This is a genomic window from Streptomyces sp. NPDC020489 (assembly GCF_044386545.1).
Taxonomy (GTDB): Bacteria; Actinomycetota; Actinomycetes; order Streptomycetales; family Streptomycetaceae; genus Streptomyces.
Map to the genome: position 1 here is coordinate 1 of NZ_JBIRUZ010000019.1, position 57671 is coordinate 57671.

General features: G+C 68.9%; 44 protein-coding genes and 2 pseudogenes (1 of these 46 running past the window's edge). 23 read left to right on the forward strand and 23 right to left on the reverse strand.

Going from position 1 to position 57671, the window contains the following annotated elements; translation table 11 throughout:
• Positions 1–436: 436 nt before the first annotated feature.
• The 3 genes from ACH41F_RS36680 to ACH41F_RS36690 form a co-directional block, all read right to left on the reverse strand.
• On the reverse strand, positions 437–1765 hold the full coding sequence (locus tag ACH41F_RS36680) for an enolase C-terminal domain-like protein (protein WP_398839521.1): 1329 nt from the start codon (positions 1763–1765) through the stop codon (positions 437–439).
• Between the two features lie 65 nt (positions 1766–1830).
• On the reverse strand, positions 1831–3168 hold the full coding sequence (locus ACH41F_RS36685; protein ID WP_398839444.1) for a gluconate:H+ symporter: 1338 nt from the start codon (positions 3166–3168) through the stop codon (positions 1831–1833).
• Positions 3169–3335: 167 nt separating this feature from the next.
• Positions 3336–4304, reverse strand: a complete 969-nt coding sequence (locus ACH41F_RS36690) for a 5-dehydro-4-deoxyglucarate dehydratase (RefSeq protein ID WP_398839446.1) — start codon at positions 4302–4304, stop codon at positions 3336–3338.
• 119 nt (positions 4305–4423) lie between these two features.
• Between ACH41F_RS36690 and ACH41F_RS36695 the strand changes: the two genes are divergently transcribed.
• Together ACH41F_RS36695 and ACH41F_RS36700 are read left to right on the forward strand one after the other, a co-directional pair.
• Positions 4424–5212 (forward strand): IclR family transcriptional regulator C-terminal domain-containing protein, encoded by a 789-nt coding sequence (locus tag ACH41F_RS36695; RefSeq protein ID WP_391231327.1) that lies wholly within the window; start codon positions 4424–4426, stop codon positions 5210–5212.
• A gap of 16 nt (positions 5213–5228) precedes the next feature.
• The gene (locus ACH41F_RS36700; protein WP_391231329.1) at positions 5229–5375 is read left to right on the forward strand and encodes a hypothetical protein; all 147 of its coding nucleotides are present in this window, start codon (positions 5229–5231) and stop codon (positions 5373–5375) included.
• Between the two features lie 269 nt (positions 5376–5644).
• Here the strand turns inward: ACH41F_RS36700 and ACH41F_RS36705 are convergent, their stop codons facing one another.
• Positions 5645–6376 (reverse strand): SDR family NAD(P)-dependent oxidoreductase, encoded by a 732-nt coding sequence (locus tag ACH41F_RS36705; protein ID WP_398839449.1) that lies wholly within the window; start codon positions 6374–6376, stop codon positions 5645–5647.
• Between the two features lie 150 nt (positions 6377–6526).
• On the opposite strand from ACH41F_RS36705, the gene ACH41F_RS36710 reads away from it, so the two are divergent.
• The 3 genes from ACH41F_RS36710 to ACH41F_RS36720 all read left to right on the forward strand — a co-directional run bounded on the left by ACH41F_RS36710 (position 6527) and on the right by ACH41F_RS36720 (position 9464).
• Positions 6527–6958 (forward strand): winged helix-turn-helix transcriptional regulator, encoded by a 432-nt coding sequence (locus ACH41F_RS36710; protein ID WP_398839451.1) that lies wholly within the window; start codon positions 6527–6529, stop codon positions 6956–6958.
• A 147-nt stretch (positions 6959–7105) separates the two neighbouring features.
• A complete protein-coding gene (locus ACH41F_RS36715) occupies positions 7106–8500 on the forward strand; it encodes a hypothetical protein (protein ID WP_398839452.1) in 1395 nt (464 codons plus the stop codon).
• 205 nt (positions 8501–8705) lie between these two features.
• The gene (locus ACH41F_RS36720; protein ID WP_398839522.1) at positions 8706–9464 is read left to right on the forward strand and encodes a hypothetical protein; all 759 of its coding nucleotides are present in this window, start codon (positions 8706–8708) and stop codon (positions 9462–9464) included.
• Positions 9465–9565: 101 nt separating this feature from the next.
• Here the strand turns inward: ACH41F_RS36720 and ACH41F_RS36725 are convergent, their stop codons facing one another.
• The 3 genes from ACH41F_RS36725 to ACH41F_RS36735 all read right to left on the reverse strand — a co-directional run bounded on the left by ACH41F_RS36725 (position 9566) and on the right by ACH41F_RS36735 (position 13483).
• A complete protein-coding gene (locus tag ACH41F_RS36725) occupies positions 9566–10084 on the reverse strand; it encodes an adenylate kinase (protein ID WP_398839453.1) in 519 nt (172 codons plus the stop codon).
• 173 nt (positions 10085–10257) lie between these two features.
• Positions 10258–10647 (reverse strand): ribonuclease domain-containing protein, encoded by a 390-nt coding sequence (locus ACH41F_RS36730; RefSeq protein WP_391231333.1) that lies wholly within the window; start codon positions 10645–10647, stop codon positions 10258–10260.
• A gap of 2050 nt (positions 10648–12697) precedes the next feature.
• Complete coding sequence (locus ACH41F_RS36735; protein WP_391231334.1) at positions 12698–13483, reverse strand: DUF6082 family protein; 786 nt, start codon at positions 13481–13483, stop codon at positions 12698–12700.
• A 528-nt stretch (positions 13484–14011) separates the two neighbouring features.
• Here ACH41F_RS36735 and ACH41F_RS36740 point away from each other — a divergent pair.
• Positions 14012–14227, forward strand: coding sequence for a transposase family protein (locus ACH41F_RS36740; protein ID WP_398839523.1), 216 nt, complete (start codon positions 14012–14014; stop codon positions 14225–14227).
• A 16-nt stretch (positions 14228–14243) separates the two neighbouring features.
• Here ACH41F_RS36740 and ACH41F_RS36745 read toward each other — a convergent pair whose 3' ends face one another.
• Entirely contained in the window at positions 14244–15074 is an 831-nt protein-coding gene (locus tag ACH41F_RS36745; RefSeq protein WP_398839454.1) for an RNA-binding protein, read from the reverse strand.
• Between the two features lie 126 nt (positions 15075–15200).
• On the opposite strand from ACH41F_RS36745, the pseudogene ACH41F_RS36750 reads away from it, so the two are divergent.
• Positions 15201–15878: pseudogene (locus ACH41F_RS36750) on the forward strand (IS5 family transposase).
• Between the two features lie 15 nt (positions 15879–15893).
• Here ACH41F_RS36750 and ACH41F_RS36755 read toward each other — a convergent pair.
• Together ACH41F_RS36755 and ACH41F_RS36760 are read right to left on the reverse strand one after the other, a co-directional pair.
• Positions 15894–16439 carry an MOSC domain-containing protein gene (locus ACH41F_RS36755; RefSeq protein ID WP_391231338.1) on the reverse strand — a complete coding sequence of 182 codons (546 nt, stop codon included), beginning with the start codon at positions 16437–16439 and terminating at the stop codon, positions 15894–15896.
• Between the two features lie 283 nt (positions 16440–16722).
• Positions 16723–17157: pseudogene (locus ACH41F_RS36760) on the reverse strand (IS5/IS1182 family transposase); the annotation flags it as partial.
• 201 nt (positions 17158–17358) lie between these two features.
• Here ACH41F_RS36760 and fxsT (ACH41F_RS36765) point away from each other — a divergent pair.
• Positions 17359–20067 carry an FxSxx-COOH system tetratricopeptide repeat protein gene (fxsT, locus tag ACH41F_RS36765; protein ID WP_391231339.1) on the forward strand — a complete coding sequence of 903 codons (2709 nt, stop codon included), beginning with the start codon at positions 17359–17361 and terminating at the stop codon, positions 20065–20067.
• Positions 20068–20240: 173 nt separating this feature from the next.
• Here the strand turns inward: fxsT (ACH41F_RS36765) and ACH41F_RS36770 are convergent, their stop codons facing one another.
• On the reverse strand, positions 20241–20582 hold the full coding sequence (locus tag ACH41F_RS36770; protein ID WP_391231340.1) for a hypothetical protein: 342 nt from the start codon (positions 20580–20582) through the stop codon (positions 20241–20243).
• Positions 20583–20671: 89 nt separating this feature from the next.
• Positions 20672–24592 (reverse strand): FxSxx-COOH system tetratricopeptide repeat protein, encoded by a 3921-nt coding sequence (gene fxsT / locus ACH41F_RS36775; RefSeq protein ID WP_398839455.1) that lies wholly within the window; start codon positions 24590–24592, stop codon positions 20672–20674.
• A 381-nt stretch (positions 24593–24973) separates the two neighbouring features.
• Between fxsT (ACH41F_RS36775) and ACH41F_RS36780 the strand changes: the two genes are divergently transcribed.
• Positions 24974–26263, forward strand: coding sequence for a hypothetical protein (locus ACH41F_RS36780; protein WP_391231343.1), 1290 nt, complete (start codon positions 24974–24976; stop codon positions 26261–26263).
• Positions 26264–26823: 560 nt separating this feature from the next.
• Here ACH41F_RS36780 and ACH41F_RS36785 read toward each other — a convergent pair.
• The 3 genes from ACH41F_RS36785 to ACH41F_RS36795 form a co-directional block, all read right to left on the reverse strand.
• Positions 26824–28011, reverse strand: coding sequence for a tachylectin-related carbohydrate-binding protein (locus ACH41F_RS36785; RefSeq protein ID WP_391231344.1), 1188 nt, complete (start codon positions 28009–28011; stop codon positions 26824–26826).
• Between the two features lie 55 nt (positions 28012–28066).
• Positions 28067–28267, reverse strand: a complete 201-nt coding sequence (locus ACH41F_RS36790; RefSeq protein ID WP_391231345.1) for a hypothetical protein — start codon at positions 28265–28267, stop codon at positions 28067–28069.
• 167 nt (positions 28268–28434) lie between these two features.
• Positions 28435–28743 carry a hypothetical protein gene (locus ACH41F_RS36795; protein ID WP_391231346.1) on the reverse strand — a complete coding sequence of 103 codons (309 nt, stop codon included), beginning with the start codon at positions 28741–28743 and terminating at the stop codon, positions 28435–28437.
• A 158-nt stretch (positions 28744–28901) separates the two neighbouring features.
• On the opposite strand from ACH41F_RS36795, the gene ACH41F_RS36800 reads away from it, so the two are divergent.
• Entirely contained in the window at positions 28902–29897 is a 996-nt protein-coding gene (locus ACH41F_RS36800; RefSeq protein WP_391231347.1) for a LuxR C-terminal-related transcriptional regulator, read from the forward strand.
• 146 nt (positions 29898–30043) lie between these two features.
• Here the strand turns inward: ACH41F_RS36800 and ACH41F_RS36805 are convergent, their stop codons facing one another.
• The 4 genes from ACH41F_RS36805 to ACH41F_RS36820 all read right to left on the reverse strand — a co-directional run bounded on the left by ACH41F_RS36805 (position 30044) and on the right by ACH41F_RS36820 (position 35256).
• Complete coding sequence (locus ACH41F_RS36805) at positions 30044–31528, reverse strand: cellulase family glycosylhydrolase (protein WP_391231349.1); 1485 nt, start codon at positions 31526–31528, stop codon at positions 30044–30046.
• 191 nt (positions 31529–31719) lie between these two features.
• Complete coding sequence (locus ACH41F_RS36810) at positions 31720–32889, reverse strand: cellulose-binding domain-containing protein (protein ID WP_398839456.1); 1170 nt, start codon at positions 32887–32889, stop codon at positions 31720–31722.
• A gap of 16 nt (positions 32890–32905) precedes the next feature.
• Positions 32906–34129, reverse strand: coding sequence for a cellulose binding domain-containing protein (locus ACH41F_RS36815; protein ID WP_391231353.1), 1224 nt, complete (start codon positions 34127–34129; stop codon positions 32906–32908).
• A 605-nt stretch (positions 34130–34734) separates the two neighbouring features.
• Positions 34735–35256, reverse strand: a complete 522-nt coding sequence (locus ACH41F_RS36820) for a hypothetical protein (protein WP_391231355.1) — start codon at positions 35254–35256, stop codon at positions 34735–34737.
• Positions 35257–35504: 248 nt separating this feature from the next.
• Here ACH41F_RS36820 and ACH41F_RS36825 point away from each other — a divergent pair, with 248 nt between their 5' ends.
• On the forward strand, positions 35505–39359 hold the full coding sequence (locus ACH41F_RS36825) for a helix-turn-helix domain-containing protein (protein WP_398839457.1): 3855 nt from the start codon (positions 35505–35507) through the stop codon (positions 39357–39359).
• Between the two features lie 82 nt (positions 39360–39441).
• On the opposite strand, the gene ACH41F_RS36830 is transcribed toward ACH41F_RS36825, so the two are convergent.
• The 4 genes from ACH41F_RS36830 to ACH41F_RS36845 form a co-directional block, all read right to left on the reverse strand.
• Positions 39442–39891: a hypothetical protein gene (locus tag ACH41F_RS36830; protein WP_391231357.1), complete on the reverse strand. Its 450-nt coding sequence runs from the start codon at positions 39889–39891 to the stop codon at positions 39442–39444.
• A 69-nt stretch (positions 39892–39960) separates the two neighbouring features.
• A complete protein-coding gene (locus ACH41F_RS36835) occupies positions 39961–41673 on the reverse strand; it encodes a phosphotransferase (RefSeq protein WP_391231358.1) in 1713 nt (570 codons plus the stop codon).
• 33 nt (positions 41674–41706) lie between these two features.
• Positions 41707–43143 carry a hypothetical protein gene (locus ACH41F_RS36840; protein ID WP_398839458.1) on the reverse strand — a complete coding sequence of 479 codons (1437 nt, stop codon included), beginning with the start codon at positions 43141–43143 and terminating at the stop codon, positions 41707–41709.
• Between the two features lie 416 nt (positions 43144–43559).
• Complete coding sequence (locus ACH41F_RS36845) at positions 43560–45791, reverse strand: alpha-L-fucosidase (protein ID WP_398839459.1); 2232 nt, start codon at positions 45789–45791, stop codon at positions 43560–43562.
• 485 nt (positions 45792–46276) lie between these two features.
• Between ACH41F_RS36845 and ACH41F_RS36850 the strand changes: the two genes are divergently transcribed.
• The 12 genes from ACH41F_RS36850 to ACH41F_RS36905 form a co-directional block, all read left to right on the forward strand.
• Positions 46277–47341, forward strand: coding sequence for a substrate-binding domain-containing protein (locus tag ACH41F_RS36850; protein WP_391231363.1), 1065 nt, complete (start codon positions 46277–46279; stop codon positions 47339–47341).
• Between the two features lie 47 nt (positions 47342–47388).
• The gene (locus ACH41F_RS36855) at positions 47389–48954 is read left to right on the forward strand and encodes a sugar ABC transporter ATP-binding protein (protein WP_398839460.1); all 1566 of its coding nucleotides are present in this window, start codon (positions 47389–47391) and stop codon (positions 48952–48954) included.
• Positions 48947–49987 (forward strand): ABC transporter permease, encoded by a 1041-nt coding sequence (locus tag ACH41F_RS36860; RefSeq protein WP_391231367.1) that lies wholly within the window; start codon positions 48947–48949, stop codon positions 49985–49987. The genes ACH41F_RS36855 and ACH41F_RS36860 overlap by 8 nt, the downstream gene beginning before the upstream one ends.
• A gap of 93 nt (positions 49988–50080) precedes the next feature.
• Complete coding sequence (locus tag ACH41F_RS36865) at positions 50081–51406, forward strand: L-fuconate dehydratase (protein WP_398839461.1); 1326 nt, start codon at positions 50081–50083, stop codon at positions 51404–51406.
• On the forward strand, positions 51399–52298 hold the full coding sequence (locus ACH41F_RS36870; RefSeq protein WP_391231371.1) for an amidohydrolase family protein: 900 nt from the start codon (positions 51399–51401) through the stop codon (positions 52296–52298). Before ACH41F_RS36865 ends, ACH41F_RS36870 begins: the two co-directional genes overlap by 8 nt.
• The gene (locus ACH41F_RS36875) at positions 52292–52723 is read left to right on the forward strand and encodes an RbsD/FucU domain-containing protein (RefSeq protein ID WP_391231372.1); all 432 of its coding nucleotides are present in this window, start codon (positions 52292–52294) and stop codon (positions 52721–52723) included. The genes ACH41F_RS36870 and ACH41F_RS36875 overlap by 7 nt, the downstream gene beginning before the upstream one ends.
• Positions 52720–53763, forward strand: coding sequence for a zinc-binding dehydrogenase (locus tag ACH41F_RS36880; RefSeq protein ID WP_398839462.1), 1044 nt, complete (start codon positions 52720–52722; stop codon positions 53761–53763). The genes ACH41F_RS36875 and ACH41F_RS36880 overlap by 4 nt, the downstream gene beginning before the upstream one ends.
• On the forward strand, positions 53760–54521 hold the full coding sequence (locus tag ACH41F_RS36885; protein ID WP_398839463.1) for an SDR family oxidoreductase: 762 nt from the start codon (positions 53760–53762) through the stop codon (positions 54519–54521). The genes ACH41F_RS36880 and ACH41F_RS36885 overlap by 4 nt, the downstream gene beginning before the upstream one ends.
• Positions 54518–55150 carry a bifunctional 4-hydroxy-2-oxoglutarate aldolase/2-dehydro-3-deoxy-phosphogluconate aldolase gene (locus tag ACH41F_RS36890; RefSeq protein WP_398839464.1) on the forward strand — a complete coding sequence of 211 codons (633 nt, stop codon included), beginning with the start codon at positions 54518–54520 and terminating at the stop codon, positions 55148–55150. Before ACH41F_RS36885 ends, ACH41F_RS36890 begins: the two co-directional genes overlap by 4 nt.
• Complete coding sequence (locus ACH41F_RS36895) at positions 55147–56325, forward strand: PfkB family carbohydrate kinase (protein ID WP_398839465.1); 1179 nt, start codon at positions 55147–55149, stop codon at positions 56323–56325. The genes ACH41F_RS36890 and ACH41F_RS36895 overlap by 4 nt, the downstream gene beginning before the upstream one ends.
• 45 nt (positions 56326–56370) lie before the next feature.
• Complete coding sequence (locus tag ACH41F_RS36900) at positions 56371–57399, forward strand: aldo/keto reductase (RefSeq protein WP_398839466.1); 1029 nt, start codon at positions 56371–56373, stop codon at positions 57397–57399.
• On the forward strand, positions 57390–57671 hold the 5' portion of the coding sequence (locus tag ACH41F_RS36905; protein ID WP_398839467.1) for a FadR/GntR family transcriptional regulator. The gene runs 441 nt beyond the window's last position; the window shows 282 of its 723 coding nt (coding positions 1–282); its start codon is at positions 57390–57392; its stop codon lies beyond the right edge, outside the window. Before ACH41F_RS36900 ends, ACH41F_RS36905 begins: the two co-directional genes overlap by 10 nt.

Sequence of the window (57671 nt, forward strand, 5' to 3'; positions counted from 1 at the left end):
AGAACCCCAAGCCGTTCGTCTGGACGAAGACCGCCGACGACATCCTCGACACCCTCGCCGCATACTGCACACGAATTAACGACTCAGGACACTAGGAGAACATCGGAGGCACACCCCGCACGCTGCAGGACAACGGGTGCGTGGCAAGGGGTGGCGCCCGTGTCGTCGGGTGATCGGCCGTCATGACTGACGACATCGGCCCGGCAGGTGCGTCCTTCGGCCTCGGCGATGCTTTATCTGTGCCTGGATGAGCCGGAGAGCACGTCCTTGGGGCATGGAAGGGGTGGAGGGCGGCATGCAGTCCCCGGCCGGGTCGGCACCGACCACGCCCAGATCGGCGAGGTGTTCTGGGCAGCATTGCCGCTGCCGTCGAACACCTCCAACGATCAGGAGGCGGGCCCACAGGACCGAACCGAGACGGTCCGCGAACAGTCGTCTACCGAACCAGGCAGGGGCGCCTACCGTCGAACTTCCAGTCAGGAATCAGGTATTGCATCGTGACGGCGTCGTCGCGGGCCCCCAACCCCTTTTCCTGGTACAGCTCGTGGGCTGCGAGGAGCCGGTCCATGTCGAGGTGGACGCCCAAGCCCGGCGCGTCCGGGACCGCGATCTCGCCGCCGGTGATGAGCGGTGGGGTGGTGGTGAGGCGTTCCAGTCCTTCCTGCCAGATCCAGTGGGTGTCCAGGGCGTTGTACTCGCCGGGTGCCGCGGCGCCGCAGTGGGTCACCATGGCCAGGGAGATGTCGAAGTGGTTGTTGGAGTGGCAGCCCCAGGTCAGCCCCATCGCGTTGCACAGCTGCGCCACCCGGACAGAGCCCTGCATGGTCCAGAAGTGTGGGTCGGCCAGCGGGATGGAGACCGACTGGAGGGCCAGGGCGTGGGTCATCTGACGCCAGTCGGTGGCGATCATGTTGGTCGCGGTGGGAAGGCCGGTGGCGCGGCGGAACTCGGCGAGGATCTCCCGTCCGGAGTAGCCGTCCTCGGCTCCGCAGGGGTCCTCGGCGTAGGCGAGCGTGCCGACCAGCGGCCGGCACAGTTCGATCGCCTCGCTCAGGGACCACGCGCCGTTCGGGTCGAGGGTGATGCGGGCCTGGGGGAAGCGGTCCTTGAGGGCTCGTACGGCCGCGACCTCCTCGGCGCCGCTGAGGACGCCCCCCTTGAGCTTGAAGTCCCGGAATCCGTAGTGGTCGTAGGCCGTCTCGGCCTGACGGACGATCGCCTCGGGTGTCAGGGCCTCCTCGCGCCGGACCCGGTACCACTCGACGGGGGAGTCGGGTTCCCGGACGTAGTCCAGGTCGGTCCGGTCGGGGTTGCCCACATAGAAGAGGTAACCCAACACCCGTACGGCGTCCCGCTGTTGCCCGTCACCCAGGAGCGCCGCGACGGGCACGTCGAGGTGCTGCCCGAGCAGGTCGAGCAGGGCGGACTCGATGGCGGTGACCGTGTGGACGGTGGTGCGCAGGTCGAAGGTCTGGGCGCCCCGTCCGCCCGCGTCGCGGTCGGCGAAACGGTCGCCGATCTCGCGCAGGACGCGCTTGTAGTCGCCCACTTTCGCCCCGACAACCAGCGGTACGGCATCGCGCAGCGTCTGCGTGATCTTCTCCCCGCCGGGTACTTCGCCCAGTCCGGTGCGTCCCTCGGAGTCGGTGAGGACGACGATGTTGCGGGTGAAGTAGGGGCCGTGGGCGCCGGAGAGGTTCAGCGCCATGCTGTCCCGGCCTGCGACCGGGTAGACGGAGAACGCCGTGACGGTCGGCTGTCCGATACTCATCGGGTTGTCCTTCTGGGGGTGAGACGGTGCGGGTGATCAGAGGTTCAGGGGGTTCTGGTTCAGAGGCTGAGGATGTCGAGGGCCCACTCGGCCGCCAGGACGCCGCCCAGGCCGAGAACGGCGAGCACCGTCGTGTAGGTGGTGCGGACCTTGATCGCCTCGACGACGGAGAGGTTGAAGTACTCCTTGAACAGCCAGAATCCAGGGTCGTTGACGTGGGAGCACGCGATGGAACCGCAGGCGACGGCGAGCACCATGATCTCCGGGTGGACCCCGCTGCCCGCCAGGAGGGGCAGCACCACGCCGGAGGCCGTGACGACGGCGACCGTCGCCGAGCCGAGCGCGATGCGGAGGATGACGGCGACGAGCCAGGCAAGGATGATCGGCGAGATGGACCAGCCGTCCGTGGCGTCCTTGATGTAGTCGGAGATCCCGCCTTCGACGAGGACGTTCTTGAAGGCCCCGCCGGCGCCGATCACCAGAAGGATCATGGCCATCGCCTTGGCCGCTGAGGTGCAGGAGGCACTGACGTCGTCCAGGCTGCGGCCGATCCGCGGTCCGAACGCCCACGCCGCCAGGCAGAGGGTCAGCAGCAGCGCGATCGGGGCCGAGCCGATGAACGCGACGGTGTGCAGGAGGGGGCTCTCGGTGGAGGTGGCCATGTCGGTCACGGCGGCGGCCACGATCAGCACCACGGGGAAGAGCGCCACGAACAGCGACCAACCCAGTCCGGGCATCTCCTCGTCGGTGAACTCGCGCTCGCTGACCAGTCCGTTGGGGATGGAAGGGTTCATCGCCTTGATGAACGGAAGACGAGGCCAGGTCAGGGCGATGAGCGCACCGGCGGGAACGGCTATGAACAGGCCGTAGAACAGGGTGAGTCCGACGGAGGCGTGGAAGGTCGCGGCGACCGCGGTGGGGCCGGGGTGCGGCGGCAGGAAGCTGTGCATGGTGGACAGGGCGATGGACATCGGCAGGCCGACCCACAGCAGCTTCGTTCCGGTGACCCTGACCAGGGTGAAGGCGATGGGCACCACGATGACGAACGCGACCTCGTAGAACATGGTCACGCCGATCAGCATGGACGTGACCACCATGGCCACCTGAACCCCACGGGGGCCGAAAGCGTCCAGGAGCTTGCCGGCTATGCGCTGGGCGGCGCCCGAGTCCCCCATGATGCGGCCGACCATGGCACCGAGTCCGATGGTGAGCATGGTGTCACCGATCTGGCCCCCGATGCCTTCGGAGAGGACGTCCGGGATGGTCGCCACGGGGATGCCCCGGACCAGGGCGACACCGACCGCCACGAGCAGGAGGGCCGCGAAGCCGTTGACCTTCAGCTTGGTCATGAGGAACAGCAGGATCAGAACACTGACCCCGACGACGAGTATGGGCATGACAGTTCCCCTTTGAACTGTTGGCTGAACTGCTGGCTGGGCAGCCGGACGCTCCGCCGCCTCCGGGCGGCCCGATGGGCGTACGGCCGGTACGCCGCACGCCTCGGAAGGTAGAGGGCACGGGCGCGTGGCAGAGCCGGGACGGGCGCGAGAGGTGACCGGGTTCGTCAAGCGGGTCGTCGTACGGCACCGACCAGGCTCAGACCGTGGTCCAGCACCTTCTCCAGATCGGCGAGGTCGACCGGGCCAGGGTCGGTGAGCGGGGCGCGCACCGGGCCGACCGGGAGACCGCGCAGCCGGGCGGCGGCCTTGACCAGGGAGACGGCGTAACCCGGCACCCGGTCGCGCAGCTCGACCAGCGGGACGTAGAACTCACGCAGGAGCGTGGTCACGCCCGCGTCGTCCCCGTCGCGCAGAGCGGCGAAGAAGGCGTTCGCGATCTCGGGTGCGAAGGCGTGGACGGCCGACGAGTAGGCGGGCACACCGACGGTGGCGTAGGCACGGGCCTGGATCTCGGCCGTGGAGGCGCCGTTGAAGAAGAGGAAGTCGTCGGGCGCGGCCAGTGTGAGGCGCTGGAGCCGGTCGAGGTCGCTGTGCCCGTCCTTCAGCCCGATGACGGTCGGTATGTCTGCGATCCGCCGCAGACTGTCGGCGGTGAAGGCGACCTGGCCACGCTGGTACGCGATGAGGGGAAGCCGGGTGCCGTCGGCGATGTGGCGCAGCTGCTGCACCAGGCCGTCCTGTGGGGCACTGACCAGGTAGTGGGGGAGTACCAGCGCGGCGTCCGCACCGGCTTCCTCCGCGATACGGGCGAAGCGCAGCGCCTGTGCCCAGCCGTAGCCGATGCCCGCGACCACCGGCAGCCGCCCGTCGGCGATCTCGACCGTGGCCCGTACGACAGCCCGGTACTCGTCCTCGTCCAGCGAGAAGAACTCCCCGGTTCCGCAGGCCGGGAACACCGCGCCGGGTGCGCTGTCCAGCCGGTCGGTCAGGTAGGCCCGGTAGGCGTCCAGGTCGAGGCGGCCGTCGTCCCGGAAGCTCGTGAGGGGGAAGGACAGTACCCCGCTCGCCATTCCGTCGCGGAGTCGCTGGACGACCCCTACGACCCCCGCTGCCTCGGTGCTGGTTGCTGTCATGCCCGCCGCCCGTTCCTGTATGCAGATGCTGTCTATGTATGCAGATGGAGGCTAGAACCATGAACGCGATGGGTCAATGGGTGCGCGGACACGAAGAAGCCCGGATCTACGATGAGCGCATGTCGGAGACGAGAGGCGTTCGCGGGGTGAAGTCAGCGGCCCGGACCGTCGTGCTGCTGGAACTCCTCGCCGAGCGTGGTGAGCAGCCCTCGCGCCTGGATCAGCTCGCGGAGGAGCTGGATGTGCCGCGCAGCAGCATGTACCAGCTGCTCCAGACCCTCGTCGAACACGGCTGGGTCCGCACCGACGCCACCGGCTCCCTCTACGGCATCGGCATCCGCGCACTGCTCACCGGCACCAGCTACCTCGACGGCGACCGGCGCATCCGCCTGGTCCGCCCGTACCTCGACGAAGCGTCGGACGCGCTCGGCGAGACGATCCACATGGCGCGACTCGACGGCAGCGACGTCGTCTACCTCGCCACCCGCGAGTCCCACGAGTACCTGCGCACCATCAGCCGGGTCGGCCGTCGCGTCCCGGCCCACGCGGGTGCGCTGGGCAAGGCGTTGCTCGCCGAGCGCGCCGACGACGAACTGCCCTTCGAAAACGGTCTGTTGACCGCCCTCACGAAGAACACGCACACCGACCGTGTCGCACTGCTCGCCGACCTGTCCCAGGTGCGCGAGCGGGGTTACTCCATCGACCGCGAGGAGACGGTGCCCGGTATCGCCGGCTTCGGCTTCGCCCTGCGGTACGACACACCGGCCACTGACGCCATCAGTTGCTCGGTGCCGGTGGCCCGGTTGACCAAGGAACACGAGGCCCGCATCATCTCCGTGATGCAGGAGATACGGGCGAAGATCGAGACCCGCCTGCCGCCCGTCTCTGGCGTACCGGACTGGCGCTGAGGCCGCGAACGCCGAGTTGAGGCTCCCCATCCTCGACGTCCTGCGCCGTCCGAAGCCCGCCCTGCTGGCCTGCCGTGTCGGCATCGACGCCTTCGCCGCCCAGCCCCTGCTGACCAGTTATCCGATCACGTACGCCACCGGCATCGGCCACCCCTGCCTGTAGGTGCTCACCGTCTCGGCCCCAGGGCGCCCTGGTGGTCCTGCCCCGCGCCCCCGCCCGCTCCGACCGGATCGGCTGCCGCCCGATCACCCTCACCGACGCGATCCCGTCCGCCGCCACCGCCTTCGCCCCCCTCGCGCTGGTCGGCTCCGAGTCGTTGGGAGCCCCGATCCTGGCCGCCGTCATCGACCACGGGATCTTCCAGTCGCTGGTGTACGGCCCGGTGGGCACCCGTTCAGCGGGATGTTCAAACACCTCGGCGAGGATGCGGCCTAGCTTGCGGGACTGTTCGGTAGGGCGGGATTGCTGTGCCCCACTGACTGGGCGACCAGGGACCGGAAAGCGTCCAGGTCGCCGATGACCTCTTCGACCCTATTCCGCTGCTGGTACATGCTGTAGTAGCGGGCGCCGATGGCGTCAGGGTCGGCCTCGCCACCGCCGGGGACGACCCCGGAAGCGATGGTCACCGTGCCCGCGTAGATTCCCTGCGGCTTGAGTTCAGCGTGCAGGGTGTGTGCCCAGTTGCGCAGACCGGCCATGGCCATACCCACGTTGGCCAGAAAGGGTGCGGGGACCGTCGAGGAGACGCCCGTGGTCAACAGCAGCGTGCCGACGCCCCGGGCCAGCATCTCCGGCAGCACCTGGCCCACGGCCGTCACCGCTCCCAGCACATGCAGCTCCAACTGCGCGGAGGCGGAGGCGGCCGTCGTCTGTGCGGCTTGGGTGATAGGACCGGTCGGGCTGGGGCTGTACTCGAGCACGTCGATCGGCCCCAGCATGTTCCTCGCCGCGCTGAGGGCGGTGGTGAGCGCGTCACGATCACGGATGTCGGCGGGAAACGCGGCAGCGGTGATGCCCAGCTCGGCCAGCTCACTGACCAGGGTGTCCAGCTTTCCCTTGGTGCGGGCGATCAACCCGACCTGGAACCCCTGGCGGCCGAAGGCGCGAGCCACCCCCATCCCCAGCCCCGGGCCGGCACCGACGACAACAAGCGTCTTCGCCACGAAGAATCCTCTCCGATCACCATGATCGGACCGGTGCCACCTCGACACGGCGCCGGTCACTTACTGTTTGTGAGTGGCCTCATGATTTGTTACTAGTGGCGCCGCAACAAGACAGCACATTTATGTCAGTGACACACACGGAGGTAACCGTTGGCGCATCGCAGAAGCCCCTCCCCGGCCGCGCAGCACCGCGGCTCCACGCAGCCGTCGACAGCAGGCACCGGCAGCGAGCCGGACGAGGAAGCGTGTCGGCAGGTGCTCCAGATACTGGGGTTGATCGGCAGCAAGTGGAGCATCCTGATCATCGGGCAACTCCGCGACCGCACCCTGCGCTTTGGTGAACTGCACCGCGCCGTCAACGGCATCTCCCAGCGCATGCTCACCCTGACCCTGCGTCAACTCGAACGCGACGGCCTGTTGACCCGCACTGTTCACCCCAGCGTTCCCCCACGCGTGGACTACACCCTCACCGGACTCGGCGCGACACTCCTGGACTCCGTCGTCGCGCTCGGAGAATGGGCCACGACACACCGCCACGAGATCAACGACAACCGAAACCGCTACGACGCCGCACACTCCTGAAGTCCCCGCTCAGCATGGACGATGTCACCGCGCTGGGCCTCTGGAGAGTGCCGGACTGTGGCCCTTGGCGATCACGGGCCAGATTTCGCGCGCCCCATGCGAACCCCGCCCCTACGATCACCTGGTACGACTGCTGGAGGGGCGGTAATGCTTGAGGACATCGAGGACGGGACAGCGGCGGCTACGCGGCTCGCGGAAGGTGCGCCGCTGCACAGCACGCTCGATGTCGCCGACCCCGGTGACTGGCTCGCGCTGGAGGCAGCAGTACGTGAGGTCGCCTCGTACCGCCCGGAGTTCCTGCCGGGGTGGGAACACTCCGCCCCCCTGCCGGCCGACCTGACCGAACTCGGCGACTCCCGGCTCGCACTCGCCCTGTGCCACCGCGACGGGCGGATCCGTCAGCAGGCGCTGCGCCAGTCGGTCCGATACCCCGTTCTGCTGCCGTTGGTCGTGATCCGCTGCACCGACTGGGTCGAGCCGGTACGCGAGGAAGCCCGACGGCTGCTGCGCGAGGCCCTGAACGTGGACTGCGCCCTCGGCCTCGCGCCGTTCATCCTCCGCGTCGGCCGCCGCGACAGAGGCACCTTCGGCGTCGATGCGCTCGGCCAAATCCTGCAACAGGCATCCCACGAGCAGCTCGCCGTTCTCTTCGCTGACCCCGACCGCACCGTCCGACGGTTCGCCTACCGGCTGGCCATCGAAGGCAGACGGCTCCGTCCCGCCGAGCTGGCCCGCGCGGCGGCGCGCGACCAGGACACCGTGGTCCAGGACCTGTGTGCCACAACGGCGCTCACGGCTCTGAAGGATGACGATGCCTACGAGGATGTGCTGCCCCCACTGTTGTCCGCACGCAATCCACGCGTCCGTTCGGCCGGCGTCACCGCGCTGAGACGGGCGGGGCAGTCAGGGCGAGCGGAGCCGTTTCTCGCTGACCGTTCTGCGCTTGTGCGTGCTTGCGCCCGGTACGTCGTACGACAACACGGTGGTGACCCGGAGGCCTGGTACCGGCAGCGGTGCACGGCAGCGGTCGACCCGCAGTTGCCGGCCGGTGCGGTCATCGGCCTGGCCGAATGTGGCAACCGCGCGGACGCCGGGCTGCTGCGGCCGCTGCTCGTGCACCCGGCGCCCGGGGTGCGGTCGCGAGCGGTGGCAGGCCTGCGGGTGCTGGACTGCGTGGATGCGAAGCAGTTGCGGCCGCTCCTCGACGACCCTGCCGCCGGGGTCGTCCGCGAGACCGCCACCGCCTTGCTGCCCTCGGCCAAGGAACTGCCCGCCGACTGGCTGCTGGAGCGCATCAGCACCGAGCGGCCGCGGCACGTCCGCGTCGGTGCGTTCCGGCTGCTCGACGCACGCGGCTGCATCATGGCGCTACGGGCTGCAGTCAGTCTGCTCGAGGACGCGGATATCAAGCTGCGCACCTGGGCCGCACAATCAGTGCAGCGCTGGCACCCGTCGCCAGGCGGGTGGTGGCGCGGGGATGCAGAGGTGGGTGAGCTGCTCGACCGGAGCCGACACCTTCTGGCCAGGTCGAGGGACACGTGACGAGAGCCGCGCGCTCCTCAAACGCAGGGCTTTGCCCGAGCCAACCTCGACCTCCTCCGCCGACGCATCCTTCACATCCTCGGGCGAGCAAGCGGCCGCCGAATCGGGACGCTGCCAACCAGATGGCGGACCGGGGCCCGTCCCGGTAAGTTAGTGATCTTCGGGTGGTGCCAACTCCCGGAGTCCTCAAAGGCGAACGTCCATGATGAACCCCGACCCATCCCACGCCCGACTTCGCCTCGACGCCGCGATGGCCGGCCTGGCAGTCACCTTCCGGGGGATGACCGCCCACCCCGACGAGCACAACTGCGACTGCCACTGGGGCAGCGCGGAAGATCTGGCCCAGCTCAAGGTGGCGGACACAGAGCTGGATCCCGACCTCCTGCGACGCACATGGGAGGCCATCGACTGGAGCGACCACGCATCCGTCCTCCGCCGAATCCTGCCCCAGTTCGCCACGGCCCTCGTCCGCGGACACGTCGAGCCCCTCTTCGGTATGGAAAGAGTGGGGCTCTCGTTCGCACTCGGCCACTGGCAGCAGTGGCCCGCTGGACAGGCCGCGGCAGTCGACGAATTCCTGCACGCCTGGTGGGCGCACACGCTCACCGATCCGGATCCCGCCGTACCCGCCCATGAGGTCCTCATACTGACGGCCGAGGCATCCGGCACGCTGACCCCGTGGCTCCGCACCTGGGAAGCACTGACCGGACCCGCGGCCGACCAGCACCTGGCCGAAGCGGCGGCCCAGTGGGAGTACGACCTGCTCGGAGACCAACTACCTTGGCACGCCTGGGAGAACGAGGACGAGATGCGCGCTGAGCTGACTTCCTGGCTGGTTCACCACGCTCCTCCACGGCTACGCGCCATCGGCGTGTCCGAAGAACTCCTTCACCGGATACGCCTGCTCGGAGTCACTGGCCCTGACCGCTGGGAGGACCCGCACTGGCCCGGCTACCGCTACTGATCCGCCGAACGCCCGATGCCCCCGACTGAGGCGCGGTCTGGCAACTTGAGCCGACAGCGGCTCCCGCGAGGTGCGGTGGTGTTCGGCCTGTCCGGGTGGGATCAGATGGATGCCAACCAGGCTGCCGCGTCGTCGGGGTGGCGGAAGCGGAGGGTGTGCAGGGGTGCGAAGCGGGGGTCGCGCACACGGCGTTCGACTTCACGGCGGCGTGTTCCGTGCTGCGACCAGGCCCACCACACCGGATGTTCCCGGCTCAGCCAGCCCGCCCAGGTTTCCACGTTGCCGCCGAAGATGACCTCGCGGGTGAGGGTGCGCCGCAGAGACCGCCGTATCACTCGAGGCATGATGACGCGCTTCGAGTAGTCCAGCCAGATCACGGTGTCGGCCCGGTCCCACAGCAAGTCGCGTACGTCCGGGTATCCGAGAGAGTCGAAGATCCAACGAGGCTGGGCCGCAAGGCTCGCCACGTCTTCGGACAGCTTGTCGTTGACCGCCCAGTCGGGGCCGTTGAAATACAGCGCGTCCATCTCGTGGTAGGGCAGATTCAGGCGCTTGCCCACGGCCTGGGCGAGGGTGGATTTGCCCGCGCCGGTGACACCCACCACCAAGATTCGTTCCACACCGGCACCCTAACGCGGTGCTGCGCGAGGCAGGCCAGCAATCACTGGTTCGGGAATGCGGCACGTTGTTCAGAGTGGATGCCGGTCGCTGTCGAATGCTGAAGGTCCGCTCAGTGCATGACCGGACCTTCAGCGGGTTGCACCGTTCCCCGGGCTGGCTGATGTGTGGGGTTTCAGCAGCCGTAGTTGACCAGGTCGAACGACTCGTAGTGGTCGGCCGTGTAGTAGTCCTCCTGGGTCTCCTCACCGGTGACGATGCGGCGTGCACCGCGCGTGGAGGAGCCCGGCGTGATCACGGTGTACTCGTGATAGTAGCCAGAGGACTGACTGGGTAGGACGCCTTCCCGGTTCTGGAAGACGGTGCCGTCCTGCGAGTACGGGTAGGGGCCACCCTGCTCGATCAGGTCGAGGGTGTCGTGCGCCTGGGAGGGCAAGGCGCTGTAACAGATGCTGCCGACCGCGGCGGCCGCCGGGGGCGCGGTGGCGACGGTTCCGCCGACGAGGAGGGCGGACAGGACGGCGGCTGCGGCGCCGATGCGGGTGATTCGTGGGGGGAATCTCATGCGTTCATGATGACGCGCGTAGACAGTGGCATGTCAATGACAACTCTGGGGATTTTCCCGTCACGTCCGATGAGTTTTCCGGTAGTTAACGTGGAGACCGATCACTCCACGAAGCCTGCACCTTCGATGAGTTCGGACGACACGCTCGGCAACGAAACCGTCGGTGGACGCGTCGACGCCTCCGCGTGGAGGAACGAGACCTGGACGGCCTACAGCCAGCTGTCCGGCATCACGATGGCCGGCGCGAACTACGGTCTGCCGCACGCCAGGCCGAGCAACTCCGGGCGTACGCAGGTGGGTTCGGCGTGGTCCCGCCACGCCGCGCCAGGTCTGGCGTCCACCACGACCAATGGCACTGACACCGGATTCATCCGTGAGTCGGCGGGCACGCGGAATTCCATGACGACTGGGGGAGTCCTCCTACTGCCTCGCCGGCGCCACCAGCGACGTGCTGGGCCCGCTGGATGTCGCGGGCAAACGCGTCCGCACCTACGGCCCCGCCGGCCTGCCCCGCAACACCAGCACCGAGCCACTCCCGCAGCTGCATCTACCTCGATTCGACGGGCATGTAGAAGATGGGCGGCTTCACCCAGCCCGACCCCTCGGGCCAGGGAGACTGACCTGTGCGCTGCGGGCGGCCCCGTCAGCCAGACCGATCCCACGGGTCTCGGCGTCCTCTTCGGCGCTGTGGCAGGTGCCGCTGTCGGCGCCGTCGCGAGCGCGCTGTTTGTCGGAGTCCCCGCCCCCCCGGTGGTCGACGGTTCCTTGAGCGGGAGGGCCTGCATGGCGGGCGCCGTAACCGGTGCCGTGCCCGCAGGCGCAGGCGCTGTCACCAAGACTTTGAGGACGGCCCGCACCGGGTCGTGACTGTTGCCTCCCCAGACCCGGCGCGGCCGGGCAGGGTCCCGTAACGCCTTACTGGAAGGTCCGCATGAGCTTTCACCGTGGTCGTATGACGGTGGTCCTGGCAGGAGTCGCCGCGTTCTGCGCGGTGCTGTTCGTCTTCGTCCCCTGGGCCCAGGACAGCATGAACGGCGCCGCACGAACCGTTCTCGGCATCGTGCTCCTGGTAGCGCTCCTCATTGCCCTCTTTTTCGGATGGTCGTGGGCGAACAGGGCTCCCCGCGGTGCACCACGTACAGGTCGAGATCGACCGTGACCACACGCCCGCGTCGGCCGACGACTTAAGGCGCGTGGTCGCGGCGTTGAAGCCCCGCCCCGAGAAATCGAAAAGGGCCGCGCATGTGTGCCTGTTTTGAAGGGACGCTTTCACCAGCACGCGCCTGAGGATCCATGCGTGGCACGTGATTCTTCCGGCCCCCTCGAACCGCCTCGCGTTTCCACCAGCGCCGACCGCACTGCCGATCTCGGCCAGGGCCGGTGCGTCAGCCCGTGGCGTTTCGCCTGTATGGCATTTGCGCGGCGCGCCTTCGAATTGGCACAGCCCCAGCTCAGCCCGACCCTCCAAGGAGCCATGCCCATGCCGGTTCACCGCCTAGGTGAAGATCTCCGTAGCGGCGGTAGTACGGATCTACAAGGGCGTCGCCCGCAAATACTAGTTGGAGCAGTAGCCGTCCCGTGCTGCCGATGCGAATAGGCGTTCGGTGTCTTGAAGTTCGATTGCGTTGCATCGGCTCATCAGCTTGTCGAAGTAAATCCTTATTTGTGATTTGAGGGCATCTGTGTCATGGTGTACGCGAAAAACTCTTAAACGGAGAGTGCACTCGAACCGGTAGGCGTCATGCATTCCCTGGTCAGAGCGCACCCATTTTAAATGGATAGGCCAATGGAAAATCTGAGACGTCTGGACACTCCGAGTCGGCGATGCCTGAACGAGCACACGTGCCCAGCAGTATTCTCGCTGCCTTCAGGTGACGTTGCGTTCATCGGCAAGACGGCATCTCTCCAGCTTCGCAATTCACTGCCTGCTGGATCAGGAGTGGGCGAGGGCGAAGAGCTTGTGGTAGTTCCACGTGAAGTCCTCATTAGCGCTGGATGGAATCCGCCCAGCGCCTGAGTTCTGTGGCGTGGTCGGGTGGGCAACCCCTTCTCAGGCCGCGCCACCATCATTTAGTTGATCAGAATAGGCAAGTTCCGCAACATCGTAGAACTTTCCCATTGTGCCTCCGCGCCAGGCCGTACGGCTTCGTGCAGGTCGCGTCGCCTCCCAAAAATGTCGGACAACCTCATTGCGAAACATGTGACGCAAAGAGGCTTCTATCTCATCGTCATTGACGTAGCCGAGCTCGTAGCACATGTAGTGATGTGCAATTATGAGGTTGCAATACATGAATTGTTTCGCTTGGCGTTCCGTAATGCCGGGGCTGTATTCTGGCCAGCAATTCATCAGGTCTGGGTCATTCATGGCCATTTCAAGTAGCTTTATGTGACGGGCGCGTACCGCCGCCTCGGCGGATCGTTGCACTGTTTTGTGTTGCTCTCGATTGCTCTCGCGTTGCAAACAGAGTTCAGCAGTCTGCGCTTCTAGAACCTCTCGGTGCATGCGAGCTTCATCAATTTGATGTCGGAATGTTCGCGCGATGTATGTAAGAACCACGACAGAAGTGGCGGCAGCGGCGGCACCATATGCCTGACCTGCATTACTAGTGGCAGTGGATTGGATGGCTGGGAGACTCGTTAACAGCATCGTGAGTGCAGCCGACCCGGCACAGGCCACGAGTGTTATGACACCCAATATGCAGAATTCTCGCACGTGGTTCGACATACCTTTGAACCCCTCCCGCTCACCCGAAGCATCCCCGAGTGCCTCTCTGTTAGAGCATTCCCCGGAGGCATAAAAAAGGAACGAGTGGCGTGAAGCACCGGGTGGGCGCATGAAGGGGCGCACATTATGGCGAAGAGAAGGCAACCTCTCAACAGGTACTCCGCAGACGCACCCAACGCCACCAGTATCAGGAGTGTCGTCCAGTACTCGACAAAAAGCCACGTGAAGACAACTGTTAATTCAGATTACTGTAAGCTGCCCTCTACGTTGCACTCTCGCAGAAAACCGGCGTGCACCAGCGCGCCTGCCATGCGCGGTTGCGTGCTCATTGGCTTAACCCCTACCTTCGGTATTTCATGAAGCTTCGCCAACGGAGTTGGGTGCGGATCCTCTGAAGTGGCGGTCGGGTTCAAGCTGTGAGGCTGTAGTTCTCCTGGTCGGGGTGGCCCTGGCGCGATTTCCGTGGGGCCGAGTTTGCCACCGTGCGCCGGACGCTCTGTCACGCGGTAGCGGCATTGTTAACGAGTGGCATGACCTCGCAGGAGATATGAATCCGCTTCTTGACGCGGTGCGCGTGGACAAGTGTCGGTGGTGGGCGGCGTGGACTGCATCGCGGCCTGCACCCGCGAGTTGACGGTGGTGTGTCCGCACTGTGGTCGCGATTCTGTGCGGGTACGCAGTCGTTATGGGCGGGCGCTGACCGATGTTGCTGTCGTAGGGCGCTTGGTCCCGATCGGGCTGTCGGTGCGGCGGCTGTTCTGTGAGAGCCCTCGCTGCGGCCGGCGGACGTTTAGCGAGCAGGTCGAGAGGGTGGCGGGGCGCTATGAGTGCGGGGCGGGTGAACCCCGTGGGTAGGACATGGAGCACCACGTCACCACCTGGCGCGAAGCACGCCGTCACTGTCAGGTAGAGCAGCTTGGAAGAGTGGGTAGTGTTCGTCGAGGGCCAAGGGCAAGGAGCAGGCCGCCCTCGCGTCCGCCACCACGGCGGTGAGCTGTTGGTGGTGGGTCTCGTCGACGATCACGTGGCGGATCGTGCCGTTCGGTTCCTCCCAGACGAAGTCCACGGATTCGTCCTCGGGCAGCGCGGCCAGGACGGCACCGACATCGGGTGTGAGGTCGGGCCAGACGGTCAGGAGCGCGCGTGGGCCGAGCACGGCGCGGACGGTATTGAGGTTGTTCTCAGTGAGGCGGTGCCAGCGGGTGGCGTTGCGGAGGTAGGTCTCCTCAAGGAGGAGCGTCTGCGGTGCGGCCAGTTCTGTGCGTATTTGTTCCCAGAACTCCTCGTCCGCGGCCCGTGTCACCTCTCGTTTCTCAAGGTCTGCGGCGTAGGGCGAGACCGTGATCGGTTCCGCGAAAAGGCCGAGTTCGCGGGTTCGGGCGACGGCTGCTTCGCAGGGCTGGTCGCTGCCGACGTATACGTATTGATCCCATCCGACGTGCACGGTGGACGTGTCCTGCTGCTCCAGACGACACCAGGCGCCCTGGTCACGGAGCATGGCCCGGACCAGCTCCAGCGCGACAGGCACTGACACCTCGGCGCCGTCGTAGTAGCCGGTGAGATCGGGCGGGAACAGGCTGGCCAGTCCGTGTCCGTCAACCGGCGCCTCCAGGCCGAAGTTGACGAGCCCGGCGACCTCCGGTTCACGGATCTCCAGCTGGTCAATGCCCGATTCCCGTGCGAAGGCGGCGATCGCCTCCAAGTAGGCCGCTTCGACCGGCCCGTGGTCGCTCGCCGTGTCCTCAGCGCCGTTGTAGTACCCGCGGGTGTCAGGAGCTCGGGATGGGCTACCGCGTGTCTCTTTGATGGGTTGGGCAGTTGATCGGATATGTCTGTCCGATTAGTGATCACCGATGTGATGTGGAACCGGATCGCGCCTCTGATGCCGGCCGATCCGGTCCGCGGGCGACGATGGGCCGACCACCGCCGCACCCTTGAGGCCATCGCCTGGAAGTACCGCACCAACTCGCCCTGGCGGGATCTTCCCGAGGAACTCGGCTCGTTCCAAGCCGCCCAAGCGGCTGATTAGATGGGCCGTCGACGGCACCTGGGAGATGATTCTCGCCGCTGTCCTGGCAGTGGCGGACGCCGGCGACGACATCGACTGGAGCGTGTCGGTTGACTCCACCGTCGTACGGGCTCACCAGCACGCCGCCGGAGCCCGTAGGAGGGGGCGACCCGCTCCGACGAACTCAATGACCACGCGCTCGGACGCGCCCGCGGAGGGCTGAGTACTAAGGTTCACTTGGCCGCAGACGGCGGTGCACGGCCCCTGGCCTTCACAGTCACCGCAGGCCAGGCTGGTGACGCATCGGCCTTTGAGACGGTGATGTCTCGCATCCGCGTGCCCCGAAGCGGCGTGGGCAGGCCACGCACCCGGCCCCTGGTTGTCCTGGCCGACCGCGCGTACTCCTCCCACGCCATTGCCACGCGAACGGACAAGCTCGCGATCGCCTACCAGGCGGCGCTCTACCTCGCCGCCATCCTCATCTGGGCACGCCGATGACCACGGAACACGAATCTAGACCCGTTCCAGCGGGCGGTGGGGGAGGGGCGGGGGCTCGACCCGGATGGAATCGTCGGGGCGGACGGTCCCTCCACGGCGGACCACAGCCATGACGCCACACTTGAAGGTGAACTCGCCGGACAAGGGGTCCATGGCGAAGACCTCACCGAGCAGCCCCTTGCGAAAGTCGTTGATCTTCGAGCACGGGTTGCGCAGTCCTGTCACCTCGAGCACCGCCTGCTCCCCAAGATGGAGCAGAGCGCCGGTGGGCAGGCCCAACAGCGCCACCCCGCGCGTGGTGATGTTCTCGCCGAGCTGGCCCGCAGAAACCTTGAAACCCTTGAGCGCGAGTTCGTCGAAGAGTTCCTCGTGCATCAGGTGGACCTGGCGCAGGTTGGGCAGGTCCGGCTCGTAGGTCATGCGGAACTGGTGGCGGATCGTCTCACCTGCGTGAACGTCTCCTTCCACTCCGAGCCCCGTGAGCAACGTGATGGCATCGCGATTGGGCTTGCTGAATGAGTACACCTCGTTGCGGCTCACTGCGGCGACCTGACCAGGCATCACGCCCTCCCCCTGTTGTCGTTCTGTGGCCGGTCGATCATAGAGGCGGTGCCACCAGCCTTATAAGGGAGGCATGCAGTGAGCGGACCTCATCGGGCGGATGCGTCAGGTCCGGCACCCGACCGGCACCGTCCCGCCAGTGAACACCAAGGAGACAGCTCCTAGCCGCCGACGCGATGGGCATCGACGTGCCTCTCGCGCAGCATGGCGGTCGCTTCGGGGTTGCTGGGGGGGGTGGCGGTCAGGGGAACGACGATCAGGGGGGTCGCGCTCCCCTTGTGGGGAGCGTCTCCCGTCGGCCGTGGCAGGGGACCCGGACGGTGCCTCCGGCACCCTGATGTCCCTTGCACGCTCATCAGGTGATGTCGGCCTCGGCGCCAGAGTCGATGATGCCGTGCTCGGGGGCCGCCGGATGTCGGACGGCTGCGGGCGGAGCTGGTGCGGCCCACAGCGCAGGAGACCTGACGGATCGGCGAGGACCTGCACGTTCATGCCGCGCTTCTTGCGTCAGCCTAAGGAGAAGGGCTGGCGGGTCGATCGGCGGAAGGGTCCCGTCCAACAGGGCGCACGCCTTGGCCGATGCGGTCCGGATGGCTGCCGCGAGAGTGAGGGCGAGGGCGGCCAGAAGCGCGACGGCCTCGTTTATGTACCGGTGGGCGGTGGTGGTCCCGACGCCGAGCCCGGCGGCGAGTTGTGCGTAGGCGTGACCGTTGTGCAGCACGTGGCGGTGCCTGAGCACGGCCCCACAGGCCCGCACCTCGTGAACAAAGCCACCGGGACAAGGCGGCCCCACCCGGACTTACCCGCCCCCGGGGCCCTCCCGATGCCCCGGACGGAGGCTGGTGAACGTGGGGCCGGTCGAGGGCCGCTGGTCATAGGCTGGTTGGTGACGTAGGGCGGCACGGTGCGGGGGAGATGGATGGTTGATACGGGGGCATCTGACGGAGCGTCGGGTCGGCGGTGGTTCATCAGTCACGCGGGGGCGGATCGGGCGTGGGCGGAATGGGTCGGCTGGCAGCTCTTGGACGCTGGGCATGAGATCGAGCTGGACTACTGGGACTGGGGTACCGGCGACAACTTCGTGCTGAAGATGAACGCCGCGCTCGAACGGGGCCGGCTGCTGGCGTTGTTCTCGCCGGCGTATTTCGAGCCGGAGCGGTTCACGACCCCGGAGTGGACCGCGATGGTGGCGATGCGGGAGAAGATCACGCCCGTGCGCATTGCGGGCGTGGATCCGCCGGCGATCCTGCGCCCGCTACTCAGCCGCGACCTGTTCGACCTGAGCCCGACCGAGGCGCGCCGGGTATTGCTGGAGGCGGTCGACGGCCCGTCCCGCCCGGATACGGAGCCGCCCTTCCCCGGCACCCCCAGCGTGTTGCGGCAAGTCGGTGCAAGCGGTCCCCGTCTGCCCGGAAGCCTGCCCCGGGTGCAGAACCTGCCCGCCCGCAACGCCGCCTTCACCGGCCGCGACAGTCTCCTGGTCCACCTGCGCCAAGCACTCGCGTCCGACCAGCGCGTCGCCGTCCAGGCCCTCCACGGCCGAGGCGGGGTCGGCAAGACACAGCTGGCGATCGAGTACGCCCACCGGTTCGCCGGCGAGTACGAACTCGCCTGGTGGGTCGCGGCCGAAGACCCGGCCCTGATCCCTGGGCAGCTGTCTGCGCTTGCTGCCCGAATCGGCGCCGCGCCCGCCGGTACGGCGCCCGCTGCCGCAGTCGAGCTGCTGCTGGGCGAGCTGGGGGAGCGCTCTCGCTGGCTGCTGGTGTTCGACAACGCCGAAGACCCCAGCGCCCTGGCGCCGTTCCTGCCCGGCGGCTCCGGGCACGTCCTGGTCACCTCCCGCAACCCACACTGGCGTACCTACGCCGTGCCTCTGGACGTCGACACCTTGGCCCGCACCGAAGCCATCGCCCTGCTCCGCGCCCAAGGCGCCGACCTTCCTGACGCGGAAGCCGACCACCTCGCCCACACCCTGGACGACCTCCCCCTGGCGCTCGCGCAGGCCGCTGCCCTGCTCACCCGGGGCTTGTCAGCCGCCGATCTGTCAGCCGAACTCGCCCGCAGCATGCACGAGGTGCTGGCGGAGGGCTGCCCGGATGACTACCCGGTGTCCCTGGCCGCACAGGTGCGCCTGACCAGCTCCCGCCTGGCAGCCGAGCATCCGGGCGCTGCCGCCGCGTTGGCCGCCCTCGCGCTGCTGGCTCCCGAACCCTTCCCCCTGGCCTCCTGCGCCGGCCGGCTGCCCCAGGCCTCCACCGTAATGAGCGAGACGATGACTTCCAGGCTGCGTGCCGGGAGCGTGGTGGACGCGACTGCCCGGCACAACCTGGCACGTGCCCAGAACGGCACCGTCCAACTGCACCGCCTGACCCAGGCCGTCCTGGCCGACCAGCTCACCCCCTCTCAGCGCGAGCAAGCGCGACGGGATGCGGAAGCTCTCTTGGCAGCAGCAGCCCCCGAAGACGTGTCGGACCCAGTGGGGTGGCCGCTGTGGCAGGTGCTGCTGCCGCACGTGCTGGCCGTAGACCCGGCCTCCCTCACCACCACAGGGGGACGGCGGGCGGTGCGTGACGCGTGCTGGTACCTGATGGACCGCGGTCAGCCCCGTCCCGCCCGGGACCGCTTGCAGCTCTTGTACGACACCTGGTTGCGGCAGTTGGGCCCGGACCACGTCGCCACCCTGGCGGCCGCCAACGCCCTGGCCCGCGCCTACCACGACACCCAGGACACAGAACGCGCCTACGCCCTGGACGAAGACACCCTGCAACGCCACCGACGCCTCCTGGGAGACGACCACCCCGACACCCTGGCCAGCGCTGACAACCTCGCCATCCGACTCTGGTCGCTGGGGCGGCACGAGGAAGGTCTGGCCTTGCGTGAGGAATCGCTGGCGGGACGGCGTCGCGTGTTGGGTGTGGATCATCCCGGCACCCTGCGCACGGCGTCCAACCTGACTATCGATCTGGCGGCTGTGGGTCGGGTGGAGGAGGCGGTGGTGCTGGGGGAGGAGGCGCTGGCGGGCCTGCGGCGAGTGGTGGGTGTGGAGCACCCTGACACTCTGCTCACGGCGTCCAATCTGGCCCACAATCTGGCGGCTGTGGGGCGGGCGGAAGAGGCGGTGGTGTTGGGGGAGGAGACGCTGGCGGGCCTGCGGCGGGTGCTGGGTGTGGATCATCCCGACACTCTGCTCACGGCGTACAACCTGGCCATCGATCTGCGGGATGTGGGTCGGGTGGAGGAGGCGGTGGCGCTGGGGGAGGAGACGTTGGAGCGCCGACGGCGGGTGCTGGGTGAGGACCATGCCCACACATTGCATGCGGCGTCCAGCCTGGCCGTCTGGTTGGCGGCTGTGGGGCGGGTGGAGGAGGCGGTGGTACTGGGGGAGGAGACGCTGGAGCGCCGACGGCGGATGCTGGGTGTGGATCATCCCGGCACCCTGCGTACGGCGTACAACCTCGCCATCGACCTGCGGGATGCGGGTCGGGTGGACGAGGCGGTGGCGTTGGGGGAAGAGACGCTGGCGGGCCTCCGGCGGGTAGTGGGTGCGGATCATTCCGACACTCGCCGCGCTGCCGTCTTGCTGGAGGCGTTGCGTGAGCGGCAGGGGAGGCTCGGGCCAGGGGAGTGACCTCACGGGGTCCTGCCCAGGTGTCTACCAGCCCGTGCCGAGGACATCGAGGTCCGCTCGTCGGTTTGCGGGCAGATTGGCCGCGCGGCGCCGTGTGTTGTCGAAGAAGCGCCCGAGCTCGATTTCCTCGCCCTCGACGGATCCGTCCGGCGATTCAACTACTGCGGCAGGGGTCAGTCGGCGCTTCCGAACGAGGCACCGATGTTGTTCCACATGAAGGCGCCCTTCCAATCCGGGCGCCCCTTGACCCAGCCGGTCAGTGCGACGATCACCTTTTCCTGGGCGATGGTCCGGGTCTGGTAGTGCTCTGCCGCCGTCCCGTCACGGAACTCCAGCTGATAGGTGTTGTCATCCCGCAGCCACACCTGCACATACCAATCGCCGGACACCTCATCGTCGACTCGCTCGACGATCACGAAGGCGTTACCCCGGCCGAGGTTCGCCACCAGCCGGCCCAAGGCCGCGGGCCCCGGATTCCTCACCTGTCGACCGTGCTCGTCCCTTGCTTGAAGCATGGCCCGATCATTCCCCACCGCTCTGACACGAGTCGAAGAGCAGCAGCCCCCGTCACGTCGGCTCTCGCTCCCGACGTCCCTGGACCGGATCACACCGACAAGGGCTCCAGGTCCCGGTAGATGCGGCGCTCGCGGCCGGCCAGCAGCGTGATGGCGTTGTCCTCTCCGAGCAGCAGGCGCAGTTCCGCCAGCGCCTCCTCCCGTAGGGCACGGGCCTCGGTGTCACGGCCCAGGGCCCGCAGGGTGAACCCCAGGTTGGTGGCCACGGCGAGCGTCTCGGGGTGACGGTCCCCGAGGGCCGCGCGCAGTACCGGCAGCGCCGCCTCGTCCCGTTCCCGGGCCTCCTCGAAACGGCCCTGGTCGTACAGGACGTTGGCGTAGTTCACGCTGCAGAACACGGTGTGCGGATGGTGTGCGCCCAGCATCTCCGCCATGCGGGGCAGCACCTTCAGGAAGACCGCCTCCGCCTCGTCCAGGTCCCCGCAGCCCCAGTGGAAGATCCCCAGGTTGTTCAGGGCCGCCTGGGTGTACGGGTGGGCCTCGCCCGGCACCTTCATGTACTCGGCGAGCACCTTGCTGGCCACCTCACGGGCCCGGTCCCGTTCGTCCGCCGCGAACAGATCCGCCGCCAGGTTCAGTTCGCAGGCCAGCGAGTCGGGGGTCGGAGCCGCGTACTGCTCCGTGTACCGCTTGCATGTCGCCTCGGTGAGCCGACGGGCGTCCTCCAGTTGGCCGTTGCGGCGCAGCGACACTGCAAGGGACTTGGCGCAGCGCAGGGTGCCGGGGAAGTCCCGGGTCAGGATTCGTTTGTGGGCCGCGTACGCGCGCGACAGGATCGACACCGACTCCGCGTACCGTCCGACCTCTCGCAGGTCGCGGCCGAGGCGTTCGGCCGACGCCAGCGTGTACGGGTGGTCGGGTCCAAGGACGGCCGTGCGCTGGTCGAGCGTGTCCTGGTCGATGTCGCGTGCCTCGCTGTACTTGCCCACCATCTGCAGGGCGAGGGCGAGGTTGTTGGCCGCGCTGAGGGTGCGCGGGTGCGACTCGTGGAAGATCTGGCTGAAGCCGGCGTGCGCCTCCTTGGCCAGCTCGACCGCCTTCGTGTACTCGCCGAGGGCCGCCAGGTCGCTGGAGAGCGCGGACATGGTGGCGTACGTGTGCGGGTGCTGCTCGCCCAACTCTCTGCGCTGCCGCTCCAGCAGGTCCTCGCCGATCTCCCGGGCCTCCACGTAACGACCCTGCGAGCGCAGGATGTTGGCGAGGTGGAACCGCAGGTAGAGGTAGTAGACGTCATCTACCCCCAGCAGCGGCTTCCAGTGCTGGAGCAGGTCCTCCGCGAGGCAGCGCGCGGCCACGAAGTCACCGCGTTTCCACTGGTAGTGGACCCGGTCGATGAGTAGTCGGCGGGCTTCGGCCTCACGGCAGTTGCGGACGTCGGAGGCGGACAGGTGCGGCCAGATGACGGCGAAGCGGGGCCAGGTGGTCGGGTCGTCGATGGGTTCGTCGCTGTCGGGCCGGGCACCCGCCAGGACGGTGTGCACGACGTGCCGGGCCTCCCGCTGCTTCTCCCCGGGCATCTGGGAACGGATCACCGCCTGCACCAGTCGGTGCACTTGTAGGCTGTTGGTCGTCTGGTCGACCTTGGCGAGCGCGAACCGGCCGATCTCCCGGATGACCCGGCCGAGCAGCAGACTCTCCTGGAGCGAGGGATCGTACGGCTTGAGCGCCGTGATCATCTCCTTGCTGTAGAGCAACTGCTGGGAGATCGGCTCGGGGGCGAGGAAGGCGCAGAGCTGGAGCAGCCGTACCGCCGCAGGTGATCGCTTCTCCAGCTGTTCGATCGAGACGTTCCAGGTCGCGGCGACCGTTCGCGGGTAGTCCGGCGGCTGGTTGAGGTCCAGGACCTCGGTGGTCTGCCGGGCCAACTGCCGCAGGTAGTCCTCGATCGGGGTGGCCGTCTCGGCCAGCCAGGCGGCCGCCTGTTCGACCGCCAGCGGCAGATCGCCCACAGCCTCCGCCACCCGGTCGGCGTCCTCGGCCGTCAGTCCGCCCCCGGTGCGCCGGGTCAGGTGCTCGATGCTCTCGGTGCGCTCGAAGACGTCGATGTGCTGGGAAGCCCCGTGCTGGGACCAGGCCTGGTTGCGGGAGGTGACGAGGATGTGCCCGCCGTCTCCGGTGGGGAAGTAGCGGGCCAGCTCCGCGGGGTCGCCCGCGTTGTCGAAGACCAGGATCCAGCGCTTGGTCGGCAGGCCGCGGGACAGCCGCTGCACGGCTTCCTGGCCGGCCTTCGTCATGTCCTCCTCGGTGCCCGTCGCGCCTATGAGCGGGGCGAGTTCGGCGAGCGAGGCGACCACGTCGTCGATGTGCTCGGCGGACATCCACCAGACCAGGTCGTAGTCGGCCATGAACCGGTGCACATACTCGATGGCGAGCTGGGTCTTGCCCACGCCGCTCAGTCCGAACAGCGCCTGCGGCTGGGGCGGGCCGGACAGCGCGCCCAGCTGGGTGCGGATCCGGTCCATGACCGAGCCCCGGCCGGTGAAAGTCGTGTTGCGCTGGGGCGCGTTCCAGATCCCCGGGGTGATGCCGGGGAAGCGGGGGGCCGAGGGACTGTTCTCCGCCTGCTGCAAGGGGAGTTCCAGGGTGCGTTGGAGCGCGGCCACGCACTCCGTCTCGTCGAGTCGGTGCAGGTCGGTGCACGGCTCCGGGAGCGGGACCTCCTCGACGCGCAGCGGCACCACCGAGCCGCGTGCCCCGTCCGTGGGCCGTTGGCCCAGGGCGCGCCAGACGGAGTCGGCGTACCGGGACTCCTGGAAGGTCTTCGACAGCAGTGCCACGGTGTGGGTCGTGGTCTCCGCCGGCTCGATCGGACCGGCCGAGATCTCGTGCAGCGTGACCTCGCAGCCCGCCCGCTTCAGCAGGTACTCGACCCAGTCGGCCCACATCCGCTTCTCCGCCGCGTACGCGACCACGACGTCGGCTACGCTGGTCGGCGGCCGGCGCCTGAGGTACGCGTCCCGGCAGCGCAGCCGGACCGGCTCGGGGATCTGCGGCAGCGAGGTGACCTTGCGGTCGGAGATGACGGCGGTGAGCCGCTCGAAGGCGGACAGCAGTGAGTTGGCGATACCGCTCTCGTCGCTGACGGTCGCGAGCGTCTCCTCGTAGGCGTAGTACGGGCGGTAGGGGATCTCGGCGTTGGCCCAGTAGGCGCTGAGCTCCTCCTGGCTCAGCGGCCGTCCGTCCGCGCCCTTCGGCAGCCCCTCGAAGCGCATCCGGGCCAGCGCGCGACCGGCGTCGGCCTTCTCCTTCTCACCCTCGTCGACGCGCATCGGCACCGGCAGGACCCGTATGCGGCGCGGCCGGTGGCCCTCCTCGACACTGCGGGCGACGACCGCCGCGCCCTCCAGCGTCTGGTCGCTCAGGGTGAAGCAGGCCACGAGGACGTCGGGCATCTCCATGGTGCAGATGTCGGCGTAGTCCGACAGGCCGGTGCGGCTGTCGATCAGGACGTAGTCGTACGTCGCCTTCATGCTGGCCCGCAGGGCCTGGAGGAACGTGCCGCCGCCGAGGCGCTCGTAGAAGTTGTCCCACTCGAACGAGGTGACCGCCGCCGAGTAGGCCCGGTCCTGGAGGCCCGCGGAGAGGAAGTTCAGGGAGCCGCCCTCGGGGAAGTGCAGGCCGAAGCGCTCGGGGCGGATGGGCACGGCGTGGTGCTCGACCTGGGCGTAGGAGAGGTACCAGTCGTCGGGGCGCTGGGTTCCGGTGGCCGCGGCCCAGGCGTAGTCCTGGATGATGTTGATGACGCCCGGCGTCGCGGACAGCGCCTCGGGGTCCAGGAACGGGTGGAAGAAGCGGTGCAGGCCCGGTGCCTCCAGGTCCCAGTCGACGGCCAGGACCCGTTTGCCGTTGGCGGCCAGGATCCAGGCGGTGTTGGCCAGCGCCATGGTGCGGCCCGTACCGCCTTTGTACGAATAGAAAGTGATGACACGTCCGTCGCGCGGGCCCGTCATGTATCTCCTCCGTGGTTGGGTCCGCCTTCCGGGTACGGCGGCTGGATGGGTCCCAGCCGCCGGGGCCCGGGAACTTCCAGCGAACGCAGGCGCCTCTGCCATGCCCCGGACGGTATGGGGGTTCGGTAACGGTCTACCCAGGACGGAGTGTTCCGCCCTGGACTGAACGGCGTGATGCGCGGACTCCCCGTCAGGACGCAACCGGCCAGGGACGTTTGCGGCCATCGGATCTCTCTTCCGGCACCCCTGACCTGCGGCGAAAGTAGTTCCTGACACCGGGCGCCACACCCGCGAACACCCCTCACAGCTGTACCTGCAGGGCAGCTGTCCGGGCCAGGGACGTGTGTTCGCCCACTCGACTTTCGTGCCGCAGGAGAGATCATGAAGCTGAGCAACGTCATTCGCCGTACGTCCGCCACACTGGCTGTCGGGGCGATGTCCCTGGGGCTGGTCACCGTCGCCGGCGGGGCCGCGCAGGCCGTTGCCTCGTGCTCCGGGAACGTGTCGATCTACGGCACGCTGTCGGACGGCCGGTTGACGTACTCGCAGATCGAGCCGAACACCGGCGACCGCGTGAAGACGCTCGTCGGCCCGAACCTCGGTTTCACACCGAAGGCGATGGCGACGCTCAACTTCAATACGGTGCTGGTCACTTCGACGGCCGGTGACCTCTACCGCGTCGACATCCAGACCAACAACACCGCCCTCGCGCTCGCCGGAGTCACCAAGATCTGGGACGGCGGCTGGACCTTCGACAAGCTGGTCTACGACGGCGCCGGCCACCTCTACGGCACGGTCGACGGGCAGCTTCACCAGTACCTGGTGTCGCAGGACAAGCCTTCCGGGTCGGCCCACATAGGCCAGCATGTCGTGATCGACACGGGCTTCGTCCTCAGGACGCTGGCCGCCGCGGGCGACGACCGCATCATCGCCTCCACCTCGGACGGGCGCCTGCTCAGCTACAAGATCAACGGTGTGAACGACTGGGACCGTGCGGTGCTGAAGTCGAGCGGTTGGTCGGCGGTCGACTCGCTGACCTCCCCCGGCGGGGGCCTCTACTACGGCCGCACCAACGGCGGCATGTACTGGTACCACGACTCCGACCCCACCGACGCGGACGGCTCCGACATCGCGTACCACCCCAGCGACCCGGTGGACGCCTCCGGCTGGACGCAGAGCCTGCTGTCGGCCTACGCGGACAACTGCGCCTACGTGCCCCCGGCCCCGCCGCACTCCGTGCAGGGCGGCACGATCTACCGCGGAGAGGTCATGACCCGGGCCAAGGACTGGTACAACCGCAACATCCAGTACAGCCAGAGCGCTTACGCCACCGACATCGAGGGCGACGACACCTACCGCACCGACTGCTCCGGCTTCGTCTCCATGGCCTGGCACCTCACGTCCTCGCTGACGACGCAGACCCTCGACAACGCCGCCGCGCAGATCTCCAAGGCCGACCTCCGGCCCGGCGACGCGCTGAACTCCAGCAGCGAGGGGCACGCTGTCCTCTTCGCGGGCTGGAAGGACCAGGACGCCGGCACCTTCTACTACTACTCCGAGGGCAGCCCGGACTCGGACATGAACTACCGTTCCGCGAACGCCTACAGCGGCACCATCGACAGCCACCCGGCCTCGGCGTACGTGGCCCTGCGCTACAACAAGATCGCCTGACGCTCCCTGTCCCCACCCCCCGTCCCCAAGGGCCCTGCCGACACCGGCGGGGCCTTTTGGCGTGCGCGCACGCCCGGCACAGGGGTTGGGGACAGCCGTACCGGCAGACGGGCCACCCTCCCCGGCACGCAGGCACGCAGGCACGCAGGCACGCAGGCACGCAGGCACGCAGGCACGCAGGCACGCAGGCACGCAGGCACGCAGGCACGCGGGCACGCAGGCACGCACGCCCGCTCGTCCGCGCGACAAAGGGCGGCACCTCCTCCACCGAAGGCCCACCCCTTGTGCCGTATCCGTAGGCCCACGCGCGCCTCACACCCCGCCCCACCCCGCCGTCCCCGAGGACCCCGCCGACACCGGCGAGGCCCTTCCGGCATACCCGCATGCCCGGCCCAGGGGAGCGAGGCGGCGCCGCACCGGCACACGACGGCCACCCCCACGGCACGCCTGCACCCGTGCCTGGCGCGTGCCCGCAAGCCCCGCTCGCACGACGAAGGGCGGCACCCCCTCCTCCGAGGGGCGCCGCCCTTGTGCCGTGTCCGCAGTCCGTAACTACGGTCCTAATACCAGTTGTTCGCCTGCCAGAAGTTCCACGCGTTGCACGGGGACCCGTAGCGGCCGTCGATGTAGCTCAGACCCCATCTGATCTGGGTCAGCGGGTTCTCGTGCCAGTCGTCGCCCGCGGAGTCCATCTTGGAGGCGGGCAGCGACTGCGGGACACCGTACGCGCCGGAGGACGGATTCGTGGCGTTCCAGCGCCAGCCGCTCTCGCGGTCCCAGAGGTTCTCCAGGCAGGCCCACTGGGTGGCGTTGGCCCAGGCCGCGTCCTTCTCGTTCATCAGCTGCCGGCCGGCCGCCTTGACCTCGGTGATGTTGCCGCGGTCGACGGTGTCCACGGAGGTCGTGCAGGTGTAGGTGCCGGGCTGCGCGGACAGCAGCTTCTGCGTCCAGCCGCTGGTGTTGACCGGGTCGTCGAGGTGGTACGAGATGTCCGCGCCGGAGCCGTCGGTCGGGTTGGCGTCCTTGTACCAGTACATGGCCCCGGTGGAGAGGCGTCCGTAGTACAGCCCACTGCCCGGGGAGACGAGCTGGTTGAAGCCCGACCAGCCGGAGGACTTCAGGGAGTTGCTCTTCCAGGAACCGGCGCCCGCGACGGTGTAGTCGAGCAGGCGCCCGTCCTCGGTGGTGGCGCCGAGCCGGTCGTCGCCGGTGGCGGTGAGGGTCTTCAGGACGAACCCGGTGCCGATCTCGGTGCGTACGCCGATGTGTTGGGAGCCGGCGGGCTTGTCCTCGGTGACGTTGTAGCGCAGCAGCAGGCCGGAGGTGGTGGTGCCGTAGAGGTGGCCGTGACCGTCGTAGGTCAGCTTGTCGTGGGTCCAGCCGCTGTCGGCGATCCGCACCGGCGGGTTCAGCAGGGTGAGGCTGGTGTTGTTGGTCCTGACGTCGACGCGGTAGAGGGCGCCGCTGGTCGAGGTCATCAGGACGGTGTTGAAGTTGAGGGTCGCCATGGCCTGCGGCTCGAAGCCGAGGTCCGGTCCGACGAGGACCTTGGCGAGGTCGCCGGTGGCCGGGTTGATCTGGCTGTAGGTGAGCCTGCCGTCGCCGAGTACGCCGTAGATGTTGACGCCGCCCGAGCACGTGGTGGCCGCGTCGGCGGTGGGAGCGGTCACCGTGAGGAGGGCGGTGCTCAGGGTGACGGTGGTCAACAGGCCGGCGGCTCTGCGGGCGTGGGTGCGGATGGTCTTCATTTCTGGTTCCCCCGGGGGTGGTTGGTGTCGGGCGGTCAGTGGCGGCGCGGACGGCTTACTGCCAGCCGGCGTCGGTGGGGGCGGCCTGCCAGCCGGCGTCGGCCGGGACGGCCTGCCAGCCGGCGTCCGCGGTGACAACGGAGGAGGACTGGGCGGCGTCCGTCCCGTATGCCGAGGTGACGGCCGGGGTGGCGAGGGCCGCGGTGACCACGAGGGAGACGACCGCGACGGCCTTGGCGATACGGGTGCGAGGCATGACTGTCCGTTCTGTCCGGGACGAGGGGTGAGTTCCGGCCGCCGTCGCGTCCCGCGGTGACGCGCTTGCTGGCCGGTGATCACCAGGTTCGTCGCCGCCCGGGCCGAAGAGAAGGGTTCCTCGGTGGACGGAAAGGGCCTTGGACCGATACGTCCACACGGGCCGCTTCAGTCCACCGGCTGCGCCTCGAACGCCAGAGGTATCAACGGCACCCCTGCCCCCGTCAGTCGCGCACCCGCCAACTGCGGTACGTCGCACAGCAGTCGGCCGCAGAGGCGGACGGCCCGTTCCTCGGCCTCTCCCAGCCCGTCGGCCAGCAGGTAGAGGCCCAGGGTGAGTCGAGTGGAGGAGCGGGGATGCACGGCGACGTGCTCGACGCGGTCGCCGGGAATGAGGGACGCGCGCACCAACTCTCGGACGTCCGGGGGCAGACGGCGGCCGGGAGGGAGTTCCAGGTGCGCGTGGACGAGATACATGCGCTCCAGCGTCTCAACGGATGGGGCCGCCAAGTCTGTCTGGTGGGTGGCCGGTTGCGTCCCTGGCCCGTTCCGGCCCGACCCTGTGACGAAACGTCTCCGTTCTGCGAAGATCGGCGCTGAAGAGGGGGCGATGTGTGCAGAGACGGGGGACGTACGTGCTGACCGCACTCGGGCTCGACGCTGTCGCGGAGACGGTGTACCGCGCCATGCTCAGACATCCGGCCGCCGGTGTCGCGGACCTCGGCGACAGCGTGGGGCTGTCCGAGGAGGAGGTGCGCGACGCCCTCGACACCCTGAGCGAGCTGGCGCTGGCGCGCCCCGCCGCCGGGGACGCGGGGCGGCTGCGGGCGGTGTCGCCGGACATCGGCATGGAGATCCTGATGGCCCGGCAGCAGGCCGAGCTGGCGGCGCAGCAACAGCGCCTGGAGGCCTCGCGGGCGGCCGCGGCCCAGCTCATCTCGGAGTACGCCGAGCTGCGGCCGGCCGCCAGTCACCCCGGCGTGGAGCAGCTGGTGGGGCTCGACCAGATCCGTGACCGGCTGGCTGTGCTCACCCGTGAGGTGCGCGAGGAGTTCCTGACGTTCGCGCCGGGCGGGCCGCAGACCGCGGAGAACATGGCCGCGTCCCGGCCGCTCAACGAGGATCTGCTCGGCCGTGGGGTGCGGATGCGCACGATCTACCTGGACAGCGTGCGCGCCAACCGGCCCACTGTCGAGCACGCCAACTGGCTGGCCGGGCTGGGCGGTCAGGTCCGCACGGTGCCGTCGCTTCCCACCCGGATGATCCTCATGGACCGGCAGATCGCCATGATCTCCGTCAGCAGCGACGACACCGCCGCCGGCGCGGTGATTCTGACCGGACAGGGCACGCTCACCGCACTGTGCGCGCTCTTCGAGACCATCTGGGAATCCGCCCAGCCGCTCGGCCGGCTCGCCCCCACCGACGCGCACGGCCTCACCGGCCAGCAGTCCACCACCCTGCGCCTGCTCGCGGAGGGGCACACCGACGAGGCCATCGCCAAGCGCCTCGGAGTCTCCCATCGCACCGCCCGCCGCATAGCCTCCGAGCTCATGGACCGCCTCGGTGCCCGCAGCCGCTTCGAGGCCGGCGTACGAGCCGTCCAACAGCACTGGCTCCCGCCCCACCCGTGATCCGCGCCCGTACGGTGACAGGGCCTGTCGCCAAGGCGAGGGGACACACTCACACTCGTGGTGGTCGAAAGCCGCCCGAGCCGGTGCCGTTGGGGCATCCGGCCGGGGCGGCGTCGTACGCGGCTGGGCAGCCGCTGGGTGCGCGGTTACGGGGTCGTGTAGGGGTCCTGGCTGATCAGGTGGGCCTTCAGACCCTCGCCGATGCCAGGTTCCGGGGTGCCCGCCCAGTCCTTGATGAGCACGCCGCCCGTGCTGCAGCCCCACGGGTTCCACGTCCAGGCGAGATAACCCAGGTTGTGCGCGTCAGCCCAGTCCACCAACCGCTGCATGTAGTCGAAGCCGCAGTTGTCCTGGCCGAACTCACCGATGACGACCGGCACTTGTTGCGCGAGGGGCGCGACCTGGCTGTCCCAGCAGGCTTCGGTCACACAGGCGTTGAAGCTGTAGGAGTGCCAGGACGCGGCGAGGTTGTTCAGTGGATCGGTCGGCTTGTACGTCAGCCACTCCCGCATGTCGTTGGCCCACTCCAGGCCACCCAGCATGAGGATGTTGGTCGCGCCGGTGGCCCGGACCGCGTCGACCAGGTCCTGCATGCCGGCCGTCTCATAGGGAAGGCCCGTGCAGGTGCCGCCGTCTCGCCAGCACCGCCAGCCGACGGTCTTGTCCCAGTCGGCGGCGATCTCCGGGTACGGCTCGTTGAACAGGTCGAAGACGACGGCGTCATTGCCCTTGAAGGCGTTGGCGACACCGGTCCAGAACTGGGTGGCGTACTGCGCGTCCGGCATCGGTTTCTGGCAGGTCGCGGTGGCGTCCTTGCAGTGCCAGTCCGGGCCGTTGGTATAGGCGCCCCGCGTCCAGTGCAGGTCGAGGATCGGGGTGATGCCATTGGCCACCAGCAGGTCGACGTAGTCCTTGACGCCCTGCTGGTAAGTGGCGCCATTGGGCGAGCCGTTGACGCCGAGCCAGCATTCCTCGTTCAACGGCAGGCGTACCGCGTGGATGTTCCAGGTCTTCATCGCGTCGACGGACGCCTGATCCACCGGGCCGCTGTCCCACAGCCCCTTGCCCTGGACACAGGCGTATTCACCGCTGGAGCGGTCCACGCCCAGCAGCCGGTACGGCTTGCCACTCGCGGTGACGATCTTGTTACCGGAAACCTTCAGTTCCGGGGCCGGATCCTGGGGATCAGGAGTCGGGCTGGGGGAGGGGGACGTCACCGAGCCGGTACAGGTCACACCGTTGAGCGCAATCGATGCGGGTTGCGGATTGGCGCCCTTCCACGCACCGGTGAACCCGATCGAAGCCGACTTGCCCGTGTCCAGCGCTCCGTTCCAGTCGAGGCTGGTGGCGGACACGTGGGTTCCGGACTGCTTCCACGTGGCACTCCAGCCATTGCTGACCTTCTGGTCGGAGTTCGGGAAGTCGAACGTCGCGGTCCACCCACTCACGGGGGAGCCGAGATTGGTGATGGTCAGGTTCGCGGTGAACCCGCCCGGCCATTCGCTCTGTACCTTGTACGCGACCGAGCAGCCGGTGGCGGCTGCCGACGCGGGCAGGGTGGCGATCGCAAGGCCACCCAGGACCAGCGCACCGGCGGCACCGGCGGCCGTTAAGGCGTGACGACGTTTCACTTGATCTCCTCGTTGCCGTAAGGGATCGATGAGCTCGATGCCCCGCTGATCGACGAACCGGTGAGCCGGGCCAAGGCCGAGGGCCTGCGGCTGACCGGTCCACCAGGCGGGTACTGCGTGCCGTACGGATCAAGGAATCGCCAACTGCCGCGCGTTCAGACCCGGTTTTCCCGACGGATCCCACGCGGGCGTCAGCAGCCGATCGGTGAGGAGCCCAGGGCCACGTCGTCGAACCACAGCGTGTCGGCCCCGGCGCCGTAGCTCTCCCACCCCAGACGCAGGCCGGTGGGACGGGGAGGGGTCCTGCGGGCGAGCCACTGCCCGTCGACGTCCTGGGTCGCCACCCCGTCCACGAGCAGTCCGGCGACCTCACGGTCGTCGACCCAGGTGCGCATGGACTGGGCGGTGGTGTCGATCTGGTACCGCAGGCACAGCCACCGGCCGGTCGGCAGCGGCGTGCTGAGCGCGACTCCCGCCGGGCTCTGTTCCGGCAGCGTCGCGTCGTCGGTCTCGCGGTTCCACTGCAGCGCGCCGTTCTGCCCGCCGACGCGCAGCGCCTTGCCGCCTTGTGAGGCGTCCGGCATGGATACGAAGGTGACGTGGCTGGCGGGCAGGGCGGTGGTGTGCCGGACCCGCATGCGTACGTACACCACGGGCCCTACGGAGGACAGATCGCGGGTGGAGGCTGCGAAGACGTGGTTGCAGTAGCCGGCGCCGCCGTCGACGCGCAGCGACCTGGTGCCGCTGTAGGCGACGGATGTGTCGACGCTGACCTTCCCCGTGCCCTGGCAGTCGGGTGCCGTGGTCTGCCAGGGGCCCGAAGGCACGGTACCGGTCTGGTCCTCGAAGTCGGAGCAGATCGTCGCCCCGGCGCATTCGGCCGGCGCCGGGGCTGTCGGTGTCGGCGAGGGGGGCGGCGTCGGGGTGGGACTCGCGGTTCCGCCGCACGGCGTGCCGTTGAGGGCAAAGGCGGTGGGCGCCGGGGCGGCGGTGCGCCAGGTGCCCTGGAGCCCGAAGTCCACGGACCCGCCGGCGGCGAGCACGGCATTGTGCGCGACGTTCACAGCGGTCACCGCGCTGCCCGACTGGGTGACCTGCGCGTTCCAGGCGGACGTGACCTGCTGGTCGCCGCCGTAGGTCCACTCCAGACGCCAGCCGTTCAGGGCGGCGCCGAGATTCGTGACGCGGATCTGGGCGGTGAAGCCGCCGGACCACTCGTTGGTGGTGTACGTGACCGCGCAGCCGGTCGCCGCGCCCTGAGCGCGCGATGTCGCGATGGCGGGAAGGGCCACCGCCACCACGGTCAGCACCAGCGCCCAGAGCGGCAGGCGGCGGCGCACGCGTAATGAAGTCATGGTCATGATCAATCTCCGGGAGTCAGGACGCGGTGCAGGAGAGTGTGCCGAGGTCTCGGGCGTCGCCGCTGAGCGTCATCCCCCAGGTCGTCGACGCGCCCGGTGCCAGCGAGCCGTTGTAGGAGGCGTTGTGAACGGTGGTGGCGGGTCGGGACGGATCCACCACCGCGTTCCAGCGGTTCACCACGGTCACACCGCCCGGCAGGGTGTGGTGCACCGACCAGTCGGTGACCGGCCGGGATCCGGTGTTGGTGACCGTGACGTCGGCCTGGTACCCGCCCTGCCATGAGCCGGTCAGCTTCCACTCCGCCGTGCAGGCGGTATCGCCCGAGGGGCTCGGCGCGGGAGTGGAAGGTGGTGTCCCTCCAGAGCTGCCGGTGGTGTAGGGGGCGGGGGTGTAGTCCTGCGCGCAGCCTCCCGCGCAGCCTGACGGCAGCGAGAAGGAGTACGTACGGCCGCCGCCCAGCCAGGCGTCGGCTGCGTCGCGGATCCGGATGGTGAAGCTGCTTCCGCCGGACGCCGTCGCGCCGATGACGTACGACTGCCCCATGTCGCTGTTCATCACGGCGTCGGTCCAGGTGCCGTTCGCCAGGTACTGGACGCCGTGGATGCCGCCCGGCAGATGGGAGACGGCGATCGCGGGCCAGTACCGCTGGGCTCCCTTGAGGAAGCCGATCCGGATGTCACCGCTGTAGTCCGGGGCCGGGACGAAGCTCCAGGAGACTCGACGGTTGTTCCAGCGGTCCGGGTACATCGTCCCCACCGGGGCGCCGCCGATCCGGAAGCGGTTGAGGGAGTCGGTTGCCAGGTCGAGGTGGTTTGGGTCGTCCCGGCACCACGCGTTGGCATCGGCGCAGCTGTCCGCGACGAGCATGGTCAGGGTGGCCCCGTTGTACTTGTCGGCCACCCAGGAGCCGTTGCGGCAGAAGGACTGGCCCGGGGCGCCGTCGTTGGTGCCGGTGCAGTAGTCCCCGATGGTGACCTTGACCCAGCGGCCGCAGTTGCGGCCGTTGTCGAAGGCGCCCTTGACCGACGCGCTTGAGTCCGGCACCGGGCGCGGGTAGGTGCTCGCGTAGTCGCCGGGGGTGTTGAACACGTTGAGCGCCACGAAGTCCTGGCTGTCCAGTTCGCGTTGCGGCAGACCGCAGCCGCCGTAAGGGCTGCCGAGCCCGGCGAAGTGGGTCGCGTTGCCCAGGACCTCAGTCGCGGCGGCACTCGCCGCGGGCGGCTGGGCCGCCGCGGCCACGACGGGTAGGACGGGTAACGCGGCGCAGCAGAGCGCCGCCAGCAATGTGGCGGTGCGCGTTCGGGCCGGCAAGCGGGGGGTTGAAAGAAGCTGCATGGGGGGATCCGCCTTCTTCGTGACGGGGCGCCGTGACGTTCGTCTGGGGGTCCTCTCGGAGGGAGGGGAGTGAGTGCTGGGACACCGTGCGTGTGGGAGCGCTCCCACGGTGTCCGTATCCGGGGACTGTAGAAGAGGGGCATGCCCCTGACAAGGGGTGTGGCTGCTGTCGTGGGTTTCGTTCTGGCCGAGCCGGGGGTGCCCGCCGCTGGATAGGGGTGGAGTCAGCTGAGGTTCGCGGCTGGTTGGTGGCGCTGTTGCAGGTCCACGGTGGGATGGGGGCGTCGTTGACAGGAGGGGCCGGTGAGGTCCGGGCGCAGGTCGGAGCGGATGCCGGTGGCCGTGCCGTCGGTGTTGAGGTCCCACTGCCTTCGATGAGACAGGACAGGGGCGGCAGCCGGAAGACATTCCGGCTGCCGCCCCTCACTGCGTGCGCCGTCCCAACAGCGCAGCCATGGCCGGCGTCACCATGCAGCGAGCCGGTGATGCCGCCGTGGCTGCTGCTCTTCCTAGACCGACCAGGACCAGTCCTTGCAGGTCGTCCAGTCGTAGGAGCCGTCGGGGCCGCCGAGGCATTCCCTGAAGCGCACGTTGCGCATCTTGTAGTTCGACCGGTAGTACTTGCCGGTCACCGCGCCGTCGCCGTCAGTGCAGTCGATCGCGGGGGAGCGCTCCTGCCCGTTGTGCCAGCTCCCGTTGACCTTGACGTCGTAGTTGACCACCGTCACGGCGCACCTGCCGTCGCGGGCCAAGTCCTTTGCACCGGCGTGTACCTCCACGGTGTATCCGGTGGACTCGCTCGATCCCAGCCCCCAGTCGACGCGCCCCCACCCCTCGGCCTGCACTACGGCAGAGGGAGAGGTCGGTCCGTCGTAGGCGTGCAGGGTCCAGCCGGACGCCTTGTGGTTGACGAGGTCACCGGTCCGGCTCGGTATCACATGCCAGTCGTCCGTCGCGGCCTGGGCCGGCGCGGTCGCCGCCAGCAGAGCGCCGACCGCCGACGCGGCCAAGAGAGCAACGCGCTTCTTCATTCACGTCTCCTTGTTGAGGTGCGGATACACAGACACCGACGCCACATGGCCTCGGGCTTGCCGGTCTGCACCACCCCGGCATCTCGAGTTCAGCGGTGCCGGGGTTGTTGCACAGCCGTCTCGCGGGCGCGAAACAAGGCAGGTCACAGCCTTGGGTTGGCGAGATGGTGCCTTTCAGGGGGGTGGGGCGTGTGTTGGGATGAGACGTCGTTGCTGCTCATGCGGCAGACACGGGGGAAGGAAGCGATGTGGGGCGTCCGGAGGCGGACCTCGATCCGGGGGCGGGACCGGTTCAGCGGTTTGCGTTCGAGTTGCGCAAGCTGCGTCAGGAAGCGGGCGGCGTCACCTACCGGCAGATGGCCCGGGAGGTGGAGGTCTCGGTCTCCACCCTGTCCAGAGCGGCCAAGGGCGAGCAACTGCCATCCCTGCCAGTGGTCTTGGCCTATGTGCGGGCGTGTGGCGGCGACAGGCAGGAGTGGGAGCGGCGCTGGCGTGAGGCGGTCACGGAACAGGCCCGAGCTGCCCATCTCGTGGAGGACGAGAGCATCCCTTCCCCTTACCGTGGCCTGGCCCGGTTCGAGGCGGGCGATGCGGAACTGTTCTTCGGCCGGGACGAGGTGACCGATGGACTGGTCCGCGCGGTGACGCAACACCGGGTGAGTGCGGTCTTCGGGCCGTCCGGCAGCGGCAAGTCATCTCTGCTGCGGGCGGGGCTGATTCCACGCCTGCGAAGCCTCGAGGGACCCGACCGGCCGGCGGCGGTGCGGATCCTCACCCCGGGCGAGCACCCACTGCGCGCTCATGCCGGCGTGTGCGTGCCAGCCCCGGGGGAGCAGGACACCTGGCTGGTGGTGGACCAGTTCGAGGAGGTCTTCACCCTCTGCCGCGACCCCGACGAGCGGGCTGACTTCATCGCCCGTCTGCTGGCTGCCGCCGGGCCCTCAAGCCGGCTGCGCGTCGTCCTCGGCGTACGCGCCGACTTCTATGCCGACTGCCTGGCTCATCCCGAACTGGCCGCAGCCATACGGGAGTCCACCGTGCCGGTGGGACCCATGGGGGCCGACGCGCTGCGCGCGGTCATCGTCAAACCAGCCCAGGCACACGGACTGATCGTGGAACGCGCCCTGACCGTTCGCCTCGTCGACGAGGTCGCCGACGCTCCTGGGGGGCTGCCGCTGCTCTCCCACGTGCTGCTGGAGACCTGGCGCCGCCGCCGTGGCAAGATCATGACCCTGGCTGGCTACGAGGCCGCCGGGGGTCTGGAGGGGGCGGTCACCAAGACCGCTGAGGACCTGTACGCCCAGTTCACCGAAGGCCAGGCGGCAGAAGCCCGTCGGGTGCTGCTGCGCCTGGTGGCTCCCGGTGACGGTACCCCCGACACCCGTCGGCCCGCCGAAAGGGGAGAACTGCAAGGCGCCGGCCGGCAGGAGACTGGCCATGTGTTGGAAGCCCTCGCCCGGGCACGCCTGCTCACCGTGGACGACACCAGCGTCGAGATAGCCCACGAGGCTCTGCTGAGCGCGTGGCCGCGACTGCGCGGGTGGATCGAAGAAGACCGTGACCGCCTGCGTGCCCACCGTCAATTGACCGAGGCGGCACGGGCTTGGGAGGAACTGGGCCGCGATGCGGGCGTCCTGTACCGGGGCCGCCGTCTGGCTACCAGCCTGGAGCACTTCAGCGACGCGTCTCCGGGCGTCTTGACCCACCTGGAGCACGATTTCCTCACCGCCAGTCTCGCCGCGCGCGAACAGGAACAACGCGCTGCGTCCCGCACCGGTCGACGCCTGCGCCGTCTGCGAGTGGGCCTGTCGCTCATGATCGTGCTCGCCTTTGTCGCGGGTGTGATCGCGTGGCAGCAGAGTGAGTCCGAGAAGCGGGAGCGGTTGCAGGCCGAGGCCCGTAGGATCGCTGCCCTGGCCGAGAGCCTGCGGGCGTCGGACCCGGTGACCGCGATGCGGTTGAGCATCGCTTCGTGGACTCTGGCTGACCTGCCCGAGAGCCGCTCGGCGCTGATGAGCGCCGCGGTGCAGAAAGAGCAGGACGCCTTCACGGACCCGGATGCCGATCCGGCCGCCGTGCGTAGCCTCAGCGGTGACGGCCGAACCCTGGTGAGCGTCGGCGCGAAGCAGGTCGTGACGTGGGACCTGCGCAGCCATCGGCGGACCGCTTCTTTCCCCGGGCTGGGCGGCGACCTGGCCTACGCCGGCGTGATGAGCGCCGACCTGCGACGACTTACTCTGCTGTACCGCGGAGACAAGGTAGGGATCTGGGACGTGCGGGCCGGCCGCGACGAGGGGCAGCGTCTGGCAAGCGGCGACGGAGCCGAGATCAGTCCGAGCGGCCGCACGCTTGTCCTATACAACACAAGCATCCGGGGATCCCAGACGGCGATCCAAGTCCGGGACATGAAAACCCGGCGCGTGCTGCTGGAGCGCCGCACGGACAGCGTCCTGCCCCAAGTCGGTCCCGGGGAGGTGTACGACGTCTCGGACTGGGCCATGCGGCGGTTGCACCAACAGCGCTGGGTGATCAACTACCCGTTCCCCGATGCTCAGGTCAGCGCGGACGACCGACTGATAGCGCTGTGCCTGCCCGGCGCACGCCTGCAGATCTGGGACATCCCCCGGCGCCGCAAGCTGCCGACCGCGTGGACCCCGATGACGACGGCCGCCAACTGCTCCGAGGAAGACTTCCAGTTCACCCCCGACGGCCGGCACATGATCCTGCGCGGCCCAACAGGAATCCGGCGCTGGGACATCACTTCGGGGCGGGAACTGCCGAAGCTTCGACACGAAGGACTGGAAGATCTCGAGTTCAGCCCGGACGGCAGGTTCATGGCCGCCACGGACCCCGACGAGGTCTTGCTGTGGCGGACCGCTGCGCCCGCCGCCCCTGTCTTCCGGTATCCGCTCTCCGACGAGACGGTCAGTGACCTCAGGCTGGACATGGAAGCACGCCGCATCCGCTATTTCGCGGGGCGGTCCCAGACCGTGGTGCGCTCTCTGTCCCTCGACGGGGTCGTGGACGCCGACTGGCAGAGCCGACCCGCCGTATCGGCCTCCTTCAGCCCGGACGGCAGCACGCTGGCCGTCGCCCATCAGGACACCGGCACCGGCAGGGCGCAGATCCGGTTGTACGACGGCCGCAACGGCACCCACACGGCCAGTCTGCCGTCGGCCGCCTGCCCGACTCCCCCCGAAGGGCGGCACAGTCCCCTGACCTGCCCTGTGCACATGGTCTTCCGCTCCGACGGACGCATCCTCGCCTATGGCGTCACCCAGCCGGATGTGTCCTCCTCCTTGCCGGACAAGCTGTCCCTGTGGGACGTTCCGCGCCACCGCATCACCAAGTCCTTGACCGTGACGCGGACCGACCCCGACAAACCTGGCGCTCTCGCGTATTCCGTCAACGGCGTCACCTTCCACCCGGACGGGACGTCGCTGGTGATCTCCCGTACACCAGAAGACGAACGGCTTGAATTCTGGAACCTGCGCAGTGGGGGCAAGAGCCGTGAGACTCGCGGCATCGGCGGTGAAACCCTGGCGGTGAAGCCCGGTGGGCGCATCCTGGCAACCAACCACGGCCAACTCCTCGATCTGCGGTCCGGCCGGATCACACGCCGTGCACTCACCTCCGGCGCGACCACGGCACTGGCATTCAGCCCGGATGGCAAGTACCTCGCAGCCGGCGATGAATCCGGTCAGGTAACCGTGTGGGATGGCGACGCCCACAAGTCCCGTGGCGTCCTTCCCGCGTCTCCGGTCCGTGACGGCACGCCTAGGCGTGTGTCGTCGCTGGCGTTCTCCCCTGACGGGCGCATCCTGGCAGCCGCGGGTGATGACGGCACACTGCGGCTATGGGACCCCGACGCCAACCGCCCCATCGGCTCCGCCCTCCCCACCCCAGGCACAGCCCTCCTGGCCCTGGCCTTCAGCCCCGACAGCAAAACCCTGTACGCGGCAGGCGAGCACGTGCCACTGCAGACATACGACATCACCACCAGCCAGGCGGCCACCCTGGCATGCGACCGTGCCGGGGCCGGGCTGTCCCCGGACGAATGGCACATGCACGTCCGCGACATCCCCTATCGACGGACCTGCTGAGCAGCTGTCGGTGGACGACCCCAGCCCGGGCCGCCTGCCGTCCACCCCCGCACCGCCGCCGGATGTGGAGAACTGCGGGGGATCAGCCCGCCTCGTCGTCTATCACTATCTTGATTTCCCTGGGGCGCTGGACCCGGGCCTCGGACCGCTTCAGCACGCCTTGAAGTGCCTTGCCCCTTTTGGCCACTGTCTTCAGGTCCTCCATGAAGCTGTCGAGTCTGTCCTCCATGGCCTCGAAGTCCCTCGCGGCGGCGGAGGCGCTTCTTCGTGTGAATCGCTCACGCTGCGCGACGAGTCCCGCGAGGACACGACGGGACTTGTCCGCTGACCTGACGGCCTTCAGGAAAGCCGCAAGGTCATCTTGGGCGGCGGGGGTCACCCCGGCAGACAGTCCGCGTGCTTCTTTCTGGCAGTCGACGAATGCCTCCTTCACGGTCTCCAGCGAATCCGGTTCTATCTCCTGAGCGGACCTTCCGAGCAACGCCTCCCAGCCGTCCTCGCATGCCTTGGTGGTGGCGACGACAAGCTTCACCAGCGCGGAAGTCACTGTGCTCCGCCCGTCTGCCACGTCTTGTAGACATCGCCCGCCATGTGCTCCGGCCTACCTGAGCCGGTTCACCGCCCCGCGCAGATCTGCCGTGACCTGCCGCAGCTTCTCCACCGTCAGACGTACTCGCAGGAGGTCTGCGGGTTCGCGTGCCGGCACTCCGAGGGAATGGACCTCCTGCCGCGTCACGGCAACCTGTCTTTTGAGATCTCCCAGCGCTTCTGTGTATCCGATCAGCCCGCGGTAGTCGGTGCTGCTGTTCTGGAGTCGCAACGCGACAAGCTCATGCGTCGCTTCGATCGCGGTGTCCGTCAGATAGCGGGCCATGGTTGCCTGGATGTGCAGATCCTGGCCGTGCGAAGAGGTGCCGAAGCCCGCTACTTCCATACGGAGGTCTTCCACGTCTGCGTGCAGCCGTTCCACCAACTCGGCTGCCTGTGCGACAGCGCCCACCAGGGGTACCGACAGTTGGGCTTCGTGTCGGGTCTCGTGCCGTCTCTCGAAGTCGACGTGCACCACAACGCCCTCGCCCCCGGGGCCGGCATCCGGTGCTTCCGTGCTGACGGCAGGGGCCGGCTCCGCCTGTGGATCCTCCATCGGGTCCTTCACTCCCTCCCCTTCCCACTCCTCGACGTAGTGCGTGGCGGCGTGTGCGGCAAGTCGAAGGAACCACATTCGGTTCTCCTCGGACACTCCCTTGCGTCCGCAGAACATCAGGGCACATGCCACGAGGGACAGGATGCGGTTGTCGGCCCACTCGTCCAGCAGCGATGCGGCCCAGTCCGGGACGAACTGCCGATGTGCGCAGATCACGGCCCACAGTTCGGGGCGAATCAGGCTGCCCGCCGAGCTCTCGGAGTCGGAGAGGACGCGCAACAAGGCTGACCTCTCGGCAGAGCCACACCCTCGCTCCGCGAGCCGGTCCGCAACGACGTGGAGCAGTAATTGGATCGGGTCGCGCGCCAATGGTGCTGCCTCGCTGTAGCGGGCGAGATCGATCAGTACGAAGCTCTTCGTGCCGCCACCCGTCGGTACGAGTATGTTGCCCAGGTTCAGGTCGCCGTGCGCCCTGCCGAAGAAGGTACGGCGCAGGGCCATTTCGCCCCACCGGGTTTCCTTGGCGAGCAGGAACGGATTGACAAGGTCCTCGGTCTCGTGGGGCAACAGCAGTCGTTCCGTAGGCTCTTCGAAGAGCCTGGCGTCTCGCGCAGCCCATTCACGCAGCGGTTGTCGGTCGTCCAGCCGATCCTGTAACAGCTCCTTGATGAAAGCCTGGACGGTCACACCACGCTTCTTGTCCGCCTCGCCCCATTTCTGGAGCAGGGCGCGTGTCACAACTTTGTAGGCTGACGCCCGCTTGTCCCACGGCAGTTGTGCGAAATCGGTGACGTTCTTGGTGCTGCCCCCCGCGAGACGCTGGAACATGAACCAGGGGGTTCCTGCGCACGTGTCGTTGACGGGCACCGCGATGGGCTCCCAAAGCGGTGCGAGGAGATGGCGGCGGAACCCCGGCGGGGCGTCCTGCCAGGCTGATTTCGTCTTCCGGTATTCGTCTTGAGTCTTGTCGCCTGCCGGGCACAGTTTCAGCACCGCCTTGCGGTCGGCGCCCCTTTCTTCGATATAGACCAACGCAACCTTCGCCCCGCTGCCACCGGACAGCCACCCTTCCAGATATACAGTCCGGCGGGTCTGGTCGAGCCAGAGGTCAAGAGCCCGGATCGCTTCGGCCCCCATGTCCTGGAAGGCGTCAAGGGGTTCCAGACCCATCGGTCCTCTCCTCCATCCGTGCCCGACGACGGATCAGTTGCGGCTGAGCGCCCTGTGCGCGCCCGCGATCACCGCTGTGGCGAGCAGCCAGCCGGCCAACATCAGCAGTACCGCGATCGCTTTGTCGATGCCGGTCGGCTCCCAAGCCGTGCGCTGCCCCAAATTGGCGATGGGGACGATCAAGTCGAGTGAATACAGCACGGGATCCCAGGGGCGGCGCACACCGCCCGGCACCGGTGCCGGCGGGTGTGCGGTGAACCAGGCCAATCCGAAGCCGACCAGCAGCACCAGCCACAACAGGGCACGCCCCGGTATGTATCCGTAGCCGAAGAGGACGTCCTGGAGCCAGCTCCATATCCGCCCCGGCAGCCGTTCCTCGTGTCGTAATCGGCGTTCGCGGGCATGGCGAACCATTCGGGCGGCCCGCTCGTGACCGGCTCGTTGATAAGAAGTGGCCAACTGCTCGAAGGAACCAGCGCCCACTGCCGTGTCCTTTGCGAGCCACGCCAGCCGCTGCTTGACCCCGACGTGCTCGGTCGAACCGAGCCGCTCGTACACGAGGCCCTCCACGTCGAGCCCGCCGGGTGCCGGCCAACTGCTGGGAGAGTCGACGTACGAACCGATCCTGCTGTCGCGCAGCACCAGTGCTCCCATCGGCGGGGCCCGGAAATCCACGCGAAGCCGCGGCGTTCGCAGCCGTGTGAGCACGGCGGCGCCGGCAGGCCCGGAAAGCATGGCATCGTGAAACGTGACGACGCTTCCGACAACTGCGCCCCGCAGCCGCACCGGCCCCCTGCACGTGAAACCCCAGTCGGCATAGAAGCCGAGCGCGCAACTCAGTCCCGTCGCATCGACTGCTCCGACCGCGGCGTGGTCGAGCAGGACCGACTGTCCCACACGTGCGTCCCGCAAGTAGAGGCCGCCGGAGGTCTCCAGGCGGCTCGCGCTCAGAGAGCCGCCGATGGCGATCAGGGGAGCGAACATCGCCCAGGGTCCCGGCCCGCCGAGCGTCGTCCCCTCCAACGACAGACCACCGTCGATGCGTGCGGCGGTCAGACGCAGGGCCGCGACGACCGACTCGTCCGGGACGCGCCGGGAGACGACCGAGCGATCGCCGTCGAAGCCGGGATCGCCTATGGGCGCCGCCGGGCTTCCGGCATCGCCGATCCGCATCGCGTTCAGCAGCAGATCTCCATGGACCCGCATCCGGTCGGCGCGCAGACCCGCTGCGGTGCTCCCGGTGAGGTCCACGGACTCCAATACGGCCCCGTCGAGCAGAATCTCGCCTTCGAAGACGCAGTTCACGAGCTCAAGAGGGATGCCTAGGTTGGCCTGGCGCAGGTCTAGGGTTCCTGTGCAGTGTGCGCCCTCGATGCGGATGCGCCGACGTTCCCTGGCTGCCTCACTCAGGACGAATGCGGCGAGCCTGGAGGCCTCGATGTCCCGGCCTCGCGCCACATCTCTGCGCACTCCCCGAGCGCCCCTGCCTCTGGCTGCCATCTGACCCCAAAGCGTTTGTCACGACAGTGAAGAGCGTCATCCCGCAGTTGATGATGGCAGGCACGTGCGCCGTCGGGAAGAGTGAGAAGGCGGGCCGGACGGTGCAGGTGCCGATCAGGACATCCTCGCAGATCACATGGCATGTACGTCCGGTGTGGAGCACAGGCTCCGCACCCAGCGGCGGCGAACGGACTTCACCGCTCCGTTGACCCTGCCGAGCCTCGGCGACCAAGTCGGCGATGCCGCCTGCCGACCGCCCGCGACGCTCGGGTCCGTGTGGGCGCAGCAGGCCGGGGGCCATGTAGACCAGTCAGGCCAAGACACCGGGAACGTGGCGGGCAGGCCCGAGGGCGTGCCCGCCGCCGTGGGTCATGGCGCCCCAGGGGTCACAGCGCCGTGAAGGTCCACTGCAGGTTGGTGCTGGCGCCGTAGGTCCACTGCTTGGTGACCGAGCCCGAGGTGACGTTGCCGCCGCTGTCGAGGACCAGGCCGGTGGTGCGGTTGGCGATCGTGTAGCTGTTGCCGCCCCGGGAGGTGATCTTCCATTGCTGGTTGGGGCCGCCGTTCCAGGGTGCCTGCTGGGCCGGGGCGCCGTCGGCGGTGTTGCCCCAGCTGTCGGCGACCATGCCGTTGGTGCGGTTGACCAGCTTGTAGTAGCCGTCGCCCACGTCGACCGCCTGCCACTGGAGGTTGGTGCTGGAGTCCCAGCTCCACTGCTTGAGGTTGGATCCGGAGGCGACGTTGCCACCGCTGTCCAGGGCGAGACCGTTGGTGACGTTGGTGATCCGGAAGTACCTCGACGGGTTGAACTGGACCCTGAGTGAGGTGATCTGGTCGTTGTTGCCGGTGACCCGGAGGTCCGGGTTGTCGGCGGTGAAGGTCCAGGCGGTGCCGGTGAAGTTGTCGCCGGAGTAGCCGATCACCTGGTAGCCGGGGGCGGGGCGCAGGCTGGAGATGGTGCGGGTGCCCAGTCCGGCCGCGCTCAGGTCGGCCGCGGTGTAGTCGCCGGCGGGCAACGGAGCAGAGCTGCCCGTGTAGTTGACGTCCGTGAAGGCGGCGGCGCCGGTGAGCGGCAGCAGGCCGGGGATGGCGCCGGAGAAGGTCAGCTTCAGGACGTAGGCGCCGGCACTGTACGGCGCCGAGGACGGCAGGGTGACGGTGAGTCCGGAGGAGGTCTGCGTGGGTGCGGGCAGGTCGATGTAGGTGCCGGCGGTGGATCCGAGCAGCTTCACCGAGGTCAGCGAGGAAAGGTTGATGCGGTCCGAGCTGAGCGTCTTGATCGTCACCGAACTGCCGGGCCAGCCCAGGACGGTGGCGTACAGGACGTTGCCCGCCTTGTTGCGAGTGAAGCGGATGTCCTGCGGGGTGCCGGCTGTCGGATTGGTGAAGGCGCCGCCGCCCATCTTCGTCGGGCCTTCGCCGTACACGGCCCAGGCGCGGGTCGAGTACACCGACTCGCCGAAGCGCTTCAGGTAGTTGCCCATGGCGAGAAGGATGTCCTTCTGCGCCTGGGGGATGGTGCCGTCGGCCATCGGCGCGATGTTCAGCAGCACGTTGCCGTTCTTGCTGACCCGGTCGAGGAACGAGTGCAGCATCTGCTGGTTGCTGTAGTAGCCGATGCCCTGCGTGTAGCACCAGCTGGAGCTGGAGATGCTGTCGTCGGTCAGCCAGCACGGGCTGGTGAGGTCGCCCGGTCCGCCGCGCTCGTAGTCGAAGACCTCGCCTTTGCCGTTGAACCCGTCCTTGTAGGTGGCGACGACCTCACGGCCCCAGGCGTTGGCCTGGTTGTAGTAGTAGGACAGGAAGTTCAGGCGCTGCTGCTCGTCGACCGCGTCCAGTTTGAAGTCCTGCCACAGGATGTCCGGTTGCGCCAGGTCGATGACTTCCTTGAGCTTGTCGTACCAGAGCTGGTTCTCCGCGGCCGCACCGAGCTGGCCGTAGAGCTTCTTGAGGCTGGGGTCGGTCTGGGCGGGGGCGAACTCGTAGAAGCCGTTGTAGTGGTACGCGTGGTGCATGGCGACCAGCAGCTTGAGGCCCTTGCCCCGGATCGCCGTGGTGAACAGCTGCAGCAGGTTGAGCTTCGGACCCTTGGCGACCGAGTTCCACTCGTTGACCTGGCTGTTCCACATGGAGTAGCCGTCGTGGTGCTCGGCGACCGGCCCCGCGAACTTCGCGCCCGCGTCGACGAACAGCTGTGCCCACTCGTCGGGGTCGAAGTTCCCGCCGGCCGACTTCAGCTTGGGCGCGAACTGCACGAAGTTGCCCGCCAGGTCCTTCGCCCCGTTGATGAAGTTGTGGTACGGCCATGCCGAGGGCTGGCCGTAGGTCGCGATGTGGTGCTGGTTGACGCTGTCGCCCGCCTGATACATGGTCCGCGGATACCACTCGTTGCCGAAGGCGGGGACGCTGAAGACGCCCCAGTGGAAGTAGATCCCGAACTTCGCGTCCTGGAACCACTCCGGAGCCGGCGGATGCTGATCGACCGAGTTCCAGTCGGGCGTGTAGGTGTTCGGCGCCGCCTGGGCGACGCCGGCGCCCAGGCCGCCCCCGGATATGGCTGCCGCCGCCACGCCGGTGGCGGCGGACAGGAACTGGCGTCTGTTGAGCGAACGCGACATGAGGACATCCCTGAGGTAGGGGCACGGGGGACTGGGGGAGACGCGGGACGCCGACGGGGCTGGAGCGTCGGAGGCCAAGCATGAAGTTCGACCATGTGACGTACTGATGTCAACGGGTGTACAGGGATGAAAACCCGTATCAGTATGGAGATTTGACCATGTATAGGCGCTATCAGCGCATTGCAGGGACGGTAAACATGGAATGTCTTGGGGCCCGGCATCGGGTGCGGCACCACACGGGCAGTCCACAGGCAAGCCGTCGGCGCATCACGAGTACGCATCATTGATGGGATGGATCGGCCACTCAGGAAGCTCGAGGGCAATCTGGGAGAGATCATCGGGCGGTCTTGTCCAGTGTATTTGTCACGCCCTATAGACAGCCTCACTTCCCCCGCTCTATAAACATCCCATCTCTCCGCCGACGACACACAGCCGTCGCATCGGCGCAACAACCCCGCCTCCGGGACCAGCGCGAGGAAGTACCCATGAGACTGAGAACCGCACTCGGCTCCACCGCCTCCGTCGTCTGCGCTCTGACGTTGCTCAGCGCCTGCGGCAGCGGCTCCGGCACCACCGCATCGTCGAGCGGCAAGCCGCTCGTGGGCGTCGACTACCCGCGCTCCGACACCGATTTCTGGAACTCGTACATCAAGTACACGCCCGAGTCGGCCAAGGAACTGGGGCTGGATCTGAAGACCACGAACTCCCAGAACGACGTCGCCAAACTCACCGCCAACGCGCAGACGTTCATCAGCCAGGGCGTCAAGGGCATCGCGATGGCGCCGCAGGACACCGCCGCCATCGCGCCGACGCTGGCGCAGTTGGAGGCGAAGAAGATCCCGGTCGTCACCGTCGACACCCGGCCCGACAGCGGCAATGTGTTCATGGTGGTGCGGGCCGACAACCGCGCCTACGGGGAGAAGGCGTGCCAGTACCTGGGCACGAAGCTCGGCGGCAAGGGCAAGGTCGTCATGCTCCAGGGCGGCCTCGACTCCATCAACGGCCGTGACCGCACCGAGGCGTTCAACGACTGCATGAAGAAGAACTACCCCGGCGTCACCGTGTTCGGCGAGGCCACCAACTGGGACGGCGCGGTCGCCGCGCAGAAGCTGCAGACCCGGCTGACCCAGCACCCGGACATCAAGGGTGTCTACATGCAGTCCAGCTTCGCGCTGTCCGGCACGCTCCAGGTCCTCAAGCAGAAGGGCCTGCTGGTCGATCCGAAGGACAAGAAGCACGTCTTCGTCGTGTCCAACGACGGCATCCCCGAGGAGCTCAAGGACATCGCCGCCGGCCACATCGACGCCACCGTCTCCCAGCCCGCGGACCTGTACGCCAAGTACGCCCTGTACTACCTCAAGGCCGCGATCGACGGGAAGACGTTCAAGCCCGGCAAGACCGACCACGACAGCACCATCATCCAGGCCCGCGAGGGTCTGCTGGAGGACCAGCTCTCCGCTCCGCTGGTCACCGCCGACGGCGGCACCTACGGCGGCGTGCCCAGCGTCAAGAGTGACGACACGTCGCTCTGGGGCAACAACCTCGGCTGACCCGGACTCTCAGACACCCAACGGCTCACCACTACAAGGCGGTTGACATGAGAGACGGGGAGCGAGCAGTCACCCCCGCACCCGCCCCGGCGGACGACGGACGGGCTCCCGCGACACCGCCCCTCGTCGAGGCGACGGGCATAGTCAAACGATTCGGTCCGACCGTGGCCCTCAACGGCGCCCGCATCACCATCCGGCCGGGCGAGACCCATGCACTCGTCGGCCGCAACGGAGCCGGCAAGTCGACCCTGGTCTCCGTCCTGACGGGCCTGCACGACCCCGACGAGGGAACGGTCACCTTCGGCGGCGAGCCGGCCCCCCGGCTCAGCGACCGCGACGCCTGGCGGCAGCGCGTGGCCTGCGTCTACCAGAAGTCGACGATCATCCCCACGCTGACCGTCGCCGAGAACCTCTTCCTGAACCGCCACCACCACGGCCGGGGCCGGCTGATCAGCTGGACCGGCGTACGCCGCCGGGCCCAGGAACTCCTTTCGACCTGGTCGGTGGACGTCGACCCGCAGTCCCCGGCCGCCGAACTCAGCGTCGAGCAGCGGCAGTTCGTCGAGATCGCCCGGGCGCTGTCCTTCGGGGCCCGGTTCATCATCCTCGACGAGCCCACCGCGCAGCTCGACGCGGCCGCGATCAACCGGCTCTTCGACCGCATCCGCGACCTGCAACGCCAGGGCGTGACCTTCCTGTTCATCAGTCACCACCTCCAGGAGGTCTACGAGATCTGCGACATGGTGACGGTGTTCCGCGACGCCCGGCACATCGTCACCGCCCCCGTCGCGGACCTGCCCCGCACCGAGCTGGTCGCCGCCATGACCGGCGAGGCGGCGGCCGACCGGCAGCAGGTGCGCTCGAGCACCCTCGACCCCGCCGCGGCCCCCGCGCTGTCCGTGCGGGATCTGGGCAGGGACGGCACCTACGAAGACGTCACCCTCCAGGTGGGCGCCGGTGAGATCGTCGGCCTCGCCGGTGCCGCCGCCAGCGGACGCACCGAGGTCGCCGAGACCGTCGTAGGGCTGTGGGCGGCCGCCACCGGCGAGGTGGAGATCGCCGGGCGGCGGCCCCGCCCGGGCAGCGTGCCCGCCGCGCTCGCCGCCGGCGCCGGGTTCGTCCCCCAGGACCGGCACCACCAGGGCTTCGTCCCCGACATGTCGATCGCCGACAACGCCACCCTGTCCGTGCCCCACCGGCTCGGCAGGAACGGCCTGCTCAGCCGTGACCGACGCGACCGGCTCGCCGACAACATGATCGAGAAGCTGGCGATCAAGACGCCGGGCCCCGAACTGCCCGTCTCCGCCCTGTCTGGAGGCAACCAGCAGAAGGTCGTCATGGCCCGCGCCCTGGCCGACGACCCGCGGCTGCTGGTCCTGATCAACCCGACCGCGGGCGTGGACGTGCGCTCCAAGGAATTCCTCCTCGGCAAGGTCGAGGAGACCGCCCGGACCGGCACCGGAGTGCTCATCGCCTCCGACGAACTCGACGACCTGCGTATGTGCGACCGGGTCCTGGTGATGTTCCAGGGCCGGGTCACGACAGAGATGGCCCGCGGCTGGCACGACCACGACCTCGTGGCCGCGATGGAAGGAGTGGACCTCAATGCCTGAAACCGTCCTCGCGGACACAGCCGCCAAGGCCGCGCAACCGAAGCAGAGGCGCACCGCGCTGCTCGGCGGCCGGATCCCCCTGGCCCGGCTGCGCGACCTCGCCCTCGTCCCCGCGATCGTGGTCATCGCGATCGTCGGTCAGATCGTCAACCCGGTCTTCCTGCAGACGGACAACCTCATCAACGTCCTGCAGACGATGTCCGAGATGGCCCTGCTCGTCCTCGCCCAGACGATGATCCTGATCGTCAAGAAGATGGACCTGTCGCTGGAGTCCACCATGGGCCTGGCGCCCGGTGTCGCGGCCTGGCTGGTCGTCCCCGCCGGCGCCGGACACGGACTGGGCCTGCTCTCCGGCGCCTGGGCGATCCCCGTCACCCTGGCCGTGGGCGTGCTCGTCGGCGTGATCAACTCACTGCTGATCATCCGTTTCGGCCTCAACGGCTTCATCGTCACCCTCGGCATGCTGATCGTGCTGCGCGGCATCCTCACCGGAATCTCCGGCGGCCAGACGTTCTTCCAACTGCCGCAGTCGATGCTCTACTTCGGCACCGCGCAGTGGCTCGGGATGCCCGCCTCCATCTGGATCTGCCTGACTCTGTTCGCCGTCGCCATCGTGGTACTCGGCTGGACCAGCTTCGGCCGCTCGCTGTACGCCATCGGCGGCAACGTCGACGCGGCGAAGGCGGCCGGCATCCGCACCGACCGGGTGCTGTGGATCGTCCTCGTCAGCGGCAGCCTGCTCGCCGCACTCGCCGGACTGCTGCTCTCCGGCCGGCTGGCCTCCGTCGCCTCCGCGCAGGGCAACGGCTACATCTTCACCGTGTTCGCCGCCGCCGTCATCGGCGGGATCAGCCTCAACGGCGGCAAGGGCACCATGTTCGGCGCGTTCTGCGGCATCCTGCTGCTCTTCATGATCCAGAACGTGCTCACCCTCGGCGGCGTCCCCGCCCAGTGGATCGGCGCCCTCAACGGTCTGATCATCCTGGTCGCCCTCGCCATCTCCCGCATCACCGGCGGCAAGGTCCAGGACTGACGCGGGCGGCCGTCGCAGGCCGCCCGCCCCGCGCCGCGTTCACCGCTCGTCGCAAGGGCCCGATTCCCCCTTGCCCTCACAGGAGTTGCCGCCATGTCCTCCACCCTGCCCGCATCCGCCCGCATCACCGCCCTGGACGTCCTGGACGTGCGGTTCCCCACCTCCGAACACCTCGACGGCTCGGACGCCATGAACCCCGAGCCCGACTACTCCGCCGCCTACGTCGTCCTGCGCACCGACGCCGCCGACGCCCTGGAGGGCCACGCCCTCGCCTTCACCACCGGCCGCGGCAACGACGTCCAGGCCGCCGCCATCGCTGCCCTCGCCCCGCACGTGGTCGGACGCTCGGTCGAAGAGGTCTGCGCCGACCTCGGGGCCTTCTCCCGCTCCCTCGTGCACGATCCCCAACTGCGCTGGCTGGGCCCGGAGAAGGGCGCCATCCACATGGCCACCGGCGCGGTCGTCAACGCCGCCTGGGACCTGGCCGCCAAGCGCGCGGGCCGACCCGTGTGGCGCTTCCTCGGTGAGATGTCGCCCGAGGACCTGGTCGCACAGGTCGACTTCCGCTGGCTGTCCGACGCCCTCACCCCCGAGGAGGCGCTTCAGATCCTGCGCCGTGCCGAACCGGGCCGCGAGGAGCGGATCGCTCGTCTGCTGGAGCGCGGCTACCCCGCCTACACCACCACGCCCGGCTGGCTCGGCTACTCCGACGAGAAGCTCGCCCGGCTGGCCCGAGAGGCCGTCGCCGACGGCTTCACCCAGATCAAGCTGAAGGTCGGCGCGGACCTGGAGGACGACGTACGGCGCATGCGCACCGCCCGTGAGACGGTCGGGCCGGACATCCGCATCGCCGTCGACGCCAACCAGAGATGGGACGTCCAGCCGGCCATCGACTGGATGCGCGCCCTCGCCCCCTACGACCCGTACTGGATCGAGGAGCCCACCTCACCGGACGACATCCTCGGCCACGCCGCCGTCCGCAAGGCGCTCAGCCCGATCAAGGTCGCCACCGGTGAGCACATCGCCAACCGGGTCGTCTTCAAGCAGCTCCTGCAGGCCGGCTCGGTGGACATCGTGCAGATCGACTCCGCCCGGGTCGGCGGCGTCAACGAGAACATCGCGATCCTGCTGCTCGCCGCGAAGTTCGGCGTGCCGGTCTGCCCGCACGCCGGGGGAGTGGGTCTGTGCGAGATGGTGCAGCACCTGTCGATGTTCGACTACGTCGCCGTCTCCGGCACCACCGAGGACCGCGTCATCGAGTACGTCGACCACCTGCACGAGCACTTCGTCGACCCGGTCCGCATGGCCGACGGCCACTACCTCGCGCCCGCCCTGCCGGGGCTGAGCGCACAGATGCACCCCGCCTCCCTCAAGGAGTACACCTACCCCGACGGCCCCGTCTGGACGGCCCGTGTCTGACGCCCAGGTCCTCGTCGACGCCCACCACCACGTGTGGGACCTGGACATCCGGCCGCAGTCCTGGCTCGACGAGCCCGGACACGAGCCCCTGCGCCGCAGCTTCGGCGCCGACGACCTCCGCGCTGCCGCGACCAGGCCGATCGCGGGTCGGGGGCTGGAGTGCACGGTGCTCGTCCAGTGCGTGGCGTCGGTCGAGGAGACCCGCGAGTTCCTCGCCCTCGCCGACGGCGACCCACTCGTCGGCGCGGTCGTCGGCTGGGCGGACCTCACGTCCCCGGCGATCGGCGACACCCTCGACGCCCTGCGCGCCGGGCCCGGCGGTACATACCTGCGGGCCGTACGCCACCTCGTCCAGGGCGAGTCCGACGCCACCTGGCTCCAACGGCCCTCGGTGGAGCGGGGACTGCGGGCGGTGGCCGAACGCGGCCTCGGGTACGACCTGCTCATCCGCGACCACCAGTTCCCCCAGGCGATCCGCCTGGCCGAACGCCTCCCCGACCTTCCCCTGGTCCTCGACCACGCCGGCAAACCCCCCATCGCCCGACGTGACCTGGCCGACTGGGAGCGGGGCCTGCGACAGCTGGCCGCGCACCCCCACGTGCGGTGCAAGGTGTCGGGACTGATCACCGAGGCCGACCACGAGACGTGGACCGTCGACGACATCCGGCCGGTGTGGGAGGTCCTCTTGGCGGCCTTCGGCCCCAACCGGCTGATGTTCGGCTCGGACTGGCCCGTCTGCGTCCTCGCCGGGGGCTGGAACCGCTGGGCCGCCACCGCCGAGGAACTCCTCGCCGGCTGCTCCGCCGCCGAGACCGAGGCGGTCCTCGCCGCCACCGCCACCACGTTCTACGGCCTCGACCCCGCTGCAAGGAAGGAGCGCACCGCATGCTGATGACCGAACTCCTGCACCCGGGCATCCTCGAATCCCTGGCGGGCGCCGGGCACGGTGCCCGGGTCCTGCTCGCGGACGGCCACTATCCGGCGAGCACCGCCACCGGCCCGCGCGCCAGGACCGTCCACCTCAACCTGGCGCCGGGGCTGCTGGACGTCACCACCGTGCTCGACGTCCTGCTGCGGGCCCTGCCCGTCGAGTCGGCACACGTGATGGTGCCGCCCGAGGGCGAGCCGGAGCCGCCCGCCATCGCCGAGTACCGCTCGATGCTGGCACCCGTCGAAGTCGAGACGCTCGGCCGCTTCGCGTTCTACGACGCGGCCCGCTCGCCCGACCTGGCCCTCGCCGTCGTCACCGCAGACATCCGCACCTACGCCAACCTGCTGCTCACGATCGGCGTCCGCGCCGAAGGGACCCTGAGATGACACTCGCCGTCCGCTACCTCGCCGCCCGCACCCTTGACACCGCGCCCGCCGAGAACCTGCCCCCCGGCCCCGGCCAGGTGGAGATCGCCCCCGCCTACGTCGGTATCTGCGGCACCGATCTGCACATCTTCCACGGCGACATGGACGCCCGGGTCACCGCGCCCGCCGTGCTGGGGCACGAGATGTCCGGCCGTGTCATACGTGTGGGTCAGGGTGTGGAGGGTTGGTCGCCCGGTGACGCGGTCACCGTGATGCCGTTGCGCTGGGACGACACCTGCCCGGCCTGCCGCGCCGGCCATCAACACATCTGCCAGCACCTCGACTTCATAGGTATCGACTCGCCGGGCGCGATGCAGCAGCGCTGGACCGTGCCCGCCACGACCCTCGTACGGCTGCCCGGCTCCCTGCCGCTCGACCACGCGGCCCTCGTGGAGCCCACCGCGGTCGCGGTGCACGACGTCGGCCGGGCCCAGGTCCGCGCGGGCGAGAAGGCCGTCGTGGTCGGCGGCGGTCCCGTCGGCGTCCTCATCGCCCTGGTCGCCCGCGCCGCCGGAGCGGAGGTCCGGGTCGTGGAGCTGAGCCCTCACCGGCGGCGGCTCGCCGAGAAGTTGGGGCTGACGACCTGGGACCCGGCCGCCGACGACCTGCCCGAGCTGGTCCGTGAGTGGACCGGCGACGCCGGTGCGGACGTGGCCTTCGAGGTCTCCGGCGCGCAGGGCGGGGTGGAGACGGCGGTCGACGTGCTGGGGGTGCGCGGGCGGCTGTGCCTCGTGGCCATCCACCCCCGGCCCCGAGAGGTGAACCTGCACCGCTTCTTCTGGCGCGAACTCGCCCTCGTGGGCGCCCGGTTGTACGACCGCACCGACTTCGAGCGAGCGGTGACCCTGGTGGCCGACGGCACCGTTCCGGCCGAGCAGCTGATCAGCAAGGTCGTCCCCATGGCACAGGCGCCCGACGCGTTCGAGGCCCTGGAGGGCGGCGGCGACGTGATGAAGATCCTCGTGGACTGCACCGACAACTCGCAGGGAGCCGACCAGTGAACGCCTTCGACCTGACCGGCAGGCTCGCCGTCGTCACCGGCGCCCGACGCGGCATCGGCCGTGCCATGGCCCGCGCCCTCGCCGAGGCCGGCGCGGACGTCATCGGCGTCAGCGCCCAACTGGAGGACACCGGCAGCGACGTGGAGAAGGACGTCCTGGCCGCGGACCGCACCTTCGAGGCGATCCGCACCGACTTCGCCGACCCCGAAGCCGTCCGCGCCCTGGGCGCCGACCTGGCGGGACGGGAGCGCCCGGTGGACATCCTGGTCAACAACGCGGGCACCATCCGCCGCGCCCCGGCCGCCGAACACACCGACGAGGAATGGGAGTTGGTGCTCCAGGTCAACCTCAACGCGCAGTTCGCCCTGTCCCGCGCGGTGGGCGCGGCGATGGTGGCCCGCGGCCACGGAAAGATCGTCTTCACGGCGTCGCTGCTCAGCTTCCAGGGCGGCATCACCGTCCCCGGCTACACCGCCGCCAAGCACGGCATCGCCGGACTGACCAAGGCCCTGGCCAACGAGTGGGCCCCGCACGGCGTCAACGTCAACGCCATCGCCCCCGGCTACATCGCCACCGACAACACCCAGGCCCTCCAGGACGATCCCGTCCGCAGCAAGGCCATCCTGGACCGCATCCCGGCCGCCCGCTGGGGCAGCGCCGACGACCTCGCGGGCGCCACCGTGTTCCTCGCCTCGGACGCCGCCGCCTACGTCCACGGCGTCGTCCTGCCCGTCGACGGCGGATGGCTCGGCCGATGAGCGACACCGACCTGGCCGCCGTGCTGGACGGCGCCAGCGTGTTGCCGGTGCTGACCGTGCCCTCCGCCGTGACCGCCGGCCCGCTGGCCGACGCGCTCGCGGCGGGCGGCGCCCGGTGCGCCGAGGTCACCTTCCGCACCCCCGACGCCGAGCAGGCGCTCAAGACGATGGCCGCCCACGGAGGGCTCACCGTCGGCGCCGGTACGGTCCTCACACCCGAGCAGGTGGACCGTGCCGTGGCGGCCGGATCCCGCTTCGTCGTCTCGCCCGGCTTCGACGAGGAAGTCGTCGCCAGGTGCCGTGAGCTGGGCGTGCCCGTGGTGCCCGGCATCGCCACCGCGACCGAGCTGATGCGCGCCCTGCGGTCCGGCCTCGACACCGTCAAGCTCTTCCCCGCCGAACCCCTCGGCGGCATCCCGATACTGCGCGCCCTCGCGGCCCCCTTCCCCCAGGCACGGTTCGTGCCCACAGGCGGCATCGACGCTGCACGCCTGCCCGCTTACCTCGCCGTCCCGGCGGTCCTCGCCGTCGGCGGCAGCTGGATGGCCACCCCCGCCCACCTGGAGCGCGGCGAGTACGACGAGATCCGCCGATTGACCGCCGAGGCCGTGCACGAGAGCGCGACGTGAACGACGTGGTGGCCCTCGGCGAGGTGATGCTCCGCTTCGACCCGGGCGAGGGCAGGATCCGCACCGCCCGCACCTTCCAGGTCTGGGAAGGCGGCGGCGAGTACAACGTCGTCCGCGGACTGCGGCGCTGCTTCGGCCTGCGCACGGCCGTCGTGACCGCCCTCGCCGACAACCAGGTGGGGCGGCTCGTCGAGGACCTGATCCTCCAGGGCGGCGTCGGCACCTCCCTCATCCGCTGGGTGCCCGACGACGGCATCGGCCGCACCGCCCGCAACGGCCTCAACTTCGTCGAACGCGGCTACGGCATCCGGGGCGCGGTGGGCGTCAGCGACCGCGCGAACACCGCCGTCTCCCAGCTGCGCAAGGGGGACGTCGACTGGGACGCCGTCTTCTCCCCGGGGCCGCGCTGGTTCCACACCGGCGGCGTCTTCGCCGGCCTGTCGGACACCACCGCGGACGTCGCGGACGAGGCCATGGCGGCCGCCCGACGGCACGGTGTCAGGGTCTCCTACGACCCCAACTACCGCCCCAGTCTCTGGACCGGCCGGGGCGGCGCCGAGGCCTCCCGAGAGGTCGACCTGCGGCTCGCCCGCCACGCCGACGTCGTGGTGGGCGCCCTGGGCCTGGCAGGGCCGTACCCGGGCGCGGTACGCGTCGCGGCGGACGAGGTGCCCGACGCCCTCGCCGAAGTCGCCGCGCTGCTGCCCCAGGCCGAGGTGCTCGCGACCACCCTGCGGGACGTACCCTCGGCCGGCGTCAACGACTGGTCCTCGGCAGCCTGGTCACCCCGCACCGGCTTCGTCAGCGGCCCGGAACTGCCCGGCCTGCACGTCCTGGACCGCATCGGCTCGGGCGACGCCTTCGCGGCCGGTCTGATCTACGCACTGCTGATGCTCGGCGGTGACGCGGCCGGACCGGCGGGTCGTGCCGCGCGTGTGGCGGGCCTCGACGGCGCCGGGCCGGGTCGTGCCGCGCGTGTGGCGGGCCTTGGCGCCGCTGGACTGGGCCGTGCCGCACCCCTGGCCGACCTCGACACCGCCGGACTGAGCCGAGCCCTGGCCTACGGCACCGCGCACGGCGCCCTCACGATGACCACCCCCGGCGACGTGTCCATGGCCTCGCTCGCCGAGGTCGAGGCACTCATGGCAGGCGGCTCGGCCGCCGTCAGAAGGTGACGGCCCCATGAGCGCTCACGCCGTCGCCGCTTCCAAGGAGCACAGTTGACACCGCACAACATCGGGCGCCGGAAGGTCGCGAGCACCCCGGTCGAGCTCACCGAACTCGGCTTCGGAGCCTCCGTCATCGGCAACCTCTACAAAGTCACCCCGGCCCACGACGCGCAGGCCGCACTCGAGGCGGCCTGGGACGCGGGCATCCGGTACTTCGACACCGCACCGCACTACGGGCTCGGCCTCTCCGAGCGCCGCCTTGGGGCAGCGCTGGCGGGCCGGCCACGTGACACGTATGTCGTCTCCTCCAAGGTCGGCCGCCTGCTCGTGCCCAACGAACACCCGCGCGGCACCGACACCGAGGGCTTCGTGGTGCGCGACGACCTGCGCCGGCAGTGGGACTTCAGCCGGGACGGAGTGCTCCGCTCCATCGAGGACACGCTGGAGCGCACCGGCCTGGACCGCCTGGACGTCGTCTACCTGCACGACCCCGACGACCACTGGAGGCAGGCGGCGGAAGAGGCCATGCCGGCCCTGGCCGAGCTCCGGGACCAGGGAGTCATCGGCGCGATCGGCGCCGGAATGAACCAGTCGGCCATGCTCGCCCGCTTCCTGCGCGAGACCACGGCCGACGTGGTGATGCTGGCCGGCCGGTACACCCTCCTCGACCAGTCGGCACTGGACGACGTCCTACCCGCCGCCGAGGAACTCGGCAAGAGCGTGGTGGCCGTCGGCGTGTTCAACTCGGGACTGCTCTCCCGCGACCATCCCACCGAGGGCATGACGTACGACTACCAGCAGGCCCCGCCGGAACTACTCGACCGCGCCCGGGCGATCGCCGGCGTCTGCGCGGCCCACGGCACCACCCTGCCCGCCGCCGCGATCGCCTTCCCCTACACCCACCGCAGTATCATCAACGTCACCCTCGGTATGCGAGACCCGCAGCAGGTCGTACGGAACGTAGAACTCCACCGCCAGTACGTCCCCGACGATCTCTGGGACGATCTCCGCGCCCGGGAACTCATCAGGTCGGACGTGCCCGCGGCTCACGGGACTGGAAGGAGCGCGCGGTGTCTCTGACGGACAAGGCCATCGAGCAGATCCGGGAACTGATCCGCAGCGGAGCGCTGCCGCCGGGCTCGAAGCTCCCGCCGGAACCGGAGCTGGCCGCCCAGCTCGGCCTCTCCCGCAACCTCGCCCGGGAGGCCGTGAAGGCGCTGGCCGTCGCCCGGGTCCTGGATGTCCGGCGGGGCGACGGCACCTACGTGACCAGCCTGCAGCCGAGCCTGCTGCTGGAAGGGCTCGGCGGTGCGGTGGAACTGCTGCAGGGCGATTCCGCCGCGTTGCAGGAC

Coding starts and splice junctions, on each gene's coding strand:
- ACH41F_RS36685 (WP_398839444.1), bottom strand. CDS start 3,168: ATGCCCATACTCGTCGTCGGGGTCAGTGTTCTGATCCTGCTGTTCCTC.
- ACH41F_RS36690 (WP_398839446.1), bottom strand. CDS start 4,304: ATGACAGCAACCAGCACCGAGGCAGCGGGGGTCGTAGGGGTCGTCCAG.
- ACH41F_RS36695 (WP_391231327.1), top strand. CDS start 4,424: ATGTCGGAGACGAGAGGCGTTCGCGGGGTGAAGTCAGCGGCCCGGACC.
- ACH41F_RS36715 (WP_398839452.1), top strand. CDS start 7,106: ATGCTTGAGGACATCGAGGACGGGACAGCGGCGGCTACGCGGCTCGCG.
- ACH41F_RS36720 (WP_398839522.1), top strand. CDS start 8,706: ATGAACCCCGACCCATCCCACGCCCGACTTCGCCTCGACGCCGCGATG.
- ACH41F_RS36730 (WP_391231333.1), bottom strand. CDS start 10,647: ATGAGATTCCCCCCACGAATCACCCGCATCGGCGCCGCAGCCGCCGTC.
- ACH41F_RS36735 (WP_391231334.1), bottom strand. CDS start 13,483: ATGCGCCCACCCGGTGCTTCACGCCACTCGTTCCTTTTTTATGCCTCC.
- ACH41F_RS36755 (WP_391231338.1), bottom strand. CDS start 16,439: ATGCCTGGTCAGGTCGCCGCAGTGAGCCGCAACGAGGTGTACTCATTC.
- fxsT (WP_391231339.1), top strand. CDS start 17,359: ATGGTTGATACGGGGGCATCTGACGGAGCGTCGGGTCGGCGGTGGTTC.
- ACH41F_RS36770 (WP_391231340.1), bottom strand. CDS start 20,582: ATGCTTCAAGCAAGGGACGAGCACGGTCGACAGGTGAGGAATCCGGGG.
- fxsT (WP_398839455.1), bottom strand. CDS start 24,592: ATGACGGGCCCGCGCGACGGACGTGTCATCACTTTCTATTCGTACAAA.
- ACH41F_RS36780 (WP_391231343.1), top strand. CDS start 24,974: ATGAAGCTGAGCAACGTCATTCGCCGTACGTCCGCCACACTGGCTGTC.
- ACH41F_RS36785 (WP_391231344.1), bottom strand. CDS start 28,011: ATGAAGACCATCCGCACCCACGCCCGCAGAGCCGCCGGCCTGTTGACC.
- ACH41F_RS36790 (WP_391231345.1), bottom strand. CDS start 28,267: ATGCCTCGCACCCGTATCGCCAAGGCCGTCGCGGTCGTCTCCCTCGTG.
- ACH41F_RS36795 (WP_391231346.1), bottom strand. CDS start 28,743: ATGTATCTCGTCCACGCGCACCTGGAACTCCCTCCCGGCCGCCGTCTG.
- ACH41F_RS36810 (WP_398839456.1), bottom strand. CDS start 32,889: ATGACCATGACTTCATTACGCGTGCGCCGCCGCCTGCCGCTCTGGGCG.
- ACH41F_RS36820 (WP_391231355.1), bottom strand. CDS start 35,256: ATGAAGAAGCGCGTTGCTCTCTTGGCCGCGTCGGCGGTCGGCGCTCTG.
- ACH41F_RS36835 (WP_391231358.1), bottom strand. CDS start 41,673: ATGGGTCTGGAACCCCTTGACGCCTTCCAGGACATGGGGGCCGAAGCG.
- ACH41F_RS36845 (WP_398839459.1), bottom strand. CDS start 45,791: ATGTCGCGTTCGCTCAACAGACGCCAGTTCCTGTCCGCCGCCACCGGC.
- ACH41F_RS36850 (WP_391231363.1), top strand. CDS start 46,277: ATGAGACTGAGAACCGCACTCGGCTCCACCGCCTCCGTCGTCTGCGCT.
- ACH41F_RS36855 (WP_398839460.1), top strand. CDS start 47,389: ATGAGAGACGGGGAGCGAGCAGTCACCCCCGCACCCGCCCCGGCGGAC.
- ACH41F_RS36860 (WP_391231367.1), top strand. CDS start 48,947: ATGCCTGAAACCGTCCTCGCGGACACAGCCGCCAAGGCCGCGCAACCG.
- ACH41F_RS36865 (WP_398839461.1), top strand. CDS start 50,081: ATGTCCTCCACCCTGCCCGCATCCGCCCGCATCACCGCCCTGGACGTC.
- ACH41F_RS36875 (WP_391231372.1), top strand. CDS start 52,292: ATGCTGATGACCGAACTCCTGCACCCGGGCATCCTCGAATCCCTGGCG.
- ACH41F_RS36880 (WP_398839462.1), top strand. CDS start 52,720: ATGACACTCGCCGTCCGCTACCTCGCCGCCCGCACCCTTGACACCGCG.
- ACH41F_RS36890 (WP_398839464.1), top strand. CDS start 54,518: ATGAGCGACACCGACCTGGCCGCCGTGCTGGACGGCGCCAGCGTGTTG.